At 31.7% G+C, this 55,087-nt stretch carries 65 protein-coding genes, 5 tRNA genes and 1 pseudogene (2 of these 71 cut by a window edge); 48 read left to right on the top strand and 23 right to left on the bottom strand.

From position 1 onward, the window contains the following. Together rlmN and FBF11_RS08290 are read right to left on the bottom strand one after the other, a co-directional pair. Positions 1-920 carry the 5' portion of a 23S rRNA (adenine(2503)-C(2))-methyltransferase RlmN gene (gene rlmN, locus FBF11_RS08295; RefSeq protein ID WP_002853156.1) on the bottom strand. The gene continues 151 nt to the left of window position 1, outside the view, so 920 of the gene's 1,071 nt are visible here — the first part of the coding sequence; the start codon lies at positions 918-920; the stop codon falls past the left edge of the window. A 22-nt stretch (positions 921-942) separates the two neighbouring features. Further along, positions 943-1,479 carry a purine-nucleoside phosphorylase gene (locus FBF11_RS08290; protein ID WP_002853142.1) on the bottom strand — a complete coding sequence of 179 codons (537 nt, stop codon included), beginning with the start codon at positions 1,477-1,479 and terminating at the stop codon, positions 943-945. Between the two features lie 80 nt (positions 1,480-1,559). Here FBF11_RS08290 and rsmA point away from each other — a divergent pair, with 80 nt between their 5' ends. From rsmA to secY, 24 genes are all read left to right on the top strand, one after another. Then, entirely contained in the window at positions 1,560-2,360 is an 801-nt protein-coding gene (gene rsmA / locus FBF11_RS08285; protein WP_002853083.1) for a 16S rRNA (adenine(1518)-N(6)/adenine(1519)-N(6))-dimethyltransferase RsmA, read from the top strand. Then, positions 2,329-4,323 (top strand): ribonuclease J, encoded by a 1,995-nt coding sequence (locus FBF11_RS08280; protein ID WP_002864793.1) that lies wholly within the window; start codon positions 2,329-2,331, stop codon positions 4,321-4,323. The genes rsmA and FBF11_RS08280 overlap by 32 nt, the downstream gene beginning before the upstream one ends. Positions 4,324-4,358: 35 nt before the next feature. Beyond that, complete coding sequence (locus FBF11_RS08275) at positions 4,359-5,120, top strand: pseudouridine synthase (RefSeq protein WP_002853086.1); 762 nt, start codon at positions 4,359-4,361, stop codon at positions 5,118-5,120. A gap of 197 nt (positions 5,121-5,317) precedes the next feature. Next, complete coding sequence (gene rpsJ / locus FBF11_RS08270) at positions 5,318-5,629, top strand: 30S ribosomal protein S10 (protein WP_002779353.1); 312 nt, start codon at positions 5,318-5,320, stop codon at positions 5,627-5,629. A 9-nt stretch (positions 5,630-5,638) separates the two neighbouring features. After that, positions 5,639-6,214 (top strand): 50S ribosomal protein L3, encoded by a 576-nt coding sequence (gene rplC, locus FBF11_RS08265; protein ID WP_002864792.1) that lies wholly within the window; start codon positions 5,639-5,641, stop codon positions 6,212-6,214. Then, positions 6,211-6,825, top strand: coding sequence for a 50S ribosomal protein L4 (gene rplD, locus FBF11_RS08260; RefSeq protein WP_002783544.1), 615 nt, complete (start codon positions 6,211-6,213; stop codon positions 6,823-6,825). Before rplC ends, rplD begins: the two co-directional genes overlap by 4 nt. 2 nt (positions 6,826-6,827) lie before the next feature. Further along, complete coding sequence (locus FBF11_RS08255) at positions 6,828-7,109, top strand: 50S ribosomal protein L23 (RefSeq protein ID WP_002851441.1); 282 nt, start codon at positions 6,828-6,830, stop codon at positions 7,107-7,109. A gap of 1 nt (position 7,110) precedes the next feature. Beyond that, complete coding sequence (gene rplB, locus FBF11_RS08250) at positions 7,111-7,941, top strand: 50S ribosomal protein L2 (protein ID WP_002825501.1); 831 nt, start codon at positions 7,111-7,113, stop codon at positions 7,939-7,941. 1 nt (position 7,942) lies between these two features. Beyond that, a complete protein-coding gene (gene rpsS / locus FBF11_RS08245) occupies positions 7,943-8,224 on the top strand; it encodes a 30S ribosomal protein S19 (RefSeq protein ID WP_002851509.1) in 282 nt (93 codons plus the stop codon). Positions 8,225-8,234: 10 nt separating this feature from the next. Further along, positions 8,235-8,660, top strand: coding sequence for a 50S ribosomal protein L22 (gene rplV / locus FBF11_RS08240; RefSeq protein WP_057097098.1), 426 nt, complete (start codon positions 8,235-8,237; stop codon positions 8,658-8,660). Further along, positions 8,660-9,361, top strand: a complete 702-nt coding sequence (gene rpsC / locus FBF11_RS08235; protein WP_002851138.1) for a 30S ribosomal protein S3 — start codon at positions 8,660-8,662, stop codon at positions 9,359-9,361. The genes rplV and rpsC overlap by 1 nt, the downstream gene beginning before the upstream one ends. Before the next feature lie 2 nt (positions 9,362-9,363). After that, positions 9,364-9,789, top strand: a complete 426-nt coding sequence (gene rplP, locus FBF11_RS08230; RefSeq protein WP_002779441.1) for a 50S ribosomal protein L16 — start codon at positions 9,364-9,366, stop codon at positions 9,787-9,789. Beyond that, positions 9,776-9,961, top strand: a complete 186-nt coding sequence (gene rpmC / locus FBF11_RS08225) for a 50S ribosomal protein L29 (RefSeq protein ID WP_002851566.1) — start codon at positions 9,776-9,778, stop codon at positions 9,959-9,961. The genes rplP and rpmC overlap by 14 nt, the downstream gene beginning before the upstream one ends. Positions 9,962-9,970: 9 nt before the next feature. Next, positions 9,971-10,222 (top strand): 30S ribosomal protein S17, encoded by a 252-nt coding sequence (gene rpsQ, locus FBF11_RS08220; protein WP_002851549.1) that lies wholly within the window; start codon positions 9,971-9,973, stop codon positions 10,220-10,222. Next, positions 10,222-10,590, top strand: coding sequence for a 50S ribosomal protein L14 (gene rplN, locus FBF11_RS08215; protein ID WP_002779438.1), 369 nt, complete (start codon positions 10,222-10,224; stop codon positions 10,588-10,590). The genes rpsQ and rplN overlap by 1 nt, the downstream gene beginning before the upstream one ends. After that, entirely contained in the window at positions 10,590-10,823 is a 234-nt protein-coding gene (gene rplX, locus FBF11_RS08210; protein WP_002779437.1) for a 50S ribosomal protein L24, read from the top strand. Before rplN ends, rplX begins: the two co-directional genes overlap by 1 nt. 3 nt (positions 10,824-10,826) lie before the next feature. Next, entirely contained in the window at positions 10,827-11,372 is a 546-nt protein-coding gene (rplE, locus tag FBF11_RS08205) for a 50S ribosomal protein L5 (protein WP_002851453.1), read from the top strand. Between the two features lies 1 nt (position 11,373). Then, a complete protein-coding gene (locus FBF11_RS08200) occupies positions 11,374-11,559 on the top strand; it encodes a type Z 30S ribosomal protein S14 (RefSeq protein ID WP_002851478.1) in 186 nt (61 codons plus the stop codon). Positions 11,560-11,568: 9 nt separating this feature from the next. Further along, positions 11,569-11,964, top strand: a complete 396-nt coding sequence (gene rpsH / locus FBF11_RS08195; protein ID WP_002851353.1) for a 30S ribosomal protein S8 — start codon at positions 11,569-11,571, stop codon at positions 11,962-11,964. Positions 11,965-12,042: 78 nt separating this feature from the next. Continuing rightward, positions 12,043-12,579: a 50S ribosomal protein L6 gene (rplF, locus tag FBF11_RS08190; protein ID WP_002851302.1), complete on the top strand. Its 537-nt coding sequence runs from the start codon at positions 12,043-12,045 to the stop codon at positions 12,577-12,579. A 9-nt stretch (positions 12,580-12,588) separates the two neighbouring features. Beyond that, the gene (rplR, locus tag FBF11_RS08185) at positions 12,589-12,945 is read left to right on the top strand and encodes a 50S ribosomal protein L18 (protein WP_002785535.1); all 357 of its coding nucleotides are present in this window, start codon (positions 12,589-12,591) and stop codon (positions 12,943-12,945) included. Positions 12,946-12,956: 11 nt separating this feature from the next. After that, positions 12,957-13,400 (top strand): 30S ribosomal protein S5, encoded by a 444-nt coding sequence (rpsE, locus tag FBF11_RS08180; protein ID WP_002779428.1) that lies wholly within the window; start codon positions 12,957-12,959, stop codon positions 13,398-13,400. A 4-nt stretch (positions 13,401-13,404) separates the two neighbouring features. Continuing rightward, positions 13,405-13,797: a 50S ribosomal protein L15 gene (gene rplO / locus FBF11_RS08175; RefSeq protein ID WP_002851292.1), complete on the top strand. Its 393-nt coding sequence runs from the start codon at positions 13,405-13,407 to the stop codon at positions 13,795-13,797. Next, positions 13,797-15,062 (top strand): preprotein translocase subunit SecY, encoded by a 1,266-nt coding sequence (gene secY / locus FBF11_RS08170; protein WP_002874310.1) that lies wholly within the window; start codon positions 13,797-13,799, stop codon positions 15,060-15,062. The genes rplO and secY overlap by 1 nt, the downstream gene beginning before the upstream one ends. 27 nt (positions 15,063-15,089) lie before the next feature. Here secY and FBF11_RS08165 read toward each other — a convergent pair whose 3' ends face one another. Next, entirely contained in the window at positions 15,090-16,361 is a 1,272-nt protein-coding gene (locus FBF11_RS08165) for an MFS transporter (protein WP_057097096.1), read from the bottom strand. Between the two features lie 194 nt (positions 16,362-16,555). On the opposite strand from FBF11_RS08165, the gene topA reads away from it, so the two are divergent. The 6 genes from topA (at position 16,556) to FBF11_RS08135 (ending at position 23,686) form a co-directional block, all read left to right on the top strand. Then, complete coding sequence (topA, locus tag FBF11_RS08160) at positions 16,556-18,658, top strand: type I DNA topoisomerase (protein WP_002867521.1); 2,103 nt, start codon at positions 16,556-16,558, stop codon at positions 18,656-18,658. 1 nt (position 18,659) lies between these two features. Beyond that, the gene (locus FBF11_RS08155; RefSeq protein ID WP_168977487.1) at positions 18,660-19,496 is read left to right on the top strand and encodes a biotin synthase; all 837 of its coding nucleotides are present in this window, start codon (positions 18,660-18,662) and stop codon (positions 19,494-19,496) included. Then, on the top strand, positions 19,477-20,652 hold the full coding sequence (locus FBF11_RS08150; RefSeq protein WP_002892047.1) for a cation:proton antiporter: 1,176 nt from the start codon (positions 19,477-19,479) through the stop codon (positions 20,650-20,652). The genes FBF11_RS08155 and FBF11_RS08150 overlap by 20 nt, the downstream gene beginning before the upstream one ends. 114 nt (positions 20,653-20,766) lie before the next feature. Beyond that, positions 20,767-22,035, top strand: coding sequence for a citrate synthase (locus FBF11_RS08145; protein ID WP_002851494.1), 1,269 nt, complete (start codon positions 20,767-20,769; stop codon positions 22,033-22,035). 79 nt (positions 22,036-22,114) lie between these two features. Continuing rightward, positions 22,115-22,879 carry a 3'(2'),5'-bisphosphate nucleotidase CysQ gene (locus tag FBF11_RS08140; RefSeq protein ID WP_002851337.1) on the top strand — a complete coding sequence of 255 codons (765 nt, stop codon included), beginning with the start codon at positions 22,115-22,117 and terminating at the stop codon, positions 22,877-22,879. 39 nt (positions 22,880-22,918) lie between these two features. Next, entirely contained in the window at positions 22,919-23,686 is a 768-nt protein-coding gene (locus FBF11_RS08135) for a hypothetical protein (protein ID WP_079263669.1), read from the top strand. Positions 23,687-23,689: 3 nt separating this feature from the next. On the opposite strand, the gene FBF11_RS08130 is transcribed toward FBF11_RS08135, so the two are convergent. The 5 genes from FBF11_RS08130 to FBF11_RS08110 form a co-directional block, all read right to left on the bottom strand. Further along, a complete protein-coding gene (locus FBF11_RS08130; RefSeq protein WP_002851245.1) occupies positions 23,690-25,444 on the bottom strand; it encodes a hypothetical protein in 1,755 nt (584 codons plus the stop codon). A 201-nt stretch (positions 25,445-25,645) separates the two neighbouring features. Further along, positions 25,646-28,867: an autotransporter outer membrane beta-barrel domain-containing protein gene (locus FBF11_RS08125; RefSeq protein WP_168977453.1), complete on the bottom strand. Its 3,222-nt coding sequence runs from the start codon at positions 28,865-28,867 to the stop codon at positions 25,646-25,648. 207 nt (positions 28,868-29,074) lie between these two features. Next, positions 29,075-29,851 carry a UDP-N-acetylmuramate dehydrogenase gene (locus FBF11_RS08120; protein ID WP_002874559.1) on the bottom strand — a complete coding sequence of 259 codons (777 nt, stop codon included), beginning with the start codon at positions 29,849-29,851 and terminating at the stop codon, positions 29,075-29,077. Further along, a complete protein-coding gene (fliQ, locus tag FBF11_RS08115) occupies positions 29,848-30,117 on the bottom strand; it encodes a flagellar biosynthesis protein FliQ (protein WP_002851290.1) in 270 nt (89 codons plus the stop codon). Before fliQ ends, FBF11_RS08120 begins: the two co-directional genes overlap by 4 nt. Before the next feature lie 11 nt (positions 30,118-30,128). Next, the gene (locus FBF11_RS08110) at positions 30,129-30,989 is read right to left on the bottom strand and encodes a menaquinone biosynthesis family protein (protein ID WP_002858996.1); all 861 of its coding nucleotides are present in this window, start codon (positions 30,987-30,989) and stop codon (positions 30,129-30,131) included. A 105-nt stretch (positions 30,990-31,094) separates the two neighbouring features. Here FBF11_RS08110 and recA point away from each other — a divergent pair, with 105 nt between their 5' ends. The 12 genes from recA (at position 31,095) to FBF11_RS08050 (ending at position 36,947) form a co-directional block, all read left to right on the top strand. Beyond that, positions 31,095-32,126: a recombinase RecA gene (gene recA / locus FBF11_RS08105; RefSeq protein ID WP_002851424.1), complete on the top strand. Its 1,032-nt coding sequence runs from the start codon at positions 31,095-31,097 to the stop codon at positions 32,124-32,126. Continuing rightward, the gene (gene eno / locus FBF11_RS08100; RefSeq protein WP_002856489.1) at positions 32,126-33,370 is read left to right on the top strand and encodes a phosphopyruvate hydratase; all 1,245 of its coding nucleotides are present in this window, start codon (positions 32,126-32,128) and stop codon (positions 33,368-33,370) included. The genes recA and eno overlap by 1 nt, the downstream gene beginning before the upstream one ends. A gap of 65 nt (positions 33,371-33,435) precedes the next feature. After that, a complete protein-coding gene (locus FBF11_RS08095) occupies positions 33,436-33,639 on the top strand; it encodes a hypothetical protein (RefSeq protein WP_002839177.1) in 204 nt (67 codons plus the stop codon). Continuing rightward, on the top strand, positions 33,629-34,291 hold the full coding sequence (gene cgpA, locus FBF11_RS08090) for a glycoprotein CgpA (protein WP_002867529.1): 663 nt from the start codon (positions 33,629-33,631) through the stop codon (positions 34,289-34,291). Before FBF11_RS08095 ends, cgpA begins: the two co-directional genes overlap by 11 nt. Continuing rightward, positions 34,291-35,139 (top strand): DNA ligase, encoded by an 849-nt coding sequence (locus FBF11_RS08085; RefSeq protein WP_002888836.1) that lies wholly within the window; start codon positions 34,291-34,293, stop codon positions 35,137-35,139. Before cgpA ends, FBF11_RS08085 begins: the two co-directional genes overlap by 1 nt. A gap of 42 nt (positions 35,140-35,181) precedes the next feature. Then, positions 35,182-35,259: transfer RNA gene (locus tag FBF11_RS08080), tRNA-Pro, on the top strand. 24 nt (positions 35,260-35,283) lie between these two features. Continuing rightward, positions 35,284-35,360, top strand: a tRNA-His gene (locus tag FBF11_RS08075). 3 nt (positions 35,361-35,363) lie between these two features. Next, positions 35,364-35,440, top strand: a tRNA-Arg gene (locus tag FBF11_RS08070). Positions 35,441-35,454: 14 nt separating this feature from the next. Continuing rightward, a tRNA-Arg gene (locus tag FBF11_RS08065) sits at positions 35,455-35,531 on the top strand. 4 nt (positions 35,532-35,535) lie between these two features. Further along, positions 35,536-35,620 (top strand) — tRNA-Leu (locus FBF11_RS08060). Positions 35,621-35,794: 174 nt separating this feature from the next. Continuing rightward, complete coding sequence (locus FBF11_RS08055) at positions 35,795-36,211, top strand: hypothetical protein (RefSeq protein WP_002851144.1); 417 nt, start codon at positions 35,795-35,797, stop codon at positions 36,209-36,211. A 298-nt stretch (positions 36,212-36,509) separates the two neighbouring features. Then, entirely contained in the window at positions 36,510-36,947 is a 438-nt protein-coding gene (locus tag FBF11_RS08050) for a DUF411 domain-containing protein (RefSeq protein ID WP_002851451.1), read from the top strand. 9 nt (positions 36,948-36,956) lie between these two features. Here FBF11_RS08050 and traF read toward each other — a convergent pair whose 3' ends face one another. From traF to FBF11_RS08550, 9 genes and pseudogenes are all read right to left on the bottom strand, one after another. After that, positions 36,957-37,460, bottom strand: coding sequence for a conjugal transfer protein TraF (traF, locus tag FBF11_RS08045; RefSeq protein WP_002851157.1), 504 nt, complete (start codon positions 37,458-37,460; stop codon positions 36,957-36,959). Continuing rightward, positions 37,421-37,909, bottom strand: coding sequence for a TlpA disulfide reductase family protein (locus tag FBF11_RS08040; RefSeq protein WP_057096979.1), 489 nt, complete (start codon positions 37,907-37,909; stop codon positions 37,421-37,423). Before FBF11_RS08040 ends, traF begins: the two co-directional genes overlap by 40 nt. Beyond that, positions 37,906-38,559 (bottom strand): ABC transporter ATP-binding protein, encoded by a 654-nt coding sequence (locus tag FBF11_RS08035; protein WP_002860103.1) that lies wholly within the window; start codon positions 38,557-38,559, stop codon positions 37,906-37,908. Before FBF11_RS08035 ends, FBF11_RS08040 begins: the two co-directional genes overlap by 4 nt. After that, positions 38,556-39,674, bottom strand: coding sequence for an FtsX-like permease family protein (locus FBF11_RS08030; RefSeq protein ID WP_052799406.1), 1,119 nt, complete (start codon positions 39,672-39,674; stop codon positions 38,556-38,558). The genes FBF11_RS08035 and FBF11_RS08030 overlap by 4 nt, the downstream gene beginning before the upstream one ends. Beyond that, entirely contained in the window at positions 39,664-40,956 is a 1,293-nt protein-coding gene (locus FBF11_RS08025) for an ABC transporter permease (RefSeq protein ID WP_079463152.1), read from the bottom strand. The genes FBF11_RS08030 and FBF11_RS08025 overlap by 11 nt, the downstream gene beginning before the upstream one ends. Next, complete coding sequence (locus FBF11_RS08020; protein ID WP_002873243.1) at positions 40,943-42,346, bottom strand: Fe-S-containing protein; 1,404 nt, start codon at positions 42,344-42,346, stop codon at positions 40,943-40,945. The genes FBF11_RS08025 and FBF11_RS08020 overlap by 14 nt, the downstream gene beginning before the upstream one ends. Positions 42,347-42,428: 82 nt before the next feature. Next, a complete protein-coding gene (locus FBF11_RS08015; protein ID WP_002778842.1) occupies positions 42,429-42,968 on the bottom strand; it encodes an iron transporter in 540 nt (179 codons plus the stop codon). After that, positions 42,965-45,055, bottom strand: coding sequence for an FTR1 family protein (locus FBF11_RS08010; protein WP_057096981.1), 2,091 nt, complete (start codon positions 45,053-45,055; stop codon positions 42,965-42,967). The genes FBF11_RS08015 and FBF11_RS08010 overlap by 4 nt, the downstream gene beginning before the upstream one ends. 351 nt (positions 45,056-45,406) lie before the next feature. Continuing rightward, positions 45,407-45,609: pseudogene (locus FBF11_RS08550) on the bottom strand (hypothetical protein). 322 nt (positions 45,610-45,931) lie between these two features. On the opposite strand from FBF11_RS08550, the gene FBF11_RS08000 reads away from it, so the two are divergent. The 6 genes from FBF11_RS08000 (at position 45,932) to map (ending at position 50,551) form a co-directional block, all read left to right on the top strand. Next, positions 45,932-46,114 (top strand): YjfB family protein, encoded by a 183-nt coding sequence (locus FBF11_RS08000; protein WP_002787583.1) that lies wholly within the window; start codon positions 45,932-45,934, stop codon positions 46,112-46,114. A gap of 142 nt (positions 46,115-46,256) precedes the next feature. Continuing rightward, positions 46,257-47,405, top strand: a complete 1,149-nt coding sequence (gene nhaA / locus FBF11_RS07995; protein ID WP_002799206.1) for a Na+/H+ antiporter NhaA — start codon at positions 46,257-46,259, stop codon at positions 47,403-47,405. Then, positions 47,402-48,571 (top strand): Na+/H+ antiporter NhaA, encoded by a 1,170-nt coding sequence (gene nhaA / locus FBF11_RS07990; protein ID WP_002868282.1) that lies wholly within the window; start codon positions 47,402-47,404, stop codon positions 48,569-48,571. The genes nhaA (FBF11_RS07995) and nhaA (FBF11_RS07990) overlap by 4 nt, the downstream gene beginning before the upstream one ends. 8 nt (positions 48,572-48,579) lie before the next feature. After that, a complete protein-coding gene (locus tag FBF11_RS07985) occupies positions 48,580-49,038 on the top strand; it encodes a C40 family peptidase (protein WP_002826385.1) in 459 nt (152 codons plus the stop codon). Between the two features lies 1 nt (position 49,039). Beyond that, complete coding sequence (gene murI, locus FBF11_RS07980; protein WP_002868283.1) at positions 49,040-49,783, top strand: glutamate racemase; 744 nt, start codon at positions 49,040-49,042, stop codon at positions 49,781-49,783. A 9-nt stretch (positions 49,784-49,792) separates the two neighbouring features. Next, entirely contained in the window at positions 49,793-50,551 is a 759-nt protein-coding gene (gene map / locus FBF11_RS07975; RefSeq protein WP_002858980.1) for a type I methionyl aminopeptidase, read from the top strand. A 370-nt stretch (positions 50,552-50,921) separates the two neighbouring features. On the opposite strand, the gene FBF11_RS07970 is transcribed toward map, so the two are convergent. The 6 genes in view from FBF11_RS07970 to tkt are tightly spaced (at most 55 nt apart) and all read right to left on the bottom strand, a layout consistent with a single transcriptional unit that may run on beyond the window. Continuing rightward, positions 50,922-51,422, bottom strand: a complete 501-nt coding sequence (locus FBF11_RS07970; RefSeq protein WP_002851413.1) for a flagellar FLiS export co-chaperone — start codon at positions 51,420-51,422, stop codon at positions 50,922-50,924. A 55-nt stretch (positions 51,423-51,477) separates the two neighbouring features. Further along, complete coding sequence (locus tag FBF11_RS07965; protein ID WP_057096983.1) at positions 51,478-52,077, bottom strand: ABC-type transport auxiliary lipoprotein family protein; 600 nt, start codon at positions 52,075-52,077, stop codon at positions 51,478-51,480. Next, positions 52,077-52,967 (bottom strand): MlaD family protein, encoded by an 891-nt coding sequence (locus FBF11_RS07960; RefSeq protein WP_002928226.1) that lies wholly within the window; start codon positions 52,965-52,967, stop codon positions 52,077-52,079. Before FBF11_RS07960 ends, FBF11_RS07965 begins: the two co-directional genes overlap by 1 nt. A gap of 2 nt (positions 52,968-52,969) precedes the next feature. Next, positions 52,970-53,692, bottom strand: coding sequence for an ATP-binding cassette domain-containing protein (locus tag FBF11_RS07955; protein ID WP_052795478.1), 723 nt, complete (start codon positions 53,690-53,692; stop codon positions 52,970-52,972). After that, positions 53,693-54,802 carry an MlaE family lipid ABC transporter permease subunit gene (locus tag FBF11_RS07950; RefSeq protein WP_057096985.1) on the bottom strand — a complete coding sequence of 370 codons (1,110 nt, stop codon included), beginning with the start codon at positions 54,800-54,802 and terminating at the stop codon, positions 53,693-53,695. 1 nt (position 54,803) lies between these two features. Continuing rightward, positions 54,804-55,087, bottom strand: partial view of a transketolase gene (tkt, locus tag FBF11_RS07945; RefSeq protein ID WP_057096987.1) — the 3' end only. 1,615 nt of this gene lie beyond the right edge of the window; 284 of the gene's 1,899 nt are visible here — the last part of the coding sequence; the start codon falls outside the window, past its right edge; its stop codon occupies positions 54,804-54,806.

Below are 55,087 nucleotides of genomic sequence, written 5' to 3'. Positions count from 1 at the left end.
CCTTCATGTGGATTAAAGAGTATTAAATTCACTTTGGCTTTAATGCCATTTAAAAGCTTGACTAATTCTTTAGCGTGTTCAAGCTTATCATTGATACCATCAATTAAAAGATATTCAAACATCACTCTTTTTCTTTGATCTATAGGAAATTCACGCACCGCATCCATAATCGCAGCGATATTATAAGCTTTATTGATAGGCATAAGTTCGGTTCGAAGCTCATCATTAACCGCATGCAATGATATAGCAAGTAAAACACCTAAATTCATTTGACCTAATTCTTTGATTTGTTTTGCTAAACCGCTAGTACTGATGGTTTGACGGCGAGGACTTATAGCAAGTCCCTCATTTTGCGCTAAAATTTTTACCGCTTTAGAAACATTTTTAAGATTATCCAAAGGCTCGCCCATACCCATATATACTATATTTACACGGCGTTCATAAGGGATATTGTTTTGTTTTTTGATCCATAAAATTTGTCCGACTATCTCACCTGCACTTAAATTTCTTTTCAAACCACCCTTGGCAGTAAGACAAAAACTACATCCACTTTTACAACCTACTTGAGAAGAAACACAGATAGTATATCTCGCATGAGAAATTCTTTTGCCTTCTGCGTCTATTTTTTCTTCTTTCATAGGCAAAAGCACACTTTCTACCCTTAAACCATCGATAAGTTCAAAAAGATATTTTATACTTCCATCTTTACTTTGCTCATTTTTAACGCATTTTACAGGAGAAAAATGAAAATTTTGCGCAAGTTCTAAACGCAAATCTTTTGGCAAACTTGACATATCGGAAAAATTATTGGCATATTTTTGATAAATCCATTGATAAATTTGTTTCACGCGAAACATCGGTTTGATTTTTTCTCCTAATTCTTCAGGTAAAAAATCTAAAATATTAACAAGCTCTTTCAAAATTATTTTCCTTTTTGAATTTTTAAATATAATGATATTTTTTTAAGTATTCTTCTAAGTTTTCTTTTGCCTTTTGATGATTTTTTATAAAATCTTCGTGAGCGTTTTCATTACAAAAATTTGTTGCACACAAAATACACTCTGCATCAATATTTAAATTTTTAGCTACGCTCAAAACAGAAAAGGCTTCCATATTTTCTGCAAAAAAACCTAATTTTGAAAATTCTTTTGCCGCTTTTGAATTTTGACAAATATAATTTGAAGAATTGATTTTTATTGTTTCACGAGAAACATTTTCTTTTTCTAAGCAAATTTCATATTTTGCAGGAGTATAAAATGCATGTGAAATTTTAGAAAATTCTACATTAAAAGCGTGCGAACTTCTATAAATTTCTAAAATCTCTCCCTTATCATAAAGCCCACAAGTTCCTATAAATATAAGTTTTGATGGTTTTTCTTTGAAGCAAAGTTGACTCAAATGAAAAGCTGATTCAACCAAACCTATGCCTATAGCTTTTGCAAAAGAAAAATTTTCATTTCCACCCGCACAAATAATCATTTTGATCCTTATGAAATTTTACAAAAAATAATTCTACCTAAAAAGACTTAATTAAGAATTTTTAGATAAAATTATTTCTTATGGTTAAAGCAAAAAAACAATACGGACAAAATTTTTTAATCGATAAAAGCGTATTAGCAAAAATCATCCAAGCCATACCCAAAGAGATGAACAATATCATTGAGATTGGGCCTGGCTTAGGTGATTTAACGCAAGAACTTTTAAAAATTTCTCAAGTAAAAGCTTATGAAATCGATAATGATCTCATACCTATTTTAAAAAAGAAATTTCAAAAAGAACTTGAATGTGGAAAATTTAACTTGATCCATCAAGACGCAAGCGAAGCTTTTAATCCTAGTCTTGATGAAAAACCATATTTTTTGGTTGCAAATTTGCCTTATTATGTTGCAAGTCACATTATATTAAAAGCTTTAGAAGATAAAAATTGTCTAGGGCTTATTGTAATGGCACAAAGGGAAATGGCTGAAAAATTCTGCGCTAAAGAAGGAAATAGTGAGTTTTCTTCCTTAGGTGTTTTAAGTGCAATGATTTGCGAAAGAAAAATACTTTTTGATGTTGATCCACAATGTTTTAATCCTCCACCAAAAGTTATGTCAGCGGTGATGAGTTTGATTAAAACTAAGGATTTTGATGAACTTTGCGAAATAGAAAATTTCAAAAATTTTCTAAAAGATTGTTTTAAAGCTCCTAGAAAACAACTCTTAGGAAATTTAAAAACATATAAAGCAAAAGTTTTAGAAGTTTTAAGCACTCTTGGCTTAAAAGAAAACATCAGACCACATGAAATTTGCGTTGATTTATACCTTAAAATTTATGACAAATTAAAGGATGAATATGGACGAAAACAAAGAGATAAATAAAAACGAACAAAATCCGAACTCAAATTCAAAAAACAATAAACGCTATAAATATAAAAATCGTAGAAAAAAATTAGCTGATTCTTTGCAAAATGAAAATGATACTCCAAAAATTGATCAAAATTCCAACAAGGAAAATTCTGAAAACTCAGAAAATAAAACTGAGAAAAAAAAGAAGAAAAATCGCAATCTTCCTTCAAAACTCACAGGTAATGAAGATTGGCAAATCGCTCTTGCAGAATGCATAGAAGCTAACCGTATTTCACATGAAAACCGCTTACACCCTTTAAAATATAATAATTCTAGCGAGCATAAAATCCGCATCACTCCTTTAGGAGGTTTAGGAGAAATTGGTGGAAATATCAGTGTTTTTGAAACCAATAAAGATGCAATTATAGTAGATATAGGTATGAGTTTTCCTGATGGAACTATGCATGGGGTAGATATTATCATCCCTGATTTTGACTATGTAAGAAAAATTAAAGATAAAATTCGTGGTATAGTGATCACTCATGCACACGAAGATCATATCGGTGCAGTGCCTTATTTCTTTAAAGAATTCCAATTTCCTATCTACGCTACACCTTTGGCTTTAGGAATGATTTCAAACAAATTTGAAGAACATGGCTTAAAAGCAGAACGCAAATGGTTTCGCCCTGTAGAAAAACGCCGTGTTTATGAGATAGGCGAATTTGATATAGAGTGGATCCACATCACGCATTCTATCATTGATGCTTCAGCGCTTGCGATCAAAACAAAAGCAGGAACGATTATCCACACAGGTGATTTTAAAATTGATCAAACTCCAATCGATGGCTATCCAACAGACTTAGGACGTTTGGCACATTATGGAGAAGAAGGGGTTTTATGTCTTTTAAGCGATAGTACAAATTCGTACAAAGAAGGTTATACAAAAAGTGAAAGCTCCGTAGGGCCAACTTTTGATCAAATCTTTGCACGTACCAAAGGCAGGGTGATCATGAGTACTTTTAGTTCTAATATCCACCGCGTTTATCAAGCTATTACTTATGGTTTAAAATACGGTAGAAAAGTTTGTGTGATCGGTCGTTCTATGGAAAGAAATCTTTATACCACTATGGAATTAGGCTACATCAAACTTGATAGAAAAATTTTCATCGATGCTGATGAAGTAAGCAAATATAAAGACAATGAAGTGCTTATCGTAACTACAGGAAGTCAAGGCGAAACCATGAGTGCGCTTTATAGAATGGCAACTGATGAGCATAAATTTATAAAAATCAAACCTACAGATCAAGTGATTATTTCAGCTAAAGCCATACCAGGAAATGAAGCAAGTGTTTCTGCGGTGCTTGACTATCTTTTAAAAGCAGGAGCTAAAGTAGCGTATCAAGAATTTAGTGAAATTCATGTAAGCGGACACGCTAGTATAGAAGAGCAAAAGCTTATGCTAACCCTTACTAAGCCTAAATTTTTCCTACCAGTTCATGGAGAATACAATCACATCACCAAACACAAAGAAACAGCGATGAAGTGCGGTATCCCTGAAAGAAATATTTATCTTATGAGTGATGGCGATCAAGTAGAACTTTGCCAAAAATATGTCAAACGCATAAAAACCGTAAAAACAGGTAAAGTTTTTGTAGATAATCAAATCAACAAACAAATCGCCGATGATGTAGTTATAGATCGCCAAAAACTTGCAGATAGTGGTATAGTAGTTATTATCGCACAAATTGACAAAGCTACAAAAACACTGATCAACAAACCAAGAGTATTTAGCTATGGGCTAGTAGCTGACAAACACGATCATGCTTTTAGCAAAGATATGGCTGAAGTTTTAGGACAATTTTTCATCAATGTTAAAGATGAAGTACTCAATGATCCAAGATTTTTAGAAAATCAAATCCGCCAAGTTTTAAGAAAACACATCTTTAGAAAGATTAAAAAATACCCAACCATAGTTCCAACTATTTTTGTAATGTAAAAAAGGGCAAAAACGCCCTTTTTAAGGAAGATCAAATGAGAATTAATAAATTTATATCCCATAACACCCGCTATTCACGCCGTGAAGCCGATGAACTTATCAAACAAGGCTTAGTAAAAATAAACAACAAAATTGCCCTTTTAAGCGATGAAGTTAAATTTGATGATAAAGTTTTTGTTAAAGGTAAAAGAGTACAAAAAAGAACGCAATTTAGCGTGATAATCTACCATAAACAAAAAGGTGAAATTGTCAGTAAAAAAGACGATCGTGGAAGAAAAACTATATATGATACCTTGCCAAGACAATTTAGTACTTGGCTTAGCGTAGGTAGGCTGGATTATGCAAGTGAAGGCTTACTTTTGCTTACAGATTCTCCTGTGATTGCCGATGCTTTAATGCATAGCGATTTAGAAAGAGAATACTACCTTAAAGTTAAAGGCACGGTGAGCAAACAAGTCATCGAAGCCATGCAAAATGGACTTGAGATTAAAAATGAAAAAAAAGGCGCACATGCAAAAACTAAAATTACCTCTATGAGTTTTGCTCCTTTTATAGACTTTGAAATTTTTGGATCAAGTGGAGGCTATACTAAGCTTAGAGTGGTTATAAATGAAGGTAAAAATAGAGAGCTTAGACGCTTTTTTGGACATTTTGATCTTGAAGTCATGGATCTTAAGCGTGTTGCTTTTGGGGCTTTAGATCTTGGTATGTTGAAGGCGGGAAAACATCGTTATTTAGAAAATGGCGAATATGAAAAATTAAGAGATTTTTTAAAATTTAATGAAATAAGATATTGACCATTATATACAAAAATTTAAAAAATAATGATAATTTTTAAATTCTAAAAATTCTATTTTTATCCTTTTTAAAAGGAAAATAATAGAAAAATTTCATCAAATTCCTTGACTTTGAAAACAAGATTTTATATACTCTCATTTCAATTTTTATAAATTGGTTAGTTTTTAACTAACGAGTTCTTTTTAAAGGAAATATTATGGAAAGAATTAGGCTTAAGCTAAAAGCTTATGACCATCGAGTACTAGACAGAACAGTTGCAGCAATCGTAGAAGCTGTTAAAAGAACAGGTGCGGATATTAGAGGTCCGATACCAATGCCTACTAAAATCAAACGCTATACAGTTTTAAAATCTCCACACATTAACAAAGATTCTCGTGAGCAGTTTGAAATAAGAATTCACGCGCGTATGCTAGATATAGTAGCAGCGACTCCAGATACAGTTGATTCTTTAACGAAGCTTGATTTAGCGCCAGAAGTAAGCGTTGAAGTAAGAGCTATGGGTAAGTAAGGATAAGATATGGAATATATTGTAGAAAAAATTGGAATGAGCAGAACAATTACTAATCCAAGTATCGCTGTAACTTTACTAAGAGTTGTAAATGCAAAAGTATGTGAAGTTGAAGGCGGAAAGGCTTTAGTAGCATATCCAAAAGGTAAAGCAAGTAATAAATGTGTCGCAGGACAACAAAAAAAATACAATCTTTCTGCAGAATACAATAGATTTGCGACTTTAGAAGTAGCAAATACTGAAGCAGGAGATTTAGATGAAACTCCATTAAATGAAGCAAAAATTTTAAAAGTAAGCTTTAACACTAAAGGTAGAGGTTATAGCGGTGTTATGAAAAGACATAACTTCGCAGGGGGTCCAGCAAGTCACGGTTCGAGATTTCATAGACGCCATGGATCTATTGGTAATAGAGAATGGCCAGGTCGTGTTCAACCAGGTATGAAAATGGCAGGACACTATGGAAATACTAAAGTGACCATTAAAAACGAAGTTGTATCTTATGATGCTGAAAATAAAATTTTAGTAGTTAAAGGTGCAGTACCAGGTTATAATGGTGCCATGGGTAAAATAAGGATTGCAAAATGAGTAAAGTAGTTGTTTTAAATGATAAATTAGAAAAAGCAGGTGAACTTGATTTACCTTCAAAATATGCGGAAGTAAATCCACACAATCTTTACTTGTATGTAAAATCTTACCTTGCAAGTTTAAGAGCAAATACAGCTCATACTAAAGGTAGAAGTGATGTAAGTGGTGGTGGTAAAAAACCTTGGAGACAAAAAGGTCGTGGCGGTGCTAGAGCGGGTTCAACAAGAACTAACGTTTGGGTAGGCGGTGCGGTTGCTTTTGGTCCAACAAATGAAAGAAACTACTTCCAAAAAGTAAATAAAAAACAAAAAAGATTGGCGCTTGAAAGAGCTTTAGCAGATAAAGCAGCTAAAGGTGTGTTATTTACTGCTGATTCTTTGGCTATTGAAAGTGGTAAAACAAAAGATGCAAACGCTGTGATTAAAAAACTTGGCGTCAAAGATGCTTTAATCGTTAAAGATTTACTAGATGAAAAAACACTTTTAGCTTACAGAAATTTAGCAAATTGCTATGTAGTTGATGTAACTGAAGTAAATGCTTATTTAGTATCTGTATTTAATGCTGTTATTATGGAAAAATCAGCGTTAGAATCTATTACAAAAGAGGGATAATTATGGCAGATATTACTGATATAAAGACTATACTTTACACAGAAAAAAGTTTGAATTTGCAAGAGCAAGGTGTCGTAGTTATTCAAACTTCGCCAAAAATGACTAAAACAGGCTTAAAAGCGGTTTTAAAAGAGTATTTTGGTGTAACTCCAAAAAGCATCAATTCCTTAAGAATGGATGGAAAAATTAAGCGTTTTAGAGGTCGTTTAGGTCAAAGAAACAATTACAAAAAATTCTATGTTAAGCTACCTGAAGGTGTTAGCTTAGAAAATACGGAGGCTTAAGATGGCAATTAAAACTTATAAACCATATACTCCAAGTAGAAGATATATCACAGGTTTAAGTTCTGAAGATATTACAGCTAAACCAAGTGTACGCTCACTACTTGTTAAACTTCCAGCACACGCGGGTCGTAACAGCTATGGAAGAATTACAAGTCGTCATAAAGAAGCGGGTGCTAAAAAACTTTACAGAATTATTGATTTTAAACGTCGTAAATTCGGTATAGAAGGCAAAGTAGAAGCAATCGAGTATGATCCATACAGAAATTGTAGAATTGCTTTGATTGCTTATAAAGATGGGGAAAAAAGATATATTCTTCAACCACGTGGATTAAGCGTTGGTGATATCGTTGCAGCTGCTGAAAGCGGACTTGATATTAAACCAGGTAATGCAATGAAACTTAAAAACATTCCTGTGGGTACTATTGTTCATAATGTTGAGTTAAAACCAGGTAAAGGCGGTCAAATGATCCGTTCCGCAGGTGCTTATGCACAACTTATGGGTAAAGAAGAAAAATATGTTATTTTAAGACTTGCAAGTGGCGAAATGAGACAAGTTTTAGCTGAATGTATGGCAAGTATCGGCGAAGTTGGAAATGAAGAATGGGCTAATGTAACTATCGGTAAAGCAGGTAGAAATCGCCATAGAGGTATCCGCCCGCAAACTCGTGGTTCTGCAATGAACCCAGTAGATCACCCGCACGGTGGGGGTGAAGGTAAGAAAAATTCAGGCCGTCATCCAGTAACTCCGTGGGGTAAACCAACCAAAGGTGCGAAAACTCGTCGTAAAAAGGCTAGCGATAAGCTAATAATTTCAAGAAGAAAAGGAAAGTAAGATGGCTAGATCACTAAAAAAAGGTCCTTTTGTTGATGATCATGTAATGAAAAAAGTCATCGCTGCTAAAAAGGCTAATGATAATAAACCAATTAAAACTTGGTCAAGAAGAAGCACAATTACTCCTGATATGATAGGACTTACATTTAATGTTCATAATGGCAAAAGCTTCATTCCGGTTTATATTACTGAAAATCACATCGGTTATAAACTTGGTGAATTTGCTCCAACACGCACATTTAAAGGGCATAAAGGCTCTGTGCAAAAGAAAATTGGTAAGTAAGGGATAAGATATGAGTAAAGCATTAATTAAATTCATAAGATTATCTCCAACTAAAGCAAGATTGATTGCTAGAGAAGTTCAGGGGATGAATGCAGAATTAGCTATGGCTAGTTTAAAATTTATGCCAAATAAAGGTGCAAAATACATTGCAAACGCAATTTCAAGCGCAGTAGCAAATGGTGGCTTTGAAGCAAACGAAGTGATTGTAAAAAGTTGTCGTGTGGATACAGCTGCGGTATTAAAAAGATTTAGACCAAGAGCTAGAGGAAGTGCAAGTCGTATTAGAAAACCAACTTCACATATTTTAGTAGAAGTGGCAAAAGCGGAAGTGAAAGCTGAAGAGAAAAAAACAGTAGCTAAAAAAACTACTACAACAAAAGCTCCAGCTAAAAAAACAACAAGCACTAAAAAAGCAACAGTGAAAAAGGAAAGCTAATGGGACAAAAAGTTAATCCAATTGGTCTAAGACTAGGAATCAATAGAAACTGGGAATCAAGATGGTTTCCAACTAAAGCAAATTTAGTAGAAAATATCGGTGAAGATTACAAAATCAGAGCTTTCTTAAAAAGAAAACTTTATTACGCAGGAATTAGCCAAATTTTAGTAGAAAGAACTGCTAAAAAACTTCGCGTTACTGTAGTTGCTGCAAGACCAGGTATCATCATCGGTAAAAAAGGTAGTGATGTTGATAATTTAAGAAAAGAATTGCAAGATTTAATCGGTAAAGATGTAAATATCAATATCAAAGAAGAAAGAAAAGCAGGAGCTTCAGCTCAACTTGCTGCTGAAAGTGTTGCAACTCAACTTGAAAAAAGAATTGCTTTTAGAAGAGCAATGAAAAAAGTAATCCAAGGTGCGCAAAAAGCAGGTGCTAAAGGAATTAAAGTTTCAGTTTCCGGTCGTTTAGGCGGTGCTGAAATGGCAAGAACAGAATGGTATCTTGAAGGACGCGTTCCACTTCATACTTTAAGAGCAAAAATCGATTATGGTTTTGCAGAAGCTAGAACTACTTATGGAAACATAGGAGTTAAAGTATGGATCTTTAAAGGTGAAGTATTGCACAAAGGTATGCAACCTGAAAAAACTGAAGAAAGTGCTCCAGCTAAAAAGCCAAGACGCACAAGAAGGGGTAAATAATCATGTTAATGCCAAAAAGAACTAAATATCGCAAAATGATGAAAGGGCGTAACAGAGGTTATGCTAATCGTGGAACAGAATTTACTTTTGGTGAATTTGCATTAAAAGCAACTGAAGCAGGACGCATTAACTCACGCCAAATCGAAGCAGCGCGTATCGCTTTAACTCGTTTTGTTAAAAGACAAGGAAAAACTTGGATTAGAGTTTTTCCAGATAAGCCTTTGACAAAAAAACCTTTAGAAACTCGTATGGGTAAAGGTAAAGGTGCTGTTGAGGAATGGGTAATGAATATCAAGCCAGGTCGTATCATTTATGAAATGGCAGGAGTAAGCGAAGAAATGGCAAGAGAAGCATTGACTTTAGCTATGCATAAACTTCCATTTAAAACTAAGTTTGTTACAAGAGAGAGCCAAAATGAAATATACTGAGATTAAAGATAAAACAGCAGCTGAGCTTGCAACAATGCTAAAAGAAAAAAAGGTGCTTTTATTCACTTTAAAACAAAAGCTAAAAACAATGCAACTTACTAATCCAAAAGAGATTAGCCAAGTAAAAAAAGACATTGCTAGAATAAATACAGCAATTAACGCTTTAAGATAAGGATAGAAAATGGCATTTAAAAGAGAAATTCAAGGCGTTGTTGTTAAAATCGCTGGTGAAAAAACCGCAAGTGTTTTGGTTGAAAGAAAAGTGGTTCATCCAAGATATAGAAAAATTGTTAAACGCTTTAAAAAATATCTAATTCATGATGAGAGAAATGAAGTTAAAGTGGGTGATACTGTTGTTGCAGTAGAATGCAGACCACTTTCAAAAAGAAAATCATTTCGCTTAAAATCTGTATTAGCTACAGGAGTTGAGTAATGATTCAAAGTTTTACAAGACTTGCAGTTGCTGATAATAGCGGTGCAAAAGAATTAATGTGTATCAAGGTTTTAGGGGGTAGCAAAAGAAGATACGCTACCGTAGGTGATGTAATCGTTGCATCTGTTAAAAAAGCTTTACCAAATGGAAAAGTTAAAAAAGGTCAAGTGGTAAAAGCGGTTATCGTTAGAACTAAAAAAGAAATTCATAGAGATAATGGTTCTTTGATTCGTTTTGATGAAAATGCTGCGGTTATTCTTGACAACAAAAGAGAGCCTATCGGAACTCGTATCTTTGGGCCAGTGGGCAGAGAAGTTAGATATGGTGGCTTTATGAAAATCGTTTCACTAGCACCGGAGGTATTATAATGGCGGTTAAATTAAAAATCAAAAAAGGTGATAGCGTTAAGGTTATCACAGGCGATGATAAAGGTAAAACAGGTAAAGTTTTAGCGGTATATCCAAAAACACTTAAAGTGGTAGTTGAAGGATGTAAAATCGCTAAAAAAGCTATTAAGCCGAGTGAGAAAAACCCAAATGGTGGTTTTATCAATAAAGAAATGCCAATGGATATTTCCAATGTGGCAAAAGTTCAGGAGTAAGCGATGATGAGATTAAAAGAAAAATATAATCAAAGCATTAAACCTGCATTGGTTAAAGAATTTGATATTAAAAATCCTATGCTTATCCCTGTGATCGAAAAAGTAGTTATCAGCGTAGGTGCTGGTGAGTTGGCTAAAGATCAAAAAGTATTGCAAAATGTTGCAGATACTATTTCTTTAATTGCAGGACAAAAGGCTGTGATTACTAAAGCTAAAAAATCAGTTGCAGGATTTAAAGTTCGCGAAGGTTTTCCTGTGGGTGTAATGGTAACTTTAAGAAAAGAAAATATGTATGCTTTTCTTGATAAATTAATTTCTATTGCTTTGCCAAGGGTGAAAGACTTTAGAGGTTTAAGTAGAGATGGTTTTGATGGACGCGGAAACTATAACTTCGGTCTTGATGAGCAGTTGATGTTCCCAGAAGTGGAGTATGATAAAATTTTAAGAACTCATGGTATGAACATTTCTATAGTTACAACAGCACAAAATGACAAACAGGCACAAAAGTTATTAGAACTTATCGGTGTGCCATTTACAAAAGGAAAGTAAGATGGCTAAAAAATCAATGATTGCAAAAGCGGCACGCAAGCCTAAATTTAAAGTTAGAGCTTATACAAGATGCCAAATTTGTGGGCGTCCGCATTCGGTTTATAGAGATTTTGGAATTTGCAGAGTTTGCTTAAGAAAAATGGGCAACGAAGGTTTGATTCCAGGTCTTAAGAAAGCAAGTTGGTAAGGATAAAATATGATAAATGATATTATTTCAGATTCACTCACTCGTATCAGAAATGCAGGAATGAGAAAGCTTGAAACAACCAAGCTTTTACATTCTAAAGTTGTAGAAGCTTTAGTTGGAATTTTTCAAGCTAAGGGCTATATTGAGAGTTTTAATGTTATTGAAGAAGATAAAAAGAAATTTATCAATGTAGTTTTAAAATACGATGAAAAAGGTAAGAGTGTTATCAATGAGCTTAAAAGAATTTCTAAGCCTGGTCGTCGTGTTTATAAAGGTAAAGATGAAATCAAGCGTTTTAAAAATGGTTATGGTACTATCGTAGTTAGCACAAGTCATGGCGTTTTAGCTAATGATGAAGCTTATAAAGCAGGTGTTGGCGGCGAAATTTTATGTACCATTTGGTAAAAAATCTGCTTTTTATGGCATTGGGTATCCATTCTTTTAAAAAAGTAGAAATATCCTAGACAAATAAAAAGGAAAAATATGTCTCGTATAGGTAAACAACCGATTGCTATTCCAGCAGGAGTAGAAGTAAAATTAGAAGGAAATTTGCTTAAATTTAAAAAAGGAAATTTAGCAAAAGAACTTGATACTAAAGCAAATGTAAATGTTGAGATTAAAGATAATAATATTCTTTTTTCTCCAAAAGGTGAAGACAGACAAAGTAGAGCTTATTGGGGAACTTACAGAGCTTTAGCTTACAATATCGTTGTAGGTTTAACTCAAGGTTTTTCAAAAACTCTTGAAATCAATGGAGTTGGTTATAAAGCAGCTTTAAAAGGTAAAGTTTTAGAACTAAGCCTTGGTTTTTCTCATCCTATTAATTATGATATTCCAGAAGGAATTGAAATTGTAGTGGATAAAAATACTATTGCAGTTAAAGGAAGTGATAAACAAGTTGTAGGTCAAGTTGCTGCTCAAATTCGTGAATTTAGACCACCAGAGCCATATAAAGGAAAAGGCGTTAAGTATTCTGATGAACGCATTATCCGCAAAGCTGGTAAGACATCTAAGAAGTAAGGGTAGAATATGAGAGCAAATGTATTAAAAAGAAAACTAACTTTAAGAATCAAAAGAAAAAAAAGAATTAGAGCGAAAATTTCAGGTTGTGAAAATTTTCCAAGAATTTCTGTATTTAAATCGAACAGAACTCTATATATCCAAGCGATTGATGATGTAAAAGCTGTAACTTTAGCAGCAGTTGATGGACGCAAACTTGGCGTTAAAGCAAATAAAGAAGGTGCTAAAAAAATCGCTGCTGAATTTGCTAAAACTTTAAAAGCTAAAAAGATAGAACAAGCTGTTTTTGATAGAAATGGTTATGTATATCATGGTGTTATCGCAGCATTGGCTGAATCTTTAAGAGAAAATGGCATTAGGCTATAAGGGGTAAATCGATGGAAAAATATAATAGAGAAGAATTTGAAGAAGTAATCGTCGATATCGGCAGAGTTACTAAGGTTGTTAAAGGTGGTAGAAGATTTAGATTTACTGCTTTAGTTATCGTTGGAAACCGCAAAGGTTTAGTAGGTGTTGGTTATGGTAAGGCTAAGGAAGTTCCAGATGCCATCCGTAAAGCTGTTGACGATGCGTTTAAAAATATCGTTGAAGTTAAAACTAAAGGCTCAACTATTGCTCACGATGTAGAGGTGAAATACAACGCAAGTAGAATTTTACTTAAACCAGCTAGCGAAGGTACAGGAGTTATCGCAGGTGGTTCTACACGCCCTATCGTGGAACTTGCAGGTATTAAAGACATCTTAACCAAGTCTTTGGGTTCAAATAATTCAGCTAATGTGGTTCGTGCTACAATCAAAGCTTTAACAATGTTAAAAGGATAAGAAGATGAATTTAACAAAAGCAGCGGGTTCAACGCATAAAACTAAAAGAATTGGCCGTGGTCAAGGTTCTGGCATGGGTAAGACTGCTACTAAAGGGGGTAAAGGTCAAACTGCTAGAAAAGGTTATAATGAAAAAAGAGGTTTTGAAGGGGGTCAACAACCACTTCAAAGAAGACTACCAAAAGTAGGTTTTACTTCTAAAATTCAAAAACCTTATGTGATCAATGTTGAAAAAATCACAGCTGTAAAAGAGCTTAGTGAAATTACATTTGAGAGCATTAAAAGTGTTCACAAAATTTCAAAATCTGTGAATAAAATCAAATTAATTGGTGCAAGTGCAAAAGACTTAGTATCAAAAATCAAAGACGAGAATATTAGCGTCACCGGATCAAAATAATGAATAGAGCATTGACGAATAAGATTTTAATCACCTTAGCATTTTTATTTGCTTATAGGGTTCTGGCTTATGTGCCAGTTCCTGGCGTCAATGCTGATGTGATTGCGGAATTTTTTAATAACAATCAAAACAATGCTTTGGGTTTATTTAATGTTTTTAGTGGTGGAGCGGCTGAACGCTTTTCTATCATTTCTTTAGGTATTATGCCTTATATTACTGCTTCTATTATTATGGAGCTTCTTGCAGCAACTTTTCCAAATATTGGTAAGATGAAAAAAGAGCGTGATAGTATGCAAAAATATATGCAAATTATCCGTTATGCGACTATTGTGATTACTTTGGTTCAAAGTATAGGCGTTGCTATAGGTTTGCAAAGCTTGCACGGTCGTGGTGGTGCAGGGGCTATAATGATAGAAGATTTAAATATGTTTATCGCACTTTGTGCTATTTCTATGCTTGCTGGAACTATGCTTTTAATGTGGCTTGGCGAACAAATCACACAAAGAGGTATAGGAAATGGTATTTCTTTAATCATTTTTGCAGGTATTGTTTCAGGTATTCCAAGAGCGATTTCAGGAACTGTAGGACAAATCAATTCAGGCGAGATGAATTTCTTAACCGCTTTTGCAATTTTTGCTTTGATTTTAATCACCATAGGGGTGATTATTTATATAGAACTTGGAGAAAGAAGAATTCCTATTTCTTATTCTCGTAAAGTTGTAATGCAAAATCAAAACAAACGCATTATGAATTATATTCCTATTAAACTCAATCTTAGTGGGGTTATTCCACCGATTTTTGCTAGTGCGATTTTGATGTTTCCAACAACAATTTTACAAACTAGTACAAATCCTTATCTACAAGCCATTAATGACTTTTTAAATCCAAATGGTTATTTGTTTCATGTTCTAACTTTCTTGTTTGTAATTTTCTTTGCTTATTTTTATGCTTCTATCGTATTTAACGCTAAAGACATAGCAGAAAATTTGAAAAAACAAGGCGGTTTTATCCCTGGAATTCGTCCAGGTGAAGGAACTTCAAGTTATCTTAACGAAGTGGCTTCTCGTTTAACTTTATCAGGTTCTATTTATTTAGGGCTTGTTGCAACCTTACCTTGGGTTTTGGTGAAATTTATGGGTGTGCCTTTTCATTTTGGCGGCACTTCTGTACTTATTGTAGTTCAAGTAGCACTTGATACGATGAGAAAAATTGAAGCTCAAATTTATATGAGTAAATACCAAACTTTAAGTGCGGTAGGTTTGTAATAAATAAAATTAGCAAGATTTTTCTTGCTAATTTATTCTAGGTTTTTGCTTTAAAAATAAAAACACAATGCACACTATAAAAATTACTATTGACCATATTAAAAAAGCATCTACAAGACCCATTTGTCTAACGATAGGTTGAGAGATAATAGGACTTAAAAATTGTCCTAAAAATATACAACTTGCTAAAATTCCATAAGCCCTAGAGCGAGCATTTTCAGGACAGATTGAAAAAAGATAAGCCATATTATTTACAAGCATAATACCTCCACCCATTCCAAGCAAAGCTAAGGCGATTAAAACTGTGAAAAAGCTATCTACTAAAAAAAGCAGCAAAAAAGAACAAGATACGATAAAAAGAGTTAAAACATAGATAGTTTTAATACTTAAGAATTTTATAATATATCTATAGCTTAGAGAGAAAAAACCATAACATAGTGCAGATACAGACATCGAAATACCTATATATTTAGGATCCAATCCCAAATGTTCTTCTATATAGTAAGGAAGTTGAGTTGGCGAAATATAATAAACTACCATGATAAAAAAACCTATAAAATAGATAGGGAAAAATTGCCAATAATTTGTTTTTGTTTCTATTTTTGTATGATTATAGAATTTAAATTTTCTAGGTTCAAAAAGATAAATGATAGCCATTAAGGTAATTAAAATTCCAAGTCCATATACCAAAAAAGGATAACGCCAAGAATAACTTGAAACAAATCCCGCAATAGAAATAAAAACAGCACCCCCTACCGCACAAAAAAATCCTTGAAGACTTAAAGCATTTTCTCTGCGATTAAAGCCACCACGACTATAATAATCCCCAAGCAAAGCCGAAGCGCCTGTCATTATAAAAGCAGTTGCCATACCAAAAATAGCTCTTGAAGTCAGTATAGCATAAATATCATTTAAGAAAAAGCCACTTATCCCAGAAAGAGTCCAAACCACCATAGCTGGAAGAATGAATTTTAATTTGCCAAATTTATCCATTAAAATACCAGCAAATGGAGATAAAATGACAACAAAAATAGCAGGGATGGTTAAAACTAAGCGAACAAGTATATCAAGATGAGCTAATGTGAAACTTGAAGTAAGAGTAGCGCCACTTTGGGTTAAAAGTTCTTCAAAATGTCTGTTGATAGCAGGTAGAGCAGATGAAATGACCACACTTCCTAGCATAGTCATAGCAGCCATAGAAAACACAGCTGCTTTAAATCCGGACTTTTCAGTAATTTGAATTATTTTTTTATCCATTTTTGTGTCATTTGGATGAAATTTATAAGTTTTGTCATTCATAATTTTTACCTTTTTTATTTTATTATACTCCAAAAATTATGGTTTGTATTTAAAATTACTTAAAATTATATTTTATTTATTTTGTTATGATAGTTTTGTTTTTAAAATATTTTAGCTTGATTAAAATATATTTTATAAGTAGAATTTTAAATATTTTTAGCTAAATTCAGCTTTTTATTTAACAAGGGTGCAAAATGAAGAAAAATTTAATCATAGTAGAATCTCCTGCAAAAGCTAAAACCATAGGAAATTTTTTGGGAAAAGATTATGAAGTTATCGCTTCTAAAGGACATATTAGAGATTTGCCTAAATCAAGCTTTGGGATTAAAATAGAAGATGATGAATTTATCCCTGAGTATAGAATCACAAGTGATCATAGCGCCTTAGTTAAAGAACTTAAAAGTAAAGCCAAAGATGCCAAAGAAGTCTATCTTGCAACGGATGAAGATAGAGAAGGAGAGGCTATAGCCTATCATATTGCAAAAGCTATAGGAAAAGATGAAAACACCTTACCACGCATTGTTTTTCATGAAATCACTAAAAGCGCTATAGAAAATGCTTTAAAAAATCCAAGAAAATTAAACATGCACTCTGTAAATGCTCAGCAAACCAGACGTCTTTTAGATCGCATTGTAGGGTATAAGCTCAGCCCTTTATTAGGACAAAAAATTCAAAGAGGACTTAGTGCTGGGCGTGTTCAAAGTGCGGCTTTAAAGATCATAGTCGATCGTGAAAAAGAAATTCGTGCCTTTGTACCCCTAGAATACTTTAGTATTGATATGATTTTTCAAAAAGATTTAGATGCAGAACTAGTTGAGTTTGATAAAGCCAAGATAGAAAAACTTACCATTACCAACAAAGATCGTGCTAAACTTATACTAGAAGCTTGTAAAAATGAAGTTTATAGTATAAGTGACATTGAAAGCAAAGAAAGAAAAATCGCTCCGCCGCCTCCTTTTATGACTTCAACTTTACAACAAAGTGCCAGCAATCGCCTTGGTTTTAACCCTAAAAAAACCATGATGATAGCTCAAAAGCTCTATGAAGGAGTAAATACCCATGAAGGCGTGATGGGGGTTATTACTTATATGAGAACCGATAGTTTAAATTTAGCCAAAGAAGCAGTAGAAAATGCAAGAAAATTCATACAAGCAAATTTTGGCAAGGACTATCTTCCAAGCAAAGCAAATGTATATACTACAAAGACTAAAGGCGCTCAAGAAGCTCATGAAGCTATACGCCCTACAAATTTAAGTTTTACTCCAGAAATTGCGGCTAAATTTTTAGACAAAGATGAGTTAAAACTTTACACACTTATTTACAATCGCTTTTTAGCCTGTCAGATGAGTCCTGCTATCTCTCAAACTCAAAATGTATTTGTAAAAAATGATAGAGCAGTTTTTAAAATAAGCGGTAGAAAAATCCTTTTTGATGGATATTATAAAGTTTATGGTGATATGGATAAGGATAAAATTTTGCCAAATTTTAAAATAGGCCAAAATTTAAAAGTGCAAAATTTAGAAATGAACTCACATTTTACCGAACCACCTTCAAGGTATTCAGAAGCAGGACTTGTAAAAAAACTTGAAAGTTTAGGCATAGGTCGCCCTTCTACTTATGCACCAACCATTTCTATACTTACAAGCCGTGATTATGTAACAATAGATAAAAAACAACTCATTCCTAGCGATGTTGCTTTTAATGTAACCGAAGTGCTTGAGAAAAATTTTAGCGATATAGTAGATAGTAAATTTACTTCAAACCTTGAAAATACCCTAGATGAAATCGCAGAAGATAAGGCAGATTGGCAAGAAACTTTAAAAGAATTTTACTATCCTTTTATGAGAAAAATCGAAGAAGGAAAAACAAAAATAGCTAGTCAAAAAACTGTCACAAAACTAGGCGAAAGTTGTCCTGATTGTGGCGGAGAGCTTGCTATTAGAAAAGGGCGTTTTGGAGAATTTGTAGCGTGTTTAAATTTCCCAAAATGCAAGTATTCAAGAAATTTAAAAAGTGAAAGCAAAAACGAAAGCGAAAATACAGCCGCAAAAGCTAAAGCTAATGGTACAGGCATTACTTGTCCAAGTTGTCAAAAAGGTGAAATCGTAGAACGCTTTTCAAAACGCGGTAAATTTTATGGTTGTAGTGCTTATCCAAAATGCAATTTTATAAGCAAATACAAACCAAGTGAAGAAAAATGCGAAGAGTGTGGCGAAACTTTAGTGATAAAAGAGCTTAAAAAAGGTACATTCTTAGAATGCTTAAAGTGCAAAATCAAAAAAGAAATGAAGGATTAGAATGCAAATCATGCTTTGTGCTATTTCAAATATAGCGAGTGGAAATTGTTCAGAAGACTGTAAATACTGCACCCAAAGTGTCCATGTAAAAACAGATATTCAAAAATATCGTCGTAAAGAACTTTCACAAATCGTTTTAGAAGCGAAAATGGCAAAGAAAAATGAAGCCTTGGGTTTTTGTTTGGTTACAGCAGGACTTGGGCTTGATGATGAAAAGCTTGAGTATGTTTGTGAGGCTGCTAAGGCTGTGCAAAAAGAAGTGCCTAATTTGCTTTTAATTGCTTGTAATGGTATGGCAAGCGTGGAACAACTCAAAGAACTTAAAAAAGCAGGAATTTTTTCTTATAATCACAATCTTGAAAGTTCTAAGGAATTTTTTCCACAAATTTGCACCACTCATACTTGGGAAAGTAGATTTCAAACCAATTTAAACGCTAAAGAAGCAGGACTTATGCTTTGTTGTGGTGGAATTTATGGTATGGGTGAGAGTGAAGAAGATAGACTAAGTTTTAGAAAATCTTTGCAAGAATTACAGCCTTTTTCAACGCCTATTAATTTTTTTATAGCAAATGAAAATTTAAAACTACAAGTTCCAAGACTTAATGCTGATGAAGCCTTAAAAATTGTTCGTGATACCAAAGAGGCTTTACCGCAAAGCGTGGTAATGGTAGCAGGTGGGCGTGAAGTGGTGTTGCGAGAAAGGCAGTATGAAATTTTTCAAGCAGGTGCTGGGGCTATTGTTATAGGGGATTATTTAACCACTAAAGGTGAAGAACCAAGTCAAGATATAATAAAATTAAAAGAAATGGGATTTACTTTTGCATCAGAGTGTCATTGATCCACAAGGTTTAATTGATCTAAAAATTCTTATTGTTATAGCTTTATGCTTACTTTTTTCTCCGCATATTGCAAAAATTTTACGCTTGCCTCTTTCAGCTACTGAAATTATTTTAGGGGCAATAATAGCATATTTTGGTTTCATAGGAAAAAGTGAAAATTTTGCACTTTTAGCAAATGTAGGTTTTTATTATCTAATGTTTATAGCAGGTATGGAAGTAAATTTAAGAGCCTTTTTTAATATGGATAAAGAAGTCGCCAAAAAAAGTTTTTTTTATATTTTTTTACTTTACGCTTTATCTTCTCTTATAGTATGGATTTTTGGACTTTCTTTAGTATTTGTTATCATTATACCTGTGATGAGTGTAGGGCTTTTATCTTTGCTTTTTAAGGATTTTGGAAAAGAGTGTTATTGGCTAAATATTGCTATGATAGTGGCTACTTTAGCTGAGGTGATTTCTATTGTGCTTTTGACTATAGCGGGAGCTTTTTTGCGCGAAGGAACAGGTATTATTGATGTAGCGCAAAGTATTTTATATCTTAATATCTTTTTGGGACTTTGTTTGCTCGGATTTAAAATGCTTGGTGTGCTTTTTTGGTGGTATCCTCAGCTTAAAGTTGTGCTTATGCCATGGGAAGATAAAAATGAAAAAGATATAAGATTTTGTATGGCCATTTTTATACTGATCATTGTTGCTATGGTTATTACAAAACTTGAAATCGTTCTTGGTTCTTTTATAGCAGGCTCATTTATAGCTACTTTTTTTGATCATAAAAAAGATCTTGAGCATAAGCTTTCTACTTTTGGACATGGGTTTTTGATCCCTATTTTTTTTATCCATATAGGTTCAACCTTTGATCTTAAAATGATTTTAGATTATAAAATCGTTTTACAAGCATTTTTACTTATGTTTGTTATGGTGGGTTTAAGAATTTTATGTGCAAGTGTTTTTTTAAAAAGAATTGGTTTTAAAAATATGATTTTATTTGGTCTTAGTCATTCTATGCCTTTAACCTTGCTTATAGCAACAGCTACTTTGGGTTATTCGGGCAAGGTTATTGATGAGAAGCTTTATTCAGCACTTATTTTAACAGCGTTGTTTGAGGCTATTATTGTTATGAGTATGATCAAATTTCTTTCTAATTCTAAAAAATGAAAGTTACTTTTTTACTCAAAAAAGCAAACAAAATCTTAAAAATTTAATAATAAAAAAACTCATAATCGTCCTTTTTTGTTAGAATTAATAAAAGTAACAATAAAAGGAGCGAAAATGTCAAATTCCGTTACTATAACCGATAATAGAAATGGAAAAAGCTATGAATTTCCTATATATGACGGTACAACTGGGCCAAGCGTTGTAGATATGTCAAGTTTTTATAAACAAACAGGAATGTTTTCTTATGATGAGGGCTTGACTTCTACAGCTACTTGTAAATCAAAAATCACTTATATTGATGGAGAAAATGGAATTTTAATGCACCGTGGCTATCCTATAGAGTGGCTTGCTGAAAACAAACTTTATTTAGATGTGGTTCATCTTTTACTTTATAAAGAATTACCTGATGCTACGCGTCTTGAAGCGTTTCGTTATGAAATGAAAAAACGTTCTTTTATCCATGAAGGTATGCACCGTCTTTTTGATTCTTTCCCTGATAATGCTCATCCTATGGCAGTTTTACAAGGTGCTGTTTCATCGCTTAGTGCTTTTTATCCTGATCATTTAAACATGAATGTAAAAGAAGAATATATGGAAATGGCAGCTAGAATAGTAGCTAAAATCCCTACTATAGTGGCCACCGCTTATAGATATAAACACGGCTTTCCTATGGCTTATCCAAATTTAGATCGTGGTTTTACAGAAAATTTCTTATATATGTTAAGAACCTATCCTTACGATCATGTAGAGCTTAAACCTATAGAAGTAAAAGCACTTGATACAGTTTTTATGCTTCATGCAGATCATGAGCAAAATGCTTCAACTTCAACAGTTCGTGCTGTGGGTTCAACTCATGCTCATCCTTATGCCTGTATAGCAGCAGGTATTGGTGCGCTTTGGGGTCATGCACATGGTGGAGCTAATGAAGGTGTTATTAGAATGCTTGAGCAAATAGGTAGTGTTGATAGGGTAGATGAATTCATCAAAAGAGCTAAGGATAAAAACGATCCTTTCCGCTTGATGGGCTTTGGGCATAGGGTTTATAAAAATTTTGATCCTAGAGCAAAAGTACTGAAAAAGCTTCGTGATCAACTTATTGATGAGTTGGGTATTGATACCAATCTTATTAAAGTAGCAACGCGTATAGAAGAGATTGCTTTAAGCGATGATTATTTTGTTCAAAGAGGGTTATATCCGAATGTTGATTTTCATAGTGGACTTATTTTAAAAGCCTTAGGTATTCCAAATGAAATGTTTGCTACTTTATTTGTTATAGGGCGCACCCCAGGATGGATAGCTCAGTGGATAGAACAAAAAGAGCAAGAAAGTCTTAAAATAGTCCGTCCAAGACAACTTTATTTGGGTGAAACTAGTAAAATTTAATTAAAATTTTTGTGGAAATTAAAAATTCCACAAAATCTTCTTGTATAATTTTAAAAAATCTTATAGAAAGTTTATAATCATGCTTAATCTTGATAAATTTTTAGAAATTGCTATAAATGCTAGCAATCAAGCTTCTAAAGCTATTTTAGAAGAGAGAAAAAATTTCAAAACTTGGGAAAAAGAAGATAAAAGCCCGCTTACATCAGCAGATCTTGCTTCTAATAAAATTCTAAATGATATTTTGGGTTCTACGGATATTAAAATTCTATCAGAAGAAAAATTACTCAGCAAAGAAGAGTGTGAAGAATTAAAAACTTTTTGGCTTATCGATCCTCTTGATGGAACAAGTGGTTTTTTAAAAGGCAGTGATGAATTTTGCGTTATGATAAGTTTGGTTCATGACAATCGCCCTGTTTTATCACTCATACAAAATCCATCAAAAGGTGATATATTCTATGCTCATGCAAAAACCAAGGTTTATAAAAACGATAAACCTTTGCAAATTGACCAGCAAGAATACGAGAAAAATAAATATAAAGCCTTATTGAGTGTTAATCATCTTAGCAAAGAAGATGAAGACTTTGCAAAAGAGCATCAATTAGAAGCTATTAATATAGGCTCTGGATTGAAATTTTGTGCTATTTTAGAGGCTAGGGCAGGAGTTTATAAAAGATTTGAAAAGCTTAATATTTGGGATATTGTAGCAGGAGATTTTTTGATTAATCAAAATGGAGGATTTATGGGAGATTTTTCTAAAAAATACATTTTATATAGCCCTTTAAATTATAAATCCAGTCCTTTTATTTGTGTTTCATCTAGGAATTTTTTACAAGATTTTTTATAAAATAAAGAGTATAATTTTATATTTAAATAGTTTATAAGGATGAAGATGAGGTATTGTTTCATTTTGTTTTTAAGTTTAGTTTTAAGTTCTAATCTTTTAGCGAATAATTTTTCTCAGAAAAAAGTTATTAAAATTGAAAAAAGCGCAGATAGTTTTGAAGTAATAGATCTAAATCAAAATGTTGCAAATCCAAATCTAAATCAACAAAAAGCATTGTTTGATAGTTCTACCTTGATTGAAAAAAAATCGCAAATCACCAAAGATAAAGATATTGATTTTGCCATTGTATTAACTTCTAGGAAAAATTTTGGTTATTTTTTAGATGGTTTTAGGGTGAGTGATAAGGAATTTTCTACATTATTTGCTAAAAATTTGATTCAAAGTTTAAAGCTTAATTGGGTTAATTCTGCTGCAAATGGTATTTATCAAAGTCCTAAAACTTTGTCATATTTTAGCCCTAAGGATGCAAAACTTATAAATGTAAGTCCTTTTTTAACACAAGAAAAAGATAAGGCTAAAATGTATGCCAAATTTACAGATTATGTTGTGGTGGTAAATTTGCAAGATTTTTATGTAAATATTACAAATTATTTTATCACAACTAGTAAAGAGGGTGTGGCTAATGTTAATTTTAAAATCATTTCTACAAGCAATGGAAAAATTCTTGTAGCAAAAAATGCAAAATTAAATTTGACATTAAAAAATCAAGATGCAAAGCAAAATTATCAAGATATTATAAACCAAATGCCAAAAATGCTAGCTGATGTTATCAAAAACCAAATTTTCCACCTAAAGCTCTTAAACTAAGCTTTAGTTTAAAATATCTTTAATCAGTTTTTGCAAATTTCTTTTTGTTTCTTCTTGTTCTTTTATGATAAAACATTTTGCTTTTGGCCAAAAATAACTTTTAGGATTTTCAAATTTTCCCCAACGCCAATCAAACCTAGGATGTAAAAGAACTATAGTAGGAATATCCATAGCTAAACTTAAATGCGCTATAGCACTATCAATACTAAGCATACAGTCAATATCATATAAATAATTTAGAGTATCATTCCAATTTTTTATAAGCTTGCTTCTATCTTCTATTACCTTAGGCAATTCTTCTTTTAATTGCATTTGAAAAGAAATGATCTCATAATCTAAGTCTTTTAATACATCAAATAAAAATTCAAATTTTACATTTCTTAATAAATCAGAATTTTCAGCATTAGGAGTAGCATAAAAAATACCAAGTTTTTTTCTTTGATTATGCGGTTTTTTCTGTGGCAATATAGGTGTTTTTAATCGTAAAATCTCATCAAGCTTAATATCAATAAAAAAAGGCAAAGAACAAATAGGAATAGCATAATCAAAATTTGTAGGTAGATTTTTTAAAACCTTTACATTTTTAAAAATATCATCATTTTGATTTAAAAATTTGATTTGATTTTTAAACATTTCATACATGGCACTTTGAGGAGCAAATAAAACCTTTGAAGCGATTTTGCAAAGTTTTTCTAAGCATCTTGCATACATTATAGTATCGCCAAAGCCTTGCTCGCAAAATACTAAAACTTCTTTATTTTTAAAAGCATCAACGCCAAATTTATTAAAAGCTTTTAGGCTTTCATTATAATGATAAGTAGAAAAAGTTTCATTATGAGCATAAAATAATCTGCTTTCATAATATTTCTTGCCCTCTTCAAAATTATCATCCACTCCCATACGCATCAAAAGATAAGCCAAATCAAATTGATAGGTTGCATGAGAATCCAAGCTAAGACATTTTTTATAAGCATGATAAGCTTCTTGATAGTTTGAGTTAAATTCTAATACCTTAGCATAGTTTTGCCAAAACTGTGCATGGTGTTGATTGGCTTCTTGTAGTGATTGAAAAAGTTCTAAAGAATCAGATATTCTAAAAAGCTTAAAAAGCAAGTATGCTTTTTGGGGTAAAATTTGATGAGTTAAAAAATCTTCTATTTTAGAAATGGTAAGATTTTCTTTGGTTTTACTATGAAGCCTATCTTCGAGTTTGACTAAATTAAGATTGGTTTGTTCAGCAATGATTCCTTTTTGTAGTTTATCAATCAAATCTTGCATAAAATGACACAAGTGCTCATGTGCATTTAATGCCTTAGTAAAATCATGTTTAAAATAAATTTCTGCATAATTTTTCCATAGATTAAGATTATACATATCTTTAGAAAGCAATTCTTTGAAAATTTGTTCAGATTCTTCTAGTTTATTACTCAGTTTATAAATAAAAGCCAATTCTAACTTAAGTTCATCCTCTAAATCATCTTTGCGAGTTAAAAGTGTTTGTAATAAATTCAAGGCTTCATCAAGTCTTAAATTTTCAATATAGCTTTTAGCAAGCATAAGACCATTAAAACTTGTAGGATTTAAAGAAAAAAGCTCTTGAGCATAATATAAAGCTTTTTGAAAAAGAGAAAGTTTATAAGAAGAAAGCGTAGCAAATTCTAAAGCAAATTTTGGACTTTCTTTTAAAAATTGCTCACTCAAGTTCAAACATTTTTCATAATTAGCATTAAAATAATAATAATGAATTTTATCAAACATATTTTTCCTTGATGGTTACATTAAATCCAATATTATCTTATAAGTTGCATAAAAAGATAATTATATTTTTATAAAATTAAATAATAAAACAAAAATAAATACAATAAAAACATCCATCCTAATAATTTTAAAATTATCAGGATGAAATTTTTAACAAGTAGGAGAGTAAACTAATTAAACTAAATATTATCTTTTATAAGATTACCAAAGATAATTAAACTGAGCAAATCCTGTATGGGTATTGCCATCTTTATCAAACATTCCATTATAGCTTAAACTAAAATGGAAAGCTTCATTAACAGGAATGATAAAAGAAGTGCTTACAAATTTTTGTACTCTTGGTAAATCAAACTCATCACTTACTTTTATATTACCAAATCTAGCCTCAGCTTCTACTTTAGGATTGATATTAAACTTAGCTCCAAGTTCTACTGAAGTTTTTAAATTAGGCAACCAATCTCTAAACCAAGTAAGACTTGTTTTAGTAGAGAAAAGATTTAAATAGTTTGCATAGGTTCTTTCTCCACCTTTAACTGTTGCTTGTCCTATGGTGTCTTTCATAGAAAAAGCTTCAGTATAACCTCCTTCATAAGCAAGACCTATTTCAGGAGAGAATATATCTTTATTAGAAATAAAATTCATACCTAAGGCTGTATTGACTCCATAAGCATAAGAATTAGGTTCAGCTTTAGCTTCATTATTTCCTATTTTTTCAGTTAAATCATTTTTAATCAAAGCAGCTTTACCTTGAGCTTTGATATAAACTTCTTGACCTTTTTCTGTAGTAAATAAGGTATTAAAGTATTTTAAACCTGCATAATAGGTTCTATTATTAATATCAAAATAAGTTGAACCCATTTTTGTATCTTCATAACCTGCATACACACCATATATTCCACTGTCTTTTAAAGTAGAATAACCTATAATGGTTCCTTTAGTGTGTCCTTTACTTTCTTCATTTAAAGAAAGTTCAACATTCTGTGAAGAAGTATAAGGAAGGATGAATAAAGAATGTTCTTTATTAGAACCATAGCTTCCATTATTTAAATCACTCTTTATATAATCACTTGCATCTGCATATAAATTACCCTTTTCAGACATAGCGATGCTTTGAGATTTACTTGAAGAAGCTAAAGCAAAGCTTTGCATAGAATTACCCATAACATTATCTATAAAGGTTGATCTTCTTGAAGTAGTAGAGATTAAAGATCTAAAGGTTGCACCTGATATGGAAGCATTAAGATTAAAATCTGTAGTAAGCTTTCCTGTTATTGGATCAAAGCTTAAAGATATTTCTCCACTTCCATTGGTTCCTATATTGCCAATATTGTTTTGATTAACACCTGAGATGATGTTATTTATATCGTTTAGCTCTTCAAGATCAACATTGCTTTGATCTACGGTGATGTTTTCTACTTTTACATTATCTTTACCACTTCCACCTATAACCACAGTGTTTAATTTACCTGTGTTTTTATCTGTAGAAACAAGCCAATCTTTGATTCCAACACTACCACTACCATTGTTAGTTACTGTATTACCATTGCTATCTTTACCTACTGAGCCTTGATTGGAAATAACTAAATCAGCATTACCATTATTTGTAATACCTCCACCTATAGTAGCACCTTCTCCATTAGAAATTTCAAGTTTATTATCACTATTGTTAGTAATAGAACCACTTATACCTGTAGATGATGTAGAAGTGTTAGTGATAGAATCAAGTTTACTATTTTTATCTACAGTAATTGAACCAGAAATAGCTCCATTATCTTGATTAACAAGACCACCTTCTACCTTAGCTCCATCTTCTATCTTGATATCACTACCTATAGAAGCATTACCCATATTGATTATATTTCCTTGAAGTTTAGTGTTTTTCCCACTAACAGTAATACCACCTGTTATACTTCCTGAGCGATGGTTAACTATGGCTCGATTCGAAGTAGCCGTAACAGTTGCTCCATCTTTTATGGTTATAGAGCCTGTTATTTTTCCACTTCGATTCAATATACCAGCACCACTTCCACCTTCTACCCTAGAACCTTCGCCAGATAAAATCATTTCTCCACTTAAAGAGGCACCATTATCCAATCTTATACCATGGACCTTACCTTTTATAATGCCGCCATTTTTAAGTTCTATTTTTTGAGTTCGTGAGTTAGCATCTAATGAAATTCCACGTTGATCACTATAAATTCCACTTACTGTGCCATTACTTGAACTTCCATCTATATATAAATCTCCTAGAGTTTGCCATTGACCCACTCCTATTCCCTCGTATTTTCCATAAACCATACCTCCATCTTTTATGGTAAGTGTTCCAAATTTACCATAAGTTACAGCTATTCCAAAACTATTAGAATTGACAGTTCCTGTGTTGATGATATTTTCTATAGTACTACCATTTTCGAGTTTTATACCAGCAGCCCAAGTTGCCGAATTGTTTTGATTAATGGTACCTTTATTTGTAAGAGTTTTAACACGACCTCTGCTCATGTAAATACCAGCACTTTCACCATCCACAATGCCTTCATTGATCAATTGGTCTATAGTTCCATTTAATCTTATAGATATAGCATGTCCTTTTATGGTTCCCGTATTTTTTAATGTTTTTACATTAGCATTTATCTGTATTCCATCGTTCGTTGCAGCAATTAAACCGTCATTGACGAAGGTATTTATTGTTGAACGAACATTTACACCCATTTTCTTGCCTTCAATAGTTCCGGTATTGTTAAAATTCCCTATACTTGTTCCTTGAGATATATTTACTCCTGTGTCTTGTTTACTCTTAATAATCCCACTATTAACAAAACTTGATATATTGGCGTTACCAAAATAAATACTTTCACCGGCATTTGAATGAATAGTTCCACTATTGGTAAAATTATTAATAGTAGATTTATTATTAGAATTTCCCCAAACTGTTACTCCAAATTTAGAAGAACCATTGCCTATGATGCCTTGATTATTAAAGGTTTCTATGGTAACACCGTTATTTCCATTTGCTCCTAGTTGAACACTAGCAGCATTGTTTCCACCTATAAGAGTTCCTTTATTTAAAAAGGTAGAAGTTGAAGAATTTGGTTGAAAGTTTACTGCTTGTTGGCTACCATTAGAAATAGTAATAGTTCCACTACTTTCTATAACTAGAGTATTGCCGGTGTTACTTACAGTTTTAGTTAAAGTTTGTGAATTATTTATAGTCTCATTATTCGAACTTTTAGAACGAACACTTGACCTAGCTTTAGTATGTCTATTTGTTGCCTCTTCGTAAGTTTCTATTTCAGGAGTAAGTGTAGCATGAGTACAACTTGCCGAAAAAGAAATAGCAGCTAAAGATAAAACTATCTTTTTAGAATTTAAACAGGAATTTTGTATATCTTTTGTGTATGTTTTAGTTAATGCAGTTTTATTCATAAATATTCCCTTTCCTTTTATATTTATATTTTCTTGTTTATATTTAAAAATAATATAAAACTGTAATATGAAAATAGTGAAGACTATATAATAATTATACTTAAATTATTATTAAATACTTATTATAAAACTATTATGGTTTGAATTTGTATTTTATTTAAAGTTAGATTAAGAGTAAATTTTTTAGACTTTTATTGTTTTGTGTGTTTAGATTATAATCACTTCATTTTCTAAGTTTGTGCCAAATTCTTCAAAGACTTTTTTTCTAGCCAATTCGATAAGAAAAAACGCATCTTCAAAACTTGCATTTTTTTTATTGATTAAAAAATTTGCGTGTTTATCGCTTAACATAGCATCTCCCTTGCTAAATCCTTTAAGTCCTACAGCTTCGATTAAACGTCCTGCAAAGTCGTTTTTCGGATTTTTAAAGATAGAGCCAAAGCTTGCTCCACTAGGTTGGTTGCTTCTTGCATTTTTTAAAGCTTCATCTTTAAGGGTATCAAAGCCAAAGTTTAGTTTAAATTCAGCCCAAAAAAAATGCGTATTTAAAGGACAAAAACGATAATCAAAATTTATATTTGCTCTTAGAATTTCGCCTTCAGAAGTAGCAATTTTGATTAAATTTTGACTGATACACTCTCCTTTAAGCCCTGCATTCATTTTCAAAAGACCACCAAGTGTGCCAGGAATTTTGCTTAAATACTCAAAACCCTTAAGATTGTTTTCTTTGGCAAAGCGATACATTTTGCTTGATTTTGTTTTGCAGCCTATGCGAAGATGTATAAAATCTTTATTTTGATCTAAAATTTGTATAAAATCAAAACTATCTCCTAAAATTCCTATATTTTTAGGTTTTGGGCTAACTAAAAGGTTATTTGCGCCGCCTATTAAAAAACCATCAAAATCACAAATTTGATCCAAAACTAAAACTTCAAATTCATTTCCTATACGCACAGAAGAGTATTTTTTAAAATCAATGATCATTTGATAAAAGTTGGAATTTGATTTAGTATATTCTCAGTAAAATCAATCATAGTTGTAGTCATCCAAGGCATTAAAAAGATTAAAATAACTACAACCAAGATGATTTTAGGAACAAAAGAAAGTGTCATTTCGTTAATCTGTGTAGTTGCTTGAAAAATACTGATCACAAGCCCTGCAATAAGTCCTGCTAAAAGCATAGGCAAGGAAAGTAAAAGTGTGATTTTAAAGGTTTGCACTCCAAGAGCAACTAAGGTACTTTCATCCATTTTTATCCTTTTTAAGAATTTCTAGCTTCTTCGTATTCGCTAGGGATAAGAAAATCATTTACATGTATGATTTTATCATAAAATTTATAATCATATCCTAGTTTAAAAAGCGTATCTACAGCTAAAAGTTGAGTTTGATTCATGCTAATAGAGTTTTTATTGGCATATAAATTAAGATAAGTATCAAGTTTTTCTTCATCAACACGGATAAGTTTTCTTTCCATAAGCATAGGGGCTAAAATTTTACGATTTGCATCGGCAATTTTTACAGCATTGGTTAAATCTCTTTCGATCTTAATCGCGTCGCTTAAAGGTAAAGAACGACGCAAAGCCATTCCACCTAAAGGCAAAGGCAAATTTTCTTTAGCAAATTCAAGCCATATATCCCAAAGTTCTGCTTCCACGTAAAGACTTTGATCAAAATCTAAAATGCTTTCATGGATCAAAACCCCCGCATCTACTTCGCCACTTAAAACCGCATTTTCAATGTCTAAAAAATTCTTATAAATAATTCTTGCTTCAGGATATTTCATGCGAAAAATCAAAGCATTGGTGGTATTTGCTCCACTCAAAGCGACTTTAAAATTTCTTTTTAAATGCGTGTCTTTTTTCTTGATGAGTTTTGGCCCATAACCTTCACCAAAACTCACTGCTGTGCGTAAAAGTGCATACTCAGAAGCGATTAAAGGATAAAGCCCAAAAGAAATAGCCGTAGCATCAAATTCATTTTTCAAGGCAAATTCATTTAAAGTTTGTATATCTAAAGCTGTATTTTCATAAGCAAAATCATTCCCTATCCACCCAAATTTAATTGCCATATACATAAAAATATCATCAGCATCAGGAGAATGTGCAATAGTAATTTTTTTCATCTATGCTTCCTTTAAATCTTTGCTTTAATTCTAGCAAAATAAATCATTATTTAATTTTATTTTGTTAGAATTCTAACTAAAAATTTAGAATTTTTAAGGAAAGTTATGGATGATAATAAAAGAAAATCTCTAGACGCTGCCCTAAAAAGTTTAGATAAAACCTTTGGAAAAGGCACTATTTTAAGACTAGGGGATAAAGAAGTCGAGCAAATCGATAGCATAGGCACAGGTTCAGTTGGGCTTGATCTTGCTTTAGGTATAGGCGGTGTTCCAAAAGGAAGAATTATAGAAATTTATGGACCTGAAAGTTCAGGTAAAACCACTCTAACTTTACATATTATCGCAGAATGCCAAAAAGCAGGTGGAGTTTGTGCTTTTATCGATGCAGAACATGCGCTTGATGTAAAATATGCTAAAAATTTGGGTGTAAATACAGATGATTTGTATGTTTCTCAGCCTGATTTTGGAGAACAAGCCTTAGAAATTGTAGAAACTATAGCAAGAAGTGGCGCAGTAGATCTTATCGTAGTAGATAGCGTTGCAGCACTTACTCCAAAAGCAGAAATTGAAGGCGATATGGGCGATCAACATGTAGGACTTCAAGCAAGACTTATGTCTCAAGCTCTAAGAAAACTTACAGGTATAGTTCATAAAATGAATACCACAGTAATTTTTATCAACCAAATTCGTATGAAAATCGGTGCTATGGGTTATGGTACTCCTGAAACTACAACAGGTGGAAATGCATTAAAATTCTATGCTTCTGTGCGTTTAGATGTTAGAAAAGTAGCAACCTTAAAACAAAACGAAGAACCTATAGGAAACCGCGTTAAAGTAAAAGTAGTTAAAAATAAAGTTGCTCCTCCATTCAGACAAGCTGAATTTGATGTGATGTTTGGAGAGGGTTTAAGCCGTGAAGGTGAATTGATCGATTATGGTGTAAAACTTGATATCGTAGATAAAAGTGGTGCGTGGTTTTCTTATAAAGATAAAAAACTTGGACAAGGTAGAGAAAATTCAAAAGCTTTCTTAAAAGAAAACCCTGAAATTGCAGATGAAATCACAAAAGCAATTCAAAATTCTATGGGAATAGAAGGTATGATCAGCGGTAGCGAAGATGACGAAGGAGAAGAATAATGTTAGTAATTGAAGATGTTAGAGCCTATGAAGTTCTTGATAGTAGAGGAAATCCAACCGTAAAAGCCGAAGTTACGCTAAGCGATGGAAGTGTAGGTGCGGCCATAGTTCCAAGTGGTGCAAGTACAGGTTCAAAAGAAGCCTTAGAATTGCGTGATAATGATGAAAGATTTGGCGGAAAAGGCGTTTTAAAAGCTGTTGCAAATGTCAATGAGACCATTGCAGATGAAATTTTAGGACTAGATGCTTTTAATCAAACTCAACTTGATGATACTTTGCGTGAGCTCGATGGAACAAATAATTACTCAAATTTAGGTGCAAATGCGACTTTAGGCGTATCTATGGCAACAGCTCGTGCGGCTGCAGCTGCTTTGGGAATGCCTTTATATCGCTACTTAGGTGGTGCAAATGCGAGCATTTTACCCGTGCCAATGTGTAATATCATAAATGGCGGTGCTCATGCAAACAACAATGTAGATTTTCAAGAATTTATGATCATGCCTTTTGGTTTTACTAGCTTTAAAGAAGCTTTGCGTTCAGTTTGTGAAATTTATGCGATATTAAAAAAAGAACTCGCAAATTCTGGACATTCTACGGCTTTAGGTGATGAAGGCGGTTTTGCTCCAAATTTAGCTAACAACACAGAACCTATCGATCTTTTAATGACTTGTATCAAAAAAGCAGGTTATGAAAATCGTGTAAAAATCGCTCTTGATGTGGCAAGTACAGAATTTTTCAAAGATGGCAAATATCACATGGAAGGCAAGGCTTTTTCAAGCGAGGATTTGATCGAACGCTATGTAGAACTTTGTGCAAAATATCCAATTTGCAGTATCGAAGATGGCTTAGCTGAAAATGACTTTGAAGGTTGGATTAAGCTTACTGAAAAATTGGGCAATAAAATTCAGCTTGTAGGCGATGATTTGTTTGTAACTAATGAAGATATTTTAAGAGAAGGCATCATCAAAAAAATGGCAAATGCTGTGCTTATTAAACCAAATCAAATCGGAACTATTACCCAAACTATGAGAACTGTGCGTTTAGCGCAAAGAAATAACTATAAATGTGTGATGAGTCATAGAAGCGGCGAAAGTGAAGATGCTTTTATAGCGGATTTTGCTGTGGCTTTAAATACAGGACAAATCAAAACAGGAGCTCTAGCAAGAGGTGAAAGAACCGCAAAATACAATCGCTTGCTTGAAATTGAACTTGAAAGCGATGAATACTTAGGAGAAAAGCTCTGAGCGATTTACTTAAAGAATACGACGAAAGCACAAGAAAAAAAAGTTTTTATACCCATGTTATAAAAATGATTTTTTGGGCTTTTCTTGTTGTAATTGGAGCGATTTATTTTGGCAATATGTTTTTTGGGCAGTATTCTTTAGATACTTTATTAAGCTTAGAAAATACCAAAGAAGAGCTTAATAAAAAGATTATTTTGCTCAAAGAACAAAATGCTAAAGCACAAAAAGATTATTTTGAATTAAAAGGATTATACCCAAATGAAAACTAGAATTTTGGCAATATTTTTTATTTTTACCTCTCTTTTATATGCTGATGAAAATCCTTTCAAGACAGATCAAAATATAACCTTGGTTGCTCCACCTGAATTTCAAAAAGAGGAAGTTAAATTTAATTCTAGTGCAAGAATTTTAAAAAGCATCACTTTTAATTATATCAATTTAGACGGAAGTGAAGATAAGATCGATTTAGATGTCAATAAAAGTATTGATTGGCACGATACTTATACTATATCAAGATTTAAAAGCCCTGATCCTTCAAAAGTACTTGATGTTTCAGTTACTATACCTGAAAAAAATAGCTCTAAACAAGAATCAAACTCAACAGCCAATGTTGAAATACCTTTACAGGTTGCAAAGATTTATGATTTTATTTCTTATGCGGTTTATAAAAATAAAATAAAACTTAACACTAGTGATGAAATGATTACAGATTTTTCAGTAGGAAATCCAAGTAAAATCGTTATAGATTTTAGATCTAAAATGATTAGCCCTACAAAAAACATACGCCTTAGCAATTCTATTTTTAAACGCATAGACTTTGGATCTCATAAAGGATATTATCGACTTGTAATATATCTTGATGGAACTTATAATTATAGTATTCAAAAAGATGCAACTGGATATATGATTAATCTGCTTTGATGAGGTTTGTTTTTTTAATATGTTGTGCTTGTTTAGTTTTTGCTAATGAAATTTTACTTCTTAGCAAATTCGATAAGCAAGATTTTAACTCTAAAGATTTTAATGCTTATTTGATGAGCGAAAAACTTGATGGAGTGCGTGGAATTTGGGATGGGAAATATCTAAAAACTCGCCAAAATTACAAAATAAAAACTCCTGACTTTTTTACAAAAAATTTCCCTCCTTTTGCTATTGATGGTGAGCTTTGGCTAGCAAGAAATAAATTTGATGAAATTTCAGCTTTAATTCGTAGTGGCGATAGTAATTTGACCTTATGGAAGGAAGTAACTTATAATATTTTTGATGTACCAAATGCTTGCGAAGAATTTCAAATTTCTACTTGCACTCTTAAAAATCGTTTGGCTGTTTTAGAAGAGTATTTGCAAAAATATCCTAGTGCCTATATAAAAATTATTCCTCAAATTCCAGTTGAAAATCAAAATAATTTAAATCAATTTTACGAAAGCATTATAAAAAATCAAGGTGAAGGTATTGTCATACGAAAAAATTTAAGTCCTTATGAAAAAGGCAGAAGTAAAAATGCTATGAAATTAAAACCCTATGATGATGCAGAGTGTGAGTTAGTAGGATTTCGCAAGGGCAAGGGTAAATTTGAAAATCAAGTAGGTGCCTTACTTTGTAAAATGCCTAATGGACAAATCATTAAAATAGGCAGTGGTTTAAAAGATGAAGATAGAAAAAATCCTCCAAAAATTGGTAGTATTGTGACTTATAAATTTAATGGATTGACCAAAAATTCCTTACCTCGCTTTCCGGTGTTTTTAAGAATAAGAGATGAAAATCCTTGACTTTAAAATTATTTTGTGATAAAATATTTCCTTTTATTTATTCGGGGTGTAGCGCAGTCTGGTTAGCGCACTTGGTTTGGGACCAAGGGGCCGAAGGTTCGAATCCTTTCACCCCGACCATTTTTTATAAATTTATACAAAATGGTGAGTGTAGCTCAGTCGGTTAGAGCATCAGATTGTGGTCCTGAGGGTCGTGGGTTCAATTCCCATCACTCACCCCACTAGCGCTCGTAGCTCAACTGGATAGAGCGACAGACTTCGGATCTGTAGGTTATGGGTTCGATTCCTATCGGGCGCACCACCAAGATTTTATATGCGTTCATAGCTCAGCTGGATAGAGCAACGGCCTTCTAAGCCGTAGGTCAGAGGTTCGAATCCTCTTGGGCGTACCACTTTGCGGATGTGGTGAAATTGGCAGACACGCCAGACTTAGGATCTGGTGCAGCAATGCGTGAAGGTTCAAGTCCTTTCATCCGCACCACTTACTTTTATCATTTTCAAATAAGAGTTGATTTCTCATAAATTTTTATTTCATTTTAAAATTTCTTATGATTGTTAGATAAAATGCAAATTTAATTTAGATAAATTTAAAAATTATCTTGCAAAAGATTTGAAAAATAATTCAAATATACAAAATTCAATTCAAGGAGATAAAATGAAAAAATTAGGTTTAGTTTTAGCAGTTTTAGTTGCTTTAAATGTGTCAGCATTTGCAGATTTGATAGTTATCAATAAAAAAGATTTAGTTCCAGTTTCAGCAAGCGAAATGCAAAACAAATATTTCCAAGAGAGTATAAAATCAACTTTAACTGAGCCACTTTTTAAAAAGGCAACTTTTTATGAAGCAGATATTGTTGCAAAAGTTGATCCAAGAACTTATAATTCAACTCAAGCTATAATACAAAAAGAATATTCAGATAAAAGCAATTATGTTTATTATAAACAAGTTCTTATATTAACTAGTGATGGTAAAAGAGCTAGATTATCTACTCTTTCTTGCGAAATTGCAAGTTTTGATAAGAAGGGGTATTTATGTGGAGGCACAGCTGATCATAATTATTCTATTAAGTAAATATTGCAAATAAAAATCCGCCTTGAGTTTTCACTCTTGGCGGAAATCCACCATTAGAACATACTATGAAAAAACATAGTAAGTATAAAATATATCTAAATTTTAAGCTTTTTAAGTTAAAAATTTCTAGTTTTTTAAATCGTTTTATCTTTTATATCTTTGCTGCAAAGACAAAATCAACACTCATTAAAAGTCTTTTCTTGATTAAATTTTTGTAAATTCATTTTTAGTGTTAAAAATGTGATGATATTAACTTTATAAAAGTATTATTATATATTTTTTACTTAGGATAGCAATTATGAAAAAAACAATTTTAACCATTCTTTTTTTACTCACTCTTACGCAGGCTAAGGAAATACAAATTTATGAAAGTCCTACTTGTGGCTGTTGTGATCTTTGGGCTGATTATATGAAAGCTAAGGGTTATGAGGTTAGTGTTCATAAAACCAATGATTTTCTTAAAATCAAAGAAAAAATGGGTATAAAAGATGAGTATCAAAGTTGCCATACAGGTGTGATTGAAGGCTATGCTATTGAAGGGCATGTTCCTGAAAGTGCTATAGCATGGTTGCTTGAAAACAAACCTAAAGATGTTATAGGAATTTCAGCTCCTGGCATGCCGCAAGGAAGTCCAGGAATGGAACAAGGTTATAGTGAAAAATATCCTGTAATTTTGATGAAAAAAGATGGAAGCTATGAGCTTTATGGATATTTTATAGGGGATAAAAAGCTTTAAAGTAAATTTTTAGCTTTTTACTTTTTTGATTTCTTTTTCAAGTATGCTATAAGGAGTTAAGCCTATGAATTTTTCATCCATTTTTCCTTCTTTGAAAAAACTAAGCACAGGTACTCCATATATTTCCCCAATGGCACTTGAAAGGTATTTAGCTGCTCTTTTTTCATAAAACATTGCTAAATTAGATAAACCTTTTTCATCAGCCCAAGCTTTTGCATCGTTTGCATCGTTTGCATCGCCTAAAACCACAAAGATATTAAAATCATAATTTTTAGCCAAATTCTGTAAAATAGGAATTTGTTCTTTGCAAACTCCGCAATCTTTTGTGAAAAATACTAAGGCAAAATTTTGTGCTTTATCATTTAGTTTTAGGCTTTTTTCAAAACCATTGTAGGCAAAATTATAGGTTTTATCGCTATTTAAAGCTTTAAAATTTTCTCCACTATCACAAGCTACAAAAAATAAAGCTATGATTAAAGCAAAGAAATAAGCTTGGATTCGAAAAATTCCCATGGTTTTTCTCCTAAAATTCTATCTTTTATCATCCCATCTTTAATGATGATGGTAGTAGGGGTTGCAAACACAGCGTAACGATCATTGGTGATTTTAAGATCGTCTTTTAAAACTTTTACATTTTTAAAGTCAAATTGTTCGGCTAAAATCTTAACCACATTGGCATTATCGATGGAATTTATAGCATAAACACTGATTTTATTGGGGTGATTTTGTATGAATTCATCTAAAGAAGGGAGTTCTTTTAAGCAAGAAGGGCAGCCATTTTGAAAAAAGACTAAGACTTTTAAACTTGTATTATCATCAGCAAGTTTTACAGCTTTTCCTAAAGTATCTTTAGCTGAAATTTCAGCTCTTTTTTCTCCAACTTTTCCAGTATCTTTTGAATTTTCAAAAGAACAAGCATTGAGTAAAAACAAAATGCTTAAGATTAAAAGGCTTTTTTTCATTTTAACACCCCATGTTGTAAGATAAGGGTTCGATCTGCGAATTTGGCTAAATCAGGATTGTGTGTGATTAAAACTATGGTTTTACCTTCATTTTTTAATTTTTGCAAGGTTTGAAGAACGATTTGTTCATTGGCTTCATCTAAATTTCCTGTGGGTTCATCTGCGAGTAAAAGCTCTGGGTTGTTGATTAAAGCTCTTGCTATACAAACTCTTTGTTGTTCTCCGCCACTTAATTGGCTAGGTAAATGAGTGAGTCTATGCGAAAGTCCTACTTTTTCAAGAACCATTTTGGCATCTTCTTCATCTACACTTGAGTGATAATACTGAGAGAGCATAACATTTTCTAAGGCGTTAAGATAGGGGATAAGATGAAATTGTTGAAAGACAAGCCCTATTTTTTCACGACGCAAGGTGATTTTTTGCTCTTCATCCATTTGCTCTAGGTTTTCATTATCCAAGATATACTCTCCAGAGCTTGGAGTATCCATGAGCGATAGTATGTTTAAAAGTGTTGATTTTCCACTTCCTGATGGACCCATGATGGCAAGCCATTCTCCTTCATAGACGCTTAAGTTGATATTGTTTAAGGCTTTAACTTTGCCAAATTCTTTATTTAAATTGTTTATTTTAATAAGTTCTTTTTTCATTATTCACCTTTCAAATTTTCACACACATTGATTTTTAATGCTCTTTTTATAGGAAAAAATGCAGCCAAAAAGGTAAAAATCAAAGAAATGATTAAGGCTATAAAAACAGCTATAAATCTAAAATCAATACTAGAATTAAAAATTAAATAACCAAAGACATTGGCTAAAAATATCCCACAAAAAGCTCCGATTAAACTAGCAAAAAAACTTACTATAAAGCATTCACTAGCAAAAAGTTTAAAAATTTCACTTTTTTTCGCACCCAAGGCTAAACGCAGTGCGATTTCTTTTTTGCGAGAAAATATAATAGAACTTAAAGTTGTATTAACGCTAGTAGTAACTATGATCAATACCACAAGTATGATTAAAAACATTAAAGCTTTGATTTTTCCAAGCACTAAACCTTCACTTAAGGATACTGAAGATATAGGTTTTGCATCGATGAATTCATTGCTGATTGCTTGTGTTTTGGCTTTAACTTCATCAAAATTTCCATAAACTACAGCATTAGCATAGTTAATACCGGCTCTATCGCTTAAATTTTGCACCACGCTTAAAGGGGCTAAAACAATGCTATCAAATTCATCATTGCTTGAAAGTATGCCTTTTATGGTAAGTTTTATGCTTTTTCCGTTGTTTGGATTATAAATTTGAAGTTCATTACCTGCTTTTAGGCCTAGTTGCTTGGCTAAATTAACTCCTAAAAAGGCTGAATTTTCATCAAAATCATTTAGAGAAAAGCTTCCTTCTTTAACTTCTAAAAAAGGTTTAGTGATTTTTAAAGCCCTAAAATCAGTGCCTAAAACCACCCCGCTTGTACTGCCTAAATTTAAAAAATCATACAAAAAAGGAGTTAAAGCTCTAGCCTTTAAATTTTCTTTTATTTTTTCATACTCAGTATTGGAGATAAAATTTTCATCCTGCTTGGGACTTATCATTACATTTGCTCCATAAGCTTTTAATTCTTTAGAAAGTTTGATGTCGATATCAAAATAAATATTTAAAAAAGCTGAGCAAGTAAGTGCTCCTATAAAAACACTTAAAACTATAATAAAAAGTCTTTGATAAGAAAAGCTAATGCTTTTAAAAAGCTCATTGAGGAAAAACTTATCTACCATAAAGCACTCCTGCAGCTGAAAGTTGTGTGATATTTTTGATAGGAAGCAAGCAACCAAGTAAGGCAATAAGTCCTGCAAAAATAAAGCTTAAAGGTAAAGCTACAAAGGCTATATCAATAAAATATCCAAAAATACTAAGACTGATGATTTGAGAAAGTGCTGTGCCAAAAATAAATCCAAGTAAAGCAGCAAATAAAGCTACGATTAAATTTTCACTAGCAAAGATGAGATAAATTTGAAAAGTATTAGCACCAAGTACTTTTAAAAGTCCTATTTCCTTTTTTCTACGATGAATTTCAGAACTCATTAGACTTGAAATCGCAATACTTGCAACAATAAGACAAATAATGCAAGTAATGCCCATTAAGGATTGGATCTTTTTAACCACCAAGCTTTGAGCATCGCTTATAGCATTTAGAGCTTTTGCATCAGCACCTGGCAAGCCATCGCTAATTTGACTAGCGATTGAGCCTACATAAGCTGAGCAATACCATTTGTCATATTCTAACTGATCTAATTTTTCTTCGCCCATGCGACGTACTTTTTCAGAAAGGGCTGATTCAGGTATGGTAAAAGCTCTTACTTCTGTACTTGAGTAAAGCCCTTGTTTGTTGAGTAAATCTTGAGCTAAATTTAAAGGAGCGATGATTTTATTTGACATTTTAGGATTGGCATGAAGTAAAATGCCTACGATTTTTGTTTCTTTGCTTTGATTGTTTTCTCCTATGAGTTTGATAGTATCTCCTAATTTTAGTTTATTGTTTTTAGCAAAGTCTTCGCCTAGCATGATTTCATTGCTATCATCTTTTGCCCATTCTCCTTGCACTGCTAAATAAGGATAAAGACTTTTTATACCTGTGATAAAATCATCATCATCTTTAATTTTTATGGCTTTTTGAAAATAAGTGCCATAAATAAGTGTTTTTTGCTGGGAGTTTTCAATTGTGATTTTACCTTCTAAAAAAGGAGCAAGTGCGGTGATGTTGTTACGCCAATAAATGTCTTTAATCATATATAAATTTTTTTCTTCTAGGTAGTTTTTGTTTTGTAAGGGTTCATAAAGTTCATTACCTATTTCTATACTAAGGCTTGAGCCTTTGGGTAAAACAAGGATATTAGAGCCATAGCTTTTGAGTTGTTTAGTTACTTCATCACCTATACTTAGGGTAATATTTAGCATAGTAGAGAGCAAAAGCGTGGCTAAAAAACAAGTAAGAAAGGCTAAAAATTTTTGAATTTTGTTTTTAAATATAGAGTTAAAAATCATTTTAGCCAACATCATTTCTCCTTTGGATTAAAAATTGGGCTTCGTTTTCTTCTACATATTTTGTAGGATCTTTTTTAAATTCTTCATAGTTGTTTTGATTTGAAAAATAATAAGTAACCCCTTTATAGCTATAAGAAAAAGGAGCTTGGGTGTTTATAACCTTTGTTTTTGATACAGGATCTTGCACTTCAATTTCTTTGATTTGACTAAAATAATTAGATCCTGCTATTACATCTTTAACATCTATGGTGATTTTTTTACCATCGTATTCGTATTTGAGTGGGATAGGATTGCAACCCCCGCTTTTACCTACACTTGGCAAGAAAATACGCACATTGCAAGAAATGCAAATGAGTTGTCCATCTTTTTTGATATAGCCCATATCTCCACAAATCATACAAGCATCAAAAACAGCTACAGGAGAATCCTTATCTTCTCTTTTGTTGATAAGAAAAAACCTTATCACTTTGCCTTCAGCACTGATATAAGCAAAGCGGTGGAGTTTGTTGTCCCTTAAAAGAGCTATATCAAAGATAAATTTGCCATTCTTATCGGGTAAAATTTCTTTAGGCTCATCTATGGTTAAAGGCTTAGAGCTTACCATAAAAAAGTATAAAACAATGCAAAAACTTACAACACAGGAGATAAAAACACTGGAAAAATAGCGATTAATAAGATTTGTTTTAGCTTCGTTTTTGCGATAATTTATATCTAAAATTTGTTTTTTGCTTATATTTTTTTTGCGAATTTTTAAGCTTAAGAATGCTAAAAAAGTGATGAAAATTAAATAAACATAAATTCCAAAAACACCAAAATAATTACTTTTTCCTACAAAACTCACCAAAAAAGCATGAGTTTCTATGATGGAATTTCGCATTAAAGTAAGCAAGATATTGGCTAGAGCTTTATCGCTTTCTATAAGGATAAGCAGTAAAAACAGCATAAAGCTTGTTTTTTGATTAAAATTTTTTTGCCATTTTAAAAAGAAGAAAATCAAAATACAAACAAGCAAGGCTAAAGCAATAAAACCTAAAGAACTTATACCTTCGCTATCGATTAAAGAGCTAGTAAAAATAGGGAAATCTTGACTTAAAAAATAATAATGCAAAGCGGTGCAAAAACTTAAAATTCCCAATAAAATAAAATTTAAAATTTCAATTTTTTTCCAAAAATAAAATATAAAGCTTACTAGCAATAAACCTATAAAAACAAAATCAAAATTAAAGATTAAATTTTCGGTTTTTAAAAATTGTGCTGCGATAAAAAAAGCAAAATATCCAAATAAAAAGCCCAAAAAAACTACTAAAAAACTTTTAAAAATATATTTTTTATTAGGAGTGATAAAGGCCATTAAAATACTTAGCGGTAAAACACTGATAAGAAAATGCACAAAATATATACTCATAATTTACTCTTTAAACATTGTTATTTTAATTTTTCAAATAAAAATAAAAATATTCAAACACTCGGAAAATCCGAGCGTAAAATTATTTTGGCGTGCCTGTGTATTTGAATTTATAATCTACTTTAAAAGGTTCAAACCACTTACCCACACCTGTTTCTTCATCAACATGGCGTCCAAAACCTTGTTTTTCTGGATTTGAGATATAAAAAGTAAGTTCATAATTTCCTACGCCAAAGCCACCTTTTTTATCTTTTTCCATAGCAATATTTGCACCATAGTGAGGACCATCATCAGCCACCATAGGCATCAAAGTTCCACGTTTAATTGCACCTGTGTCGGTATTTTTAAGTTCATAAGCTATAGTTAAATAAGGCATCCAAAAACCTTCTGGAAAACCATTTGGATTGTTTTTAAGTGCGTGAATGTCAGCTTCTAGGTGAATATCTGCTAAAGATGCAGCTAAATCAATACCTCTTGGCTCCATTTCAATAGGTTGTAAATAAACAGCGGCTATTTCCATGCCATTAAGTTCTTTTGGATCGCCGATCGGCACTTCGCCTGCAAATAAATTTGTACTAATAACCGCAGCTGCAGCAACTACTGATAAAACTTTTTTTATCATGATTTTACTCCTTTTTTTGAAATTTGTTTTGTTATTAAAATGCCAATAATTAGCATAATTAAAACTATAAATTGAGGGATTAAAGTTTCATAGTAAGGATAAATTCCAAGCCATAAAATCGGTTCAAAATTCATAGGTATAAGACTAGGAATGATGACTTTTCCTTCTATGAGTTCGGCTATGCCTTTGCCTGTAAAAACAAAAACCATGTAAAAAATAATGTAAGAAGTGATATAGAAAAATTGTTTTACAGGTATGCGAATGGCTCCTGCTTTTAAAAGAAAATATAAAACAATAAGTATTAAAATTCCAAGTCCAAGTCCGCCAAAAACAGCACCAAAATCAGTGCTTGTTTTAGCATCAAAAAGCAAGGCTTGATAAAAAAGCACAGTTTCTGCACCTTCTCTATAAACAGCTAAAAATACGGTAATCCAAAGGGTTTTTGCACTATTGTTTGATATAGCATCTATAGCACCTTGTTTGATAAAGCTTGTCCATTTTTTATTTTGTGCGTTTGAAAGTAGCCAAAAGCCCACATAAAAGAGTAGTAATACGGCTATAAGCATGGTAATACCCTCTATAAGCTCTCTACTTTGTCCTGCATTTTCTTTAAATAGCCAAGAAACTCCAAAAGCGGTAACAAAACTTAAAATTACTCCTGTAAAAAGAGCACTATAGGCGATATTTAAACGATTTTTGTTGCCACTTTGCACAAGATAAGAAACAATGGCTACAACGATAATCAAAGCTTCCAAGCCTTCACGCAAAATAATACCTAAAGCCCATATAAACAGCGAATAAGGAGTAGAATCTTGAATTTTATCCACACTGCTTGCTATGAGTTGTTCTAAGTCATTAAAAGTAGCTTCAAGCTCTTTTTTATCTGCACTTGCTTTAATCAGTGCCACGCCTTTGGAAAATAAACTTTCTATTTTAAGTTTTAAGCCGCTATCTACAGCACCGATTTTATTTTCCATACCGCTTGCTTCAAAAATATCTAGATAAATTCCTTGTAAATCATCTACTATAGAAGCACTAAAGCCATCATAATTTTTTAAAATTCCATCTAAAGCAAGTTTGATATCATTAGAAACTTTGGCATAATCTTTGCCTTTTGTTTCATCATTAAAGCCTGAAATTTGCAAACTTGAAAGTTCTGAATTTGGAATTTGTAAGAAAACATCAAAAATTTGTTCTTCTATGTTATCTAAGCCATCTCTTAAGCCTTTTTCATCTATTTTTGCATCGTTGATTTGGCGTATAAGGGTGCGTATGGCTTGTTGAATTTTTTGATCGTTTCCTGCTTTGGTAAATTTATTTACTAAAATTTCTACTTTGGTATTGCGATAATCACTAAATAAGGCATCATTTAAAAAATCTTTACTAGTTTGGTAGTTTTTTTCTTTAAAAGCATTAGCTGCCTGTGAAAATTTGGTAGAGATATTATCTAGTATAAATTGCAATCTTGCGTCCATTGCAGCGGCAGCTTGTAAATCAGCGCTTGCATTATCATCTGTAAGTTTGCTTGTATCATTATTTACAGGTATAGGAGCTTGGGTGGTTAAAGAGCTTTGTGCTAAATTTTTTTTATCTACACCCATCATTTGTGCGATTAAAGCTTCTGCATCAGCTTCGCGTTTGGCATTGGCTTCTAGGCTTGATTTTTCAGCTTTAGCCTTATCATAGTTTATATCGCTTGCTTCTGCTTTTAAACGATATCCATTTTGTAAAATCGGAGCTACTTCATCAAGATCATAATAAAGACTATCAATTAAAGCATTAATTTGTGTTAAAGGAGCTTCATCTTTATACATGCGACGCAAATTTACAAATTTACGTTCCATAGTGATAGCTTTTCTTCCTATGTTTCTTCCTATTGAGCCTTCCATATTTTCAAAATGTTGAAAATACGCATCTTCGCTAAGCTTTTTGGCGCCTAGATTATCGCCCTTTTTATAAGTTTCTATGCTTTGTTTTAGCATATCTTTGATAAGATTTGCTTCATTAATATAATCATCTACCCTAGCAAAAGCTGAGCTTGATAAAAAAATACCTATAATTAAAAATATAATTTTAAAAATTTTCATTATCATTACCCTTGATTTTTGATAAAAATAATATTTATTATCAAAATAAATAATGGCTAGTATAATACTAAAAATCTTAAATAGAACTAAAAAATAAGCTTTTATGTTGATAATATTTTTTTATTAAATTATAAAATGTATTTTAATAAATATTTAAATATATTTTATTTTTGTGATTTAATATGGGTTGTTTTTAAGTATCGCAAGGTCTTCTTCTAAGCTATGGACTTTGGGATATTGTTTTTATGTTTTTTAATTTTTCCTTTTTTCGATGTTTTAAAAGCTTAATAAAAATCAAAAAATCATTTATTGCGTATTCTTTAAGGAGATATAGCTATAGTATATTTTAGACTAAGCAGATATATCCAAAAGTTTATCTTTTTTATTGGTATTTGTGTTTGTAGAATTGCTATTGTCTTTATTTGCTTCTTCTTTCTCAGCCTTAGCTTCTACTTTTTCTTTTTTTCTTGAAATTTTAAAGTTGAAGTTATGCTAATTCTTTTGCTTTCAAAATTTGTATCTATTATCCCCCTGCAAGGCGTGTTAAGTAACATTAGCAAGCTCCTGATTTCTCATTTAAAATTATAATTTTAGATTATATTAAAAATTGTATAAAATAAGATAAAACTTAAATTTATTGAAATAAATTTTTATCCATTTAATTCGCTTTTAAAAGCATCAATCATTTATATTTTGCTTATTGTTTCATAGTGTAAAAATTTTTAAAATAGGATTTTATCTTAAAAAATTTATGATTTTTAATTTCAGATATTGGTTCCCTTGAAAAATTTTAAAAAGTTTAGTAAAAAATATTAAGTTTTAAAAATATCATCCGATTTAAATAAAGTCTTAAGACTCAATCTAAAAGGAGGATGTATGGTTTCAGATGTTTCTATGGGTAATGTTAATTTAATGACTGCTGTTAATACTTCAGTTTTGAAAAAATCTATGGACACAAACGAGGCATTGATGAATGAACTCATCGAAGGTATGGAAGGTGTCTCTCAAGCCTCCGCTCCACAAGCGTCTAGCTCTAGTGGTTTGGATATTTACGCTTAAATATCTTAAGAACAAGCTTAAGAACTTTTTGGTATCTTGGGCTTGTTTTTTTAAATAATTATTTCTTTAGTATTTTTTCGTTATAATTTTACCATTTTATTTATCGTATTAAATTTTTACAAATATTTACTTAGGAGCAAGGATGCAAATGATAAAGAAGATGGTTTTAAGTGAAACTTTCCCTGGTATTTTGCTTATATTTTTTACATTTTTAGCTTTATTATGTAAAAATTCTTCTTTAAGTGTTATTTATACAGATTTTTTTCATGCTAATTTTACAGTAGGATTTGATCATTTTCAAATTTCAAAATCGTTGGATTTATGGATAAATGATGGTTTGATAGCTATATTTTTTCTATGTATAGGGCTTGAGTTAAAATATGAAATTTTACGTGGGCAACTTAAAAATATAAGAGCTGTATCTTTACCTATATTTGGAGCTTTAGGGGGTATGATTACTCCGGCTTTAATTTTTATTGCTATTAATTATTCTCATGATTTTGCTATGAAAGGTTGGGCAATACCTACAGCAACTGATATAGCTTTTGCAGTGGGTATTTTAATGCTTTTGGGAAATAAAATTCCTACAAGTTTAAAACTTTTTTTACTCTCTTTAGCTATTTTTGATGATTTGGGTGCTATTGTTATTATTGCTTTGTTTTATACAGATCAGCTTTCAGCTTTAGCAATTATTATTTGTTTGTTTTGTATATTTGCTCTGCTTTTGTTAAATTATTATCACATCACCCATCTTTCTTTGTACGTGTTGGTAGGTGTTGTGTTGTGGATAGCTATGCTTAAAAGTGGAGTGCATGCAACTTTGGCTGGTGTGATCATTTCTTTGTTTATACCTCTTGATACAAAAAATAAAAAACCTTATTTACATGAAGTTCTTAAGGATTTAAATCCTTGGGTAGTTTATTTTATTTTACCTTTATTTGCTTTTGCCAATGCTGGAATTGATATTAGAGATATGCATCTTGGTTCAGTATTTTCTCCTGTAAGTCTTGGGATTATTTTAGGACTATTTTTAGGAAAACAATTAGGTGTTTTCACTTTTTGTTTTATTGCTATCAAACTTAAACTTGCAAAATTACCTGAAAATATTAAATATGGAAAATTTTATGGTATATGTATTTTAACAGGCATCGGTTTTACGATGAGCTTGTTTATTGATGGTTTGGCTTATAAAAATAGTGATATTTTTGAATATGCGGATAAACTTGCTATTTTAGTAGCTAGTTTTTTAAGTGCCATTGTTGGTTTTATTTATCTTAAGATTGTTAAATGAATAATATAGTACATAAATTAAAAACTTTAGTTTTAAATGAGGCTTTTGGCGGCGTTTTACTTATAGTTTGTACTTTGCTTGCTTTGCTTGTGCAAAATGGATCTTTTAGCGAACATTATCGAGAATTTCTAAATTTAAAAGTCGGATTTAGTGTAGGTGAATTTGAGCTTAATAAGCCTTTTTTACTTTGGATAAATGATGGGCTTATATCTATATTTTTCTTTGCTATAGGGCTTGAGCTTAAGAAGGAATTTTTGCACGGGGATTTTAAAAATCCTAAAAATATTGTTTTACCTTTTATGGCTGCTTTAGGCGGTATACTTATACCTGCGATGTTGTTTGCTTTGGTAAATATAGGAGATGCTTATACTTTAAAAGGTTGGGCTATACCTACAGCCACAGATACAGCGTTTGCCTTAGCGATTTTAATGATGTGTGGCAAGCACATTCCATCAAGTTTAAAAATTTTCTTACTTTCTTTGGCTATTTTTGATGATGTGGGTGCTATTTTAATTATAGCTATTTTTTATACGACAAAATTATCAATAGTTGCTTTTGTCGTTGCAGGACTTGCTATTTTGGTAATGCTTATTTTAAATCTTTTAGGGATAACAAGAAAGTCTTTTTATTTTATTTGCTCAGTTATTCTTTGGATTAGTGTTTTAAAAAGTGGAGTACATGCAACTTTAGCTGGAATTGTAACAGCATTTTTTATACCGATGCAAACTAAAAATGGGGAAGCATTTTTAGAAGAAATTTATGAAAGCTTAAAATTTTGGATTGCTTTTATTATTTTACCTTTATTTGCTTTTGCTAACGCTGGAGTAAATTTATCCAATATCGATATAGGAGCAATTTTTTCAGGTGTAAGTATAGGTATTTTCTTAGGGCTTTTTGTGGGTAAACAAGTGGGTGTATTTTTATTTTCTTATTTGGCAATCCGCTTTAAATTTGCAGCTTTGCCCCAAGGTTCAAATTTGAAACAACTTTATGGGGTTTGCATACTTACAGGAATTGGTTTTACAATGAGTTTGTTTATTGATGGATTGGCGTATGAAGTTAGTGATATTTTTAATTATGCAGATAACTTAGCTATTCTTATAGCCTCATTTTGTTCTGGGATTTGGGGTTTTATTTATCTTAAATTCTTTACTACTCGATCTTAAGGGGATTGATGAGGCATATTTTTTTTATTATTACGATTATATTTTTTATAAGTGGATGTAGTTTTTATCAGAATCTAAACTATCGTCCTAGTTACAACACAAATAAAGAAGCAAGGCTCAAGGTTATTGCAAATGAATGGAAAAAAACCCCTTATGTTTTAGGTGGAACTAGTAAAAAAGGTGCTGATTGTTCAGGATTTACACAGAGCGCATTAGCTCAGCTTAATATACGCATACCTCGCACTACAAAAACTCAATTAGGTTCTGGAAGAAAAGTTTCTAAATCAAAATTGCAAACAGGAGATTTGGTATTTTTTAAGACAGGTAGAGGGCCAAATGGTATGCATGTTGGTATTTATATGAGCAAGGGAAAATTTATACATTTATCTACTAAAGGTGGAGTAAAAGAAGTCGAGCTAAATAGTTCTTATTGGAAGGCTCGTTATATAGGAGCAAGAAGGTATTAAAGTGAAAATAGGTGTATTTGATAGCGGAGTAGGGGGGCTTAGCGTTTTAAAATCTCTTTATGAAGCTAGACTTTTTGATGAAATTATCTATTATGGAGATACCGCAAGAGTTCCTTATGGAGTAAAAGATAAAGATACTATTATAAAGTTCTGTCTTGAAGCATTGGAATTTTTTGAACAATTTCAAATTGATATGCTTATCATTGCATGTAATACTGCTAGTGCTTATACTTTAGATGCTTTAAGGACAAAAGCACATTTTCCAGTATATGGTGTAATTGATGCAGGGGTTGAAGCAACGATAAAAGCTTTGCATGATAAAAATAAAGAAATTTTAGTCATTGCAACAAAAGCAACCATTAAATCAGAAGAATACCAAAAGCGTTTATTATCCCAAGGATATACAAATATAAATGCTTTAGCTACAGGGCTTTTTGTGCCTATGGTTGAAGAAGGTATTTTTGAAGGAGATTTTTTGCAAAGTGCTATGGAGTATTATTTTAAAAATATCACAACTCCAGATGCTTTGATACTCGCTTGCACTCATTTCCCTTTACTAGGTCGTTCTTTAAGTAAGTATTTTGGTGATAAAACAAAATTAATTCATTCAGGAGATGCTATAGTTGAATTTCTTAAAGAAAGAGAAAATATAGATTTGAAAAATCATAAAGCAAAATTACATTTTTATGCTTCAAGCGATGTTGAATCTTTAAAAAATACTGCTAAAATTTGGCTAAATTTATAAGGAAATAAAATGATAGAATTGAAAAAACCAGATGAAATAGAAAAATTAAGAATAGCAAATCAAATTGTAGCAAAAACTTTAAATTTTTTAGAGAATGAAATTAAAATAGGAATGAGCTTAAAACAAATCGATAAAATGGCAGAAGATTATATTTTAAGCCTTGGCGCCAAGCCATCATTTAAGGGACTTTATGGTTTTCCAGGTGCCATTTGCACATCTTTAAATCAAGTTTGTATCCATGGAATTCCAGATGATAAAATTATCAAAGAGGGTGATATTTTAGGTCTTGATGTGGGAAGTTTGATTGATGGGTATTATGGGGATGCAGCAAGAACTATTGCTATAGGAGAAGTTTCACCCGCTGATAAAGCTTTAATCTCTTGTGCTAAAGACGCGTTATATCATGCTATAGATATTATTCGTGATGGAATGCGTTTTAAGGAACTTTCAGCTGCTTTAGGCGAATTTATCCATGCAAGAGGTTTTGTCCCGCTTCGTGGATATTGCGGGCATGGTATAGGACGAAAGCCCCATGGAGAGCCTGAAATTTTAAACTATTTAGAAAAAGGTGCGAGTGCAAAAAGTGGCCCTAAAATTAAAAATGGAATGGTGTTTTGCATAGAGCCTATGATATGCCAAAAAGATGGAACACCAAAGCATTATAATGGAAAATGGGATGCTGGAAGTATTGATGGGCTTAATGCGGCTCATTATGAACATTGTGTTGCCGTGATTAATGGGCGTGCTGAAATTCTTTCTATGATATGATATTAAATTATAAAAATAATATTTTTTTCTTAAAATTCTAAAAATTTAAAATTTTTTAAATAATATTGTAGTAATATTCTTTAATAATTTAAGTTACTAAATGATATTTTTATAGCAGATTAAGTGTTTTTAGAATAAAATGTCACATCGTATTAAACTAAAACATAAATATGGTTTAGATAATTTAATAAAAATTGTTAAATTATCTAAATATTTATTTTAGTTTAAAGAGATCTTTTAAGATCTCGTTTGGGTTAGGCTATTTCCCTCCCCCTTTTTATTCGTAGCCTGACTCTCTTTTAGAGTTTGGAAAATCTCTTTAAGCTAAAATATATTATATTTGCTTAAAGAGAACAAACGATTACTATTCTTATTTAAATAAATTTTTAAAATCCATTGTAGAGTTATAAATTCCAGCATTATCCATAGTTTCGCCCATGGTAATTGCAGTTGATAATTCTGATAGAATGATTTTTATTTCATCTCTTTTATCTTGTATATAGGCCAATACACCTTCGTAATTACTTGTTTGAAGAATTAAAAGTGGATTAGCAATTTCAAATTCAAAAAGTTTTTTACCAACATAAACATTGAAAATATTTCCAAAAAGAGCTGTTCCCATGAAAGAGCAGTTTTGTATAAGTTGTGACGCTGTGGCATCAAGAGTTCTTTTTTGCATATCATCTGAATTTTCATCTATTCTTTCTAGAATGCTTTTTTCTATTTTTTTTAAAGACATATCAAGCACTTGAAGTGCTCCTATAAAATCATTTGCATCATTGATTTGAGAGCAAATTTGATTTGCTTTAAATTCATTCACGCCCTGAATTTCACCTAAGTGTTTTTTAAATATATCTAAATCACTTTTCATTGTTTACCTTTCAAAAATATTGCTAAATATTTAAAAAGCAAAAAGTGTTCCTAAATTAGGATAAGTTAGAATTTACCCAAAAAACAATCTCATTGCCAATTTTATTCAAGGCTTTTTGAAAAGCATTATAGGTAGAGCGGATATCTTTTTTTTCTATTTTTTCTTTAGTATTGAAAATTTTATGAGCTATTATTTGATTGTTTTCAAGATTTATGAAATTTACACTTACAGAAATTTGAGCGTAGTTTTCATTGTTATTAAGAATTTGCTCAAAAGAGTTAATCCTGCTTTCAAGAGCATAATCCGCACTTAAAGAGCTTGTTGAAGAAAGCAAGCTTGTAAAAATATTGCTTTGTTCAAATTTTGATAAAATTAAAAAAGAATAAAGATTGCTTGGCAAATCTCCCCAGAAATAATGTGCGTATTTGTTGCTAAAACCATTATCTATATAAACAATAGCTCGCGAGTTTAAATACAAAGGTGCATTTGTATTGCGAATTTTAAGAATTTTACCGGTTTTTTTAAAAAAAATATTTGAGTCTATTCCTTCGTCTTTTAATATGATATTTTCATTTTTATTGATGGTTTCGTGTCTTAAAGAGCATCCGCATAACATAAAAATAAAAGTCAAAATACAGAATAATTGCTTTAGCATTATTTTTCTCCTGGTCCAAGTTTAGGTTTAGTTTCTTTAAAAATCAAATCAGCAGGGCTGTTTTGTAAATTTTCTATTAGAATATTGCTTTCAATTAAAACTCGTTTAAAAAGTTCTAAATTTTGCATCAAAGATGCTTTAATATCATCATAAGTGTTTAATTTTTCATCAGCTTTTTTTATGAAATTTTTTAAAATCATCGTACTTTCTTTTATGTTTTTAAGACTGGAGTTGAAATTTTGCGCACTAAGGCTTATATTATCAGCCATTTTTCCTATTTTTAAACTTGTGTTTGAAAGATTAAGGCTTAAATTTTTAGAATTAGCGTTTAAATTTGCGCTTAATTCTGCTAGATTTTGCAAAAGGATTTCTAGATTTTTAAGATTTTTTTCGCTTAAAAGCTCTTTTGATTTATCATCGGCCGTTTTAACTAAAGAAAAAATATGTTCACTTTGTCTATCTATGGTTGCTAAAAAACTTTCTTTAAAAGGAATGACTGGAAGTTTTCCCTGTATAGATACTAGATCTTTACTATTTTTACTTCCGCCTTGAAGTTGGACAAATTTAAGTCCTGTGATACCTTGAAGTTGCAAAGTAGCAAAAGTATCTTCTTTTATAGGGGTATTGTTTTTGACCTTGATGCGTATGTTAACGCCGAGTTCATCTTGATTGTAAATGCTGATTTCTTCTACGCTACCTACTTCCACGCCCAAAAGCCTTACGGGTGCTTTTATGCCAAGTCCTGCAACGGATTCTTGTGTGTGAATTTCATAATACTTAAAACTTTCTTCTTTAGAGTATCCACCAAGCCAAAGTATGAAACCAAGGCTTGCAAAAAATACTCCAAAAACAAAAAGTCCTACAAAAAAATAATTTGCTCTATTTTCCACTTTTACTCCATAAATCTTTTAAAAAGTCGTTCATTTTGCAGGCGTAATTCTTCATAAGTACCGCAAAATCCAACTTTTTTATTTTCTAAAATGATAAAACGATCGAGTAAATTTTTCATACTTTCTTTATCATGTGTAACCAAAATGATATTTAAATCAAAACTTTTTTTTAACTCTAAAACCAAATCGTCAAATTCACGGCTACTATGAGGGTCAAGTCCTGAAGTAGGTTCATCTAAAAAAAGCAATTTACTATCAAGTGCTAAAGCTCTAGCAATTGCCACTCTTTTTTGCATGCCGCCACTAAGTTTACTTGGAAATTGTTTTAAAACACTTTCGTTTAAACCTACCATTTTTAGTTTCATTAAAACCAGTTCTTGTATGCTATTTTCATCTAAATGAGTGTATTCTTTTAAAGGAATAGCGATATTTTCATAAATATTAAAAAAGCTAAAAAGTGCAGCAAATTGAAAAACCACACCCCATTTTTTACGCAAAGCAAGCGCATCTTCCTCGTTGATATTTTTAAGCTTATAGCCTAAAATTTCATATTCTCCACCATCAAAATGTTCAAGCATAAGCATTTGTTTTAAAAGGACAGATTTTCCACTTCCACTACCTCCTAAAATACCAAAAATTTCGTTTTTTTTGATTTCAAAACTTACGCCATCATGGACGATTTTTTCTCCAAATTTTGTAATGATATTTTGCGCTTTAATAACCATTTAAATTCCTGTAGAAGTTAAAATAACGGAGAATAAAGCATCAAAGGCTATTACCCAAAAAATAGCATTTACAACGCTTTTTGTTGTATAAATTCCTATACTTTGTGTAGTGTTTTTTACCTCAAAACCACGAAAACAAGCAATAAGTCCTATCAAAAATCCAAAAATAGGTGCTTTTGCAAGTCCTATAAAGATATGTTTTATATCTACAACTTCTCTAAAGCGTCTTAAAAATTCGGCAAAAGAAATATCAAGATTTAATTTTGCAACCATCATTCCACCTATAATACTGATTGCATCGCTAATGGCAACGATTAAAGGCATAGCTACTACCAAAGCCATGACACGTGGAATAATAATAAATTCAAAAGAACGAAAACCCATAGTATTCATAGCTGCAATTTCATCAGTAATTTTCATCACCCCAATTTGTGCGGTATAAGAGCTTGCACTTCTTCCTGCGATCACTATGGCAGCGATTAAAGGTGCAAGTTCTCTAGTGGCTGAAATTCCCATCAAATCCACTATGAAAATATTGGCTCCAAATTGTGCGAGTTGATAAGCAGCCTGATAGGCTAAAACCACTCCTACTAAAAGAGCGGTTAAAATAACTATAGGCAAGGCTTTAAAAGCAGAATTTTCTATATGATATAAAAAAGCAATAAAGCGAAAATTTTTAGGATTTTTGAGGCATAAAAAAAGACTTGTGAAAAAAGCTCCTGTGAAATTGATGAATTTTCTTAAAATTTTTAAAAGTTCTAAACTTAATTTTCCAAGATCGATAAAGTATTCACTGAAATTTTTATGTGATTTTTTTGTTTTGCCTAGTCTTTGGTAGTTTTTTTCACAAAGTTCAAAAAGGGTTTGAAAGCGTGAATTTAAGCCTTCTTTGGTGATTTTAATATTTTTATTTTTAAGGTCATTTTCCAAAGCAAGGAAAAATCTCACTCCAGCGGTATCGATTGCTTTTAGATCTTTAAAATCAAAAATCACTTCCTTGCTTTGGATCAAAGCTAAAAAATCTTTTATTTTTAACTTATAAATACTTGTTTTATCCCAAATTCCAAAGATAAAAAGAGTATTATTTTGAAATTTGAAATTTGTATTCATTTTATTTGCTAAGGATAAAATTTACAAGCTTTGAAACGCTAAATCCAAAGCGTTCAAACACATCTTTGTCTTTACCACTTTCTCCAAAACTTTCTATGCCATATACTTTATGGCAAAATTTATAAAGTTCATTAGAATGTGCTGCTTCAACACCTATAACTTCACCTTTTAACAATCTTTCTTGATAAGCTTTATCTTGTTTTTCAAAAAGTTCAAAACAAGGCATGGAAACAACATTACAAGCAAAACCTTGTTTTTCAAGTTCGTTTGCACTTTCTAGACAAA

This window comes from Campylobacter sp. CFSAN093224 (assembly GCF_012897395.1).
In the GTDB taxonomy this organism is placed as follows: Bacteria; Campylobacterota; Campylobacteria; order Campylobacterales; family Campylobacteraceae; genus Campylobacter_D; species Campylobacter_D jejuni.
The sequence above is the reverse complement of the archived record's forward strand: the minus strand, read 5'-3'. Positions and strand labels throughout refer to the sequence as shown.

Bases quoted from the DNA above. Each gene is read 5' to 3' on its own strand.
- rpsS (WP_002851509.1), top strand. From the start codon at position 7,943: ATGGCTAGATCACTAAAAAAAGGTCCTTTTGTTGATGATCATGTAATG.
- traF (WP_002851157.1), bottom strand. From the start codon at position 37,460: ATGGGAATTTTTCGAATCCAAGCTTATTTCTTTGCTTTAATCATAGCT.
- recA (WP_002851424.1), top strand. From the start codon at position 31,095: ATGGATGATAATAAAAGAAAATCTCTAGACGCTGCCCTAAAAAGTTTA.
- FBF11_RS07955 (WP_052795478.1), bottom strand. From the start codon at position 53,692: ATGGTTATTAAAGCGCAAAATATCATTACAAAATTTGGAGAAAAAATC.
- nhaA (WP_002799206.1), top strand. From the start codon at position 46,257: ATGCAAATGATAAAGAAGATGGTTTTAAGTGAAACTTTCCCTGGTATT.
- FBF11_RS08290 (WP_002853142.1), bottom strand. From the start codon at position 1,479: ATGATTATTTGTGCGGGTGGAAATGAAAATTTTTCTTTTGCAAAAGCT.
- rplF (WP_002851302.1), top strand. From the start codon at position 12,043: ATGTCTCGTATAGGTAAACAACCGATTGCTATTCCAGCAGGAGTAGAA.
- FBF11_RS08010 (WP_057096981.1), bottom strand. From the start codon at position 45,055: ATGAAAATTTTTAAAATTATATTTTTAATTATAGGTATTTTTTTATCA.
- FBF11_RS08020 (WP_002873243.1), bottom strand. From the start codon at position 42,346: ATGAGTATATATTTTGTGCATTTTCTTATCAGTGTTTTACCGCTAAGT.
- rplN (WP_002779438.1), top strand. From the start codon at position 10,222: ATGATTCAAAGTTTTACAAGACTTGCAGTTGCTGATAATAGCGGTGCA.
- FBF11_RS08165 (WP_057097096.1), bottom strand. From the start codon at position 16,361: ATGAATGACAAAACTTATAAATTTCATCCAAATGACACAAAAATGGAT.
- rplP (WP_002779441.1), top strand. From the start codon at position 9,364: ATGTTAATGCCAAAAAGAACTAAATATCGCAAAATGATGAAAGGGCGT.
- FBF11_RS08155 (WP_168977487.1), top strand. From the start codon at position 18,660: ATGCAAATCATGCTTTGTGCTATTTCAAATATAGCGAGTGGAAATTGT.
- FBF11_RS08120 (WP_002874559.1), bottom strand. From the start codon at position 29,851: ATGATCATTGATTTTAAAAAATACTCTTCTGTGCGTATAGGAAATGAA.
- FBF11_RS08255 (WP_002851441.1), top strand. From the start codon at position 6,828: ATGGCAGATATTACTGATATAAAGACTATACTTTACACAGAAAAAAGT.
- rpsE (WP_002779428.1), top strand. From the start codon at position 12,957: ATGGAAAAATATAATAGAGAAGAATTTGAAGAAGTAATCGTCGATATC.
- rplO (WP_002851292.1), top strand. From the start codon at position 13,405: ATGAATTTAACAAAAGCAGCGGGTTCAACGCATAAAACTAAAAGAATT.
- rpsJ (WP_002779353.1), top strand. From the start codon at position 5,318: ATGGAAAGAATTAGGCTTAAGCTAAAAGCTTATGACCATCGAGTACTA.
- FBF11_RS08015 (WP_002778842.1), bottom strand. From the start codon at position 42,968: ATGATAAAAAAAGTTTTATCAGTAGTTGCTGCAGCTGCGGTTATTAGT.
- FBF11_RS08140 (WP_002851337.1), top strand. From the start codon at position 22,115: ATGCTTAATCTTGATAAATTTTTAGAAATTGCTATAAATGCTAGCAAT.
- FBF11_RS08275 (WP_002853086.1), top strand. From the start codon at position 4,359: ATGAGAATTAATAAATTTATATCCCATAACACCCGCTATTCACGCCGT.
- FBF11_RS07970 (WP_002851413.1), bottom strand. From the start codon at position 51,422: ATGAAAAGTGATTTAGATATATTTAAAAAACACTTAGGTGAAATTCAG.
- FBF11_RS08000 (WP_002787583.1), top strand. From the start codon at position 45,932: ATGGTTTCAGATGTTTCTATGGGTAATGTTAATTTAATGACTGCTGTT.
- rpsQ (WP_002851549.1), top strand. From the start codon at position 9,971: ATGGCATTTAAAAGAGAAATTCAAGGCGTTGTTGTTAAAATCGCTGGT.
- FBF11_RS08025 (WP_079463152.1), bottom strand. From the start codon at position 40,956: ATGATGTTGGCTAAAATGATTTTTAACTCTATATTTAAAAACAAAATT.
- FBF11_RS08040 (WP_057096979.1), bottom strand. From the start codon at position 37,909: ATGAAAAAAAGCCTTTTAATCTTAAGCATTTTGTTTTTACTCAATGCT.
- topA (WP_002867521.1), top strand. From the start codon at position 16,556: ATGAAGAAAAATTTAATCATAGTAGAATCTCCTGCAAAAGCTAAAACC.
- FBF11_RS08085 (WP_002888836.1), top strand. From the start codon at position 34,291: ATGAGGTTTGTTTTTTTAATATGTTGTGCTTGTTTAGTTTTTGCTAAT.
- FBF11_RS08050 (WP_002851451.1), top strand. From the start codon at position 36,510: ATGAAAAAAACAATTTTAACCATTCTTTTTTTACTCACTCTTACGCAG.
- rplE (WP_002851453.1), top strand. From the start codon at position 10,827: ATGATGAGATTAAAAGAAAAATATAATCAAAGCATTAAACCTGCATTG.
- FBF11_RS07985 (WP_002826385.1), top strand. From the start codon at position 48,580: ATGAGGCATATTTTTTTTATTATTACGATTATATTTTTTATAAGTGGA.
- secY (WP_002874310.1), top strand. From the start codon at position 13,797: ATGAATAGAGCATTGACGAATAAGATTTTAATCACCTTAGCATTTTTA.
- FBF11_RS07950 (WP_057096985.1), bottom strand. From the start codon at position 54,802: ATGAATACAAATTTCAAATTTCAAAATAATACTCTTTTTATCTTTGGA.
- rpsC (WP_002851138.1), top strand. From the start codon at position 8,660: ATGGGACAAAAAGTTAATCCAATTGGTCTAAGACTAGGAATCAATAGA.
- rpmC (WP_002851566.1), top strand. From the start codon at position 9,776: ATGAAATATACTGAGATTAAAGATAAAACAGCAGCTGAGCTTGCAACA.
- FBF11_RS08200 (WP_002851478.1), top strand. From the start codon at position 11,374: ATGGCTAAAAAATCAATGATTGCAAAAGCGGCACGCAAGCCTAAATTT.
- FBF11_RS08145 (WP_002851494.1), top strand. From the start codon at position 20,767: ATGTCAAATTCCGTTACTATAACCGATAATAGAAATGGAAAAAGCTAT.
- rplC (WP_002864792.1), top strand. From the start codon at position 5,639: ATGGAATATATTGTAGAAAAAATTGGAATGAGCAGAACAATTACTAAT.
- FBF11_RS08280 (WP_002864793.1), top strand. From the start codon at position 2,329: ATGAATATGGACGAAAACAAAGAGATAAATAAAAACGAACAAAATCCG.
- cgpA (WP_002867529.1), top strand. From the start codon at position 33,629: ATGAAAACTAGAATTTTGGCAATATTTTTTATTTTTACCTCTCTTTTA.
- fliQ (WP_002851290.1), bottom strand. From the start codon at position 30,117: ATGGATGAAAGTACCTTAGTTGCTCTTGGAGTGCAAACCTTTAAAATC.
- rsmA (WP_002853083.1), top strand. From the start codon at position 1,560: ATGGTTAAAGCAAAAAAACAATACGGACAAAATTTTTTAATCGATAAA.
- FBF11_RS08130 (WP_002851245.1), bottom strand. From the start codon at position 25,444: ATGTTTGATAAAATTCATTATTATTATTTTAATGCTAATTATGAAAAA.
- rplV (WP_057097098.1), top strand. From the start codon at position 8,235: ATGAGTAAAGCATTAATTAAATTCATAAGATTATCTCCAACTAAAGCA.
- FBF11_RS08095 (WP_002839177.1), top strand. From the start codon at position 33,436: ATGATTTTTTGGGCTTTTCTTGTTGTAATTGGAGCGATTTATTTTGGC.
- FBF11_RS08125 (WP_168977453.1), bottom strand. From the start codon at position 28,867: ATGAATAAAACTGCATTAACTAAAACATACACAAAAGATATACAAAAT.
- eno (WP_002856489.1), top strand. From the start codon at position 32,126: ATGTTAGTAATTGAAGATGTTAGAGCCTATGAAGTTCTTGATAGTAGA.
- rpsH (WP_002851353.1), top strand. From the start codon at position 11,569: ATGATAAATGATATTATTTCAGATTCACTCACTCGTATCAGAAATGCA.
- FBF11_RS08135 (WP_079263669.1), top strand. From the start codon at position 22,919: ATGAAGATGAGGTATTGTTTCATTTTGTTTTTAAGTTTAGTTTTAAGT.
- rplB (WP_002825501.1), top strand. From the start codon at position 7,111: ATGGCAATTAAAACTTATAAACCATATACTCCAAGTAGAAGATATATC.
- rplX (WP_002779437.1), top strand. From the start codon at position 10,590: ATGGCGGTTAAATTAAAAATCAAAAAAGGTGATAGCGTTAAGGTTATC.
- FBF11_RS08030 (WP_052799406.1), bottom strand. From the start codon at position 39,674: ATGGTAGATAAGTTTTTCCTCAATGAGCTTTTTAAAAGCATTAGCTTT.
- rplD (WP_002783544.1), top strand. From the start codon at position 6,211: ATGAGTAAAGTAGTTGTTTTAAATGATAAATTAGAAAAAGCAGGTGAA.
- FBF11_RS08055 (WP_002851144.1), top strand. From the start codon at position 35,795: ATGAAAAAATTAGGTTTAGTTTTAGCAGTTTTAGTTGCTTTAAATGTG.
- FBF11_RS07965 (WP_057096983.1), bottom strand. From the start codon at position 52,077: ATGCTAAAGCAATTATTCTGTATTTTGACTTTTATTTTTATGTTATGC.
- FBF11_RS08110 (WP_002858996.1), bottom strand. From the start codon at position 30,989: ATGAAAAAAATTACTATTGCACATTCTCCTGATGCTGATGATATTTTT.
- map (WP_002858980.1), top strand. From the start codon at position 49,793: ATGATAGAATTGAAAAAACCAGATGAAATAGAAAAATTAAGAATAGCA.
- rplR (WP_002785535.1), top strand. From the start codon at position 12,589: ATGAGAGCAAATGTATTAAAAAGAAAACTAACTTTAAGAATCAAAAGA.
- nhaA (WP_002868282.1), top strand. From the start codon at position 47,402: ATGAATAATATAGTACATAAATTAAAAACTTTAGTTTTAAATGAGGCT.